Raw genomic sequence first — 57,671 nt, 5'->3', positions numbered from 1 at the left:
TGGAGGGCACGTTTACTGCGCTGCGCGACGCTTCGGAGCTCGCCGTGAAGGAGATTATCGAGCGGGCCGCCGCGCGTGGTGCGGAGGCTACCGGCATCGAGCGGAAGATCGGGGACCTGTACAACAGCTTCATGGACGAAGCCGCGGTGGAAGCCAAGGGCCTGGACCCGCTCCGCGCACGGCTGGCGGAGGTGTTTGCCACGACGTCGGTGCCCGCACTCGTGGCGCTGGCCGGACGCCTGTTCCGCGCCGACGTCTCGGGGCTCTTCTACATCTACCCCGCGCCGGACGCCGGAAACCCGGACCGGGTGCTGCTCTACACCGGCCAAGGGGGCCTCGGCCTGCCGGATGAATCGTATTACCGGGAAGAAAAGTTCGCCCCGATGGTCCAGGCGTACCGGGAGCACGTCCAGGCCATGCTGGGCCTCGCGGACGTGGCGGACGCGGAGGGCGCGGCCGGCCGCGTGGTGGCGCTGGAGACTTCGCTGGCCTCGCACCACTGGGACAACGTGACGCTGCGGAATCCGCAAAAGACGTACAACCTGAAGTCCGCAGGGGAGGCCGCGGAGCTGTTCCCGCTCCTGGCCGACTGGTTCGACGCCGCCGGCATCGAGCCCGAGAAGCGCGCCGAGCTCGTGATGAGCACCCCCGATTTCTTCTCCGGCGCGGCCTCACTGCTGGCTACCGAACCGCTGGGCGCCTGGCAGGAGTGGCTCGCCATGCGCGTCGTCAGCGCGGCCGCCCCGTACCTGTCCTCTGCGTTCGTGGACGCAAACTTCGCGTTCTATGGCACCACCCTGAGCGGCACGCCGCGGATCAAGGACCGCTGGAAGCGCGGCGTCGCGGCGGTCGAGGCGGGCCTCGGTGAGGCGGTCGGCCAGATCTACGTGGCCGACCACTTCCCGGAAGGCAACAAGGCGCGCATGCAGACCCTTGTCGCCAACCTCATCGCGGCGTACCGGGACTCCATCACGGGGCTGGAGTGGATGGGCGAGGCAACGAGGCTCGAGGCCCTGAAGAAACTGGACACCTTCCGCGCCAAGATCGGCTACCCGGACAAATGGATCGACTACTCCGCGGTCCAAATCGATCCCACCGATCTGCTCGGAAACGTGGAGCGCGCGCACAGCGCCGACGTCGACCGCCACCTCGATGAAGTCGGCAAGCCCGTGGATCGCGAGAAGTGGCTCATGACCCCGCAGACGGTCAATGCCTACTACCACCCGCTGCTCAATGAGATCGTGTTCCCCGCCGCCATCCTGCAGCCGCCGTTCTTCACCGCCGACGCCGACGACGCCGTCAATTACGGCGGCATCGGCGCCATCATCGGCCACGAAATCGGCCACGGCTTCGATGACCAGGGCTCGCAGTACGACGGCAACGGCCTGCTGCGCAACTGGTGGACCGAGGAAGACCGCACCGCCTTCGAGGCCCTCGCCTCGAGGCTGGTGGCACAGTTCGACGCCCTCTCCCCCACGGCCGCCCCCGGCCACAACGTTAACGGCAAGCTCACCCTCGGCGAGAACATCGGGGACCTCGGCGGCCTGACGATCGCCTACAAGGCCTACCTGATCAGCCTCGAGGGGCAGGAACCCCCGGTGCTCGACGGGTTGACCGGGGTCCAGCGGTTCTTCGCATCCTGGGCCGCGGGGTGGCGGCAGGTCATCCGGAATGAAGAAGCCATCCGCCGGCTGGCGACGGACCCGCACTCCCCCAACGAGTTCCGTACGAACGCGATCGCGAAGAACCTCGATGCCTTCCATGACGCGTTCGGCGTCACCGATCAGGACGGCATGTGGATGGCACCCCAGGAGCGCGTCAGCATCTGGTGACCCCGGGCCTACCGGTCACTGCCTACCGGTGACGGCGTGCCGGTCACTGTGCAGGGCAGTGGCCGGTACGCGCTGGCGTCTATCCACGAGTCAATACACGCTTGCCTGAATACACCGTCAGCTGTACTTTCGAGGTATGGAAACCCTTACGCATGCCCCTGTGCTGGCACGGTTCGGCTATGCCGTGTCGGACCCGACGCGGGCCGAAATCCTGCTTGCCCTGACGGGTGCGCCGTCCTACCCCTCTGAGCTGGCGGATTCACTCGGGGTCTCGCGGCAGAGCATGTCGAACCACCTCACCTGCCTGCGGGGATGCGGGCTGGTGGTCGCCGTACCGGAGGGACGCAGGACCCGCTACGAGCTCGCCGATCAGCGCCTCGGCCATGCCCTGAAGGATCTCCTGGGCGTCGTGCTCGCAGTGGACCCCGCCTGCTGCGCACCGGACGGGACGTGCACGGTTTGACCTCCCTCCAGCTCTCTCCGACCACGGCCCGCCGTGCCGTTCTCAGCCGGCGGATCCGCTTGCTTGCGGCGGGAACTATTAGCTATAACCTCATCGAGGCCGTTGTGGCCCTGTGGGCCGGGGGCACGGCCGACTCGTCGGCGCTCATCGGCTTTGGCCTCGATTCGGTCATTGAGGTCGCGTCGGCGCTGGCGCTGTCGTGGCAGTTTTCCGCCAAGGACCCAGAGCGGCGTGAACACCTGACGCTGCGGATCATCGCCGTTTCGTTCTTCGCGCTGGCCGCCTTTGTCTCCGCCGATGCGCTTAGGTCGCTTCTCGGTGTGGGCCAGGCGCAGCACTCAACCCCGGGCATCGTGATTGCCGCACTGAGCCTGGTGATCATGCCGGTCCTGTCGTGGCTACAGCGCCGGGCAGGCCGGGAGCTCGGATCGCGCACGGCAGTGGCCGACTCTAAGCAGACCCTGCTCTGCACTTACCTTTCGGCGGTCCTGCTGGTGGGTTTGGCCCTGAACAGCACCCTTGGCTGGTGGTGGGCCGATGCCGCCGCGGCGCTGGTCATCGCCGCGATCGCCATTCGCGAGGGCATCAACGCATGGCGCGGAGACGCCTGCTGCGCGCTCCCGCACACGGCGGTTGACGGCCACACGGCCGCCGACAGCCTCCCGGCAGGCAAGGCGTCGGCGTGCTGTGACGACTGTGCTGGCGAAACGACCCCTCGACCGCCGGCGCCTACCGGGTGATCAGCGCCGGATTCGCCTGCTGGCAGACGGTGTCGCCGGCTGTCTGGTTGACGATGTCCGCGGGCAGCGGCGGCGTGGCGGCTGCTGTCGGCGTCCCGCTGGCGAAGTCGCTGCCCAGATAAACCTGGACTCCGGCGACGCCGGCAGCCGGCAGCACCTGGCCCGGCGCCACCCCGAGGAGAGCCGCGACGTCGCCGGCCACGTCGGCGTACTCCGCACCGTAATAGACAGCCGTTTTCGCGACGGGCTGAGCCGTCAGTTGGCCCACTTGGGTGAAGCCGGCGCCCTTGATGGCCTGCATGATCGCCTGAGTCCGGGCTGGTGCGCCTGAGCCGTTGGCCACCGTGACGGGCTGCAGGGCCTTGTTGTAGGCCGGTTCCGTGGCGCTGGGCGTCGGTGTGGCACTAGCGCTCGGTGACGCGCTCGGCTTCGCGGTCGGATCCGTCAGATCGATGTCCTTGCGCATGGCATCGAACAGCTGGGACGCCCCGGGCTCGGCCAGCTGCAGCCGGTTGATGTCGGATTCGGCCGGGACGGTCGGCGCGGCCACAAAGGCCACCTTCTTGACGTCGATGTCCTTGAGCCGGTTGGCCACGGTCAGCAGCGTCGGCACCGAGGCCAGGCCGTCGTCGATGGTCAGGTTCTTGGTGATCGCGTCCGCGATGCCGAGCATCCTGGCCGGGTTGGTGAGGGTGCCGTCGTCTTTGATTTTCCTGGTCAGGGAGGACAGGAAGCCCTGCTGGGCCTTGATGCGGCCGAGGTCGCCGCCGTCGCCGAAGGCATGCCGGGTGCGGACGAACGACAATGCCTGCTCGCCTTGGACGGTTGACGTGCCCTTGGGCAGCCGCAGCTTCGAGTCGGGGTCGTACACGGCGTCGCTGATGCACACCTGCACGCCACCGACGGCGTTGGAGAGTTCCTTGACGGCGTTGAAGTCGGCCATCATGAAGTGGTCGATCTCCAGGCCGGTGAGCTTGTTGACGGTGTCCACGGCGCAGCCGATGCCGGCCTCGGACATCGCCGAGTTGATCATGACGCCGGTCTGGGCCGGGTATTCCTTGTTGGTCTTTGGATCCTTGCATTTGGGGATGTCGACCAGCAGGTCGCGGGGGAAGCTGATGACATTCACCCGTTTGTTGTCCGCCGAGATATCCATGAGCATCATCACGTCCGAGTGCCCGTAGCCGGTCGCGTCATCGCTGGTGCCGTACTCCGAGTTCTTGCCGTCGCGCGTGTCCGAGCCCAGGATCAGGATCTGCATCCGGTCCGTCGAATCGTTCAGGGCGTTCTCGGACTTGATGCTGCCGGCGCTCAGCGGGGCCTTGGTGAGGTTGCCCTGGAGCCGGATGGCCCAGTAAGCGCCGAACGCGATCACGCCCACCAGGAGCACCGCAATCACGCCCGTGGTCACTTTGAGCCAGGTAGGGGTCCGCCGGACGGCTCCGAGGTGGCGGGCCGGACCAACGGCGGGATCGGCCGTGTGCCGGGCAGCGGCGGCTGCCCGGGCCGGCGGGGTGGATCCGTCGGCACGGTTGTCACGGGGTCGAACCACTTGTTGAGCCTTCCTAAACGAACGGGGAGTCAGCCCATTTTAGAGTCCGAATCTGAGAAAACGCCGATGGGCCCCCTTTTGGGAGCGGCGGGGAGGGCCAACGGCCTAAATAAGGGCCCAAGTAGCGCCCAAAATAGGGGCCTAAATAAGGACCGTCTCAGAAGCCGAGTTTGACGAGCTGCTTCGGGTCGCGCTGCCAGTCCTTGGCGACCTTCACGTGGAGGTCGAGGTAGATCCGGGCGCCGAGCAGCGCCTCAATCGCCTTGCGCGCGTTGGTCCCGACCTCGCGGAGCCGGGCGCCGCCCTTGCCGATGATGATGGCTTTCTGGGAGGGCCGCTCAACGTACAGATTGACGCGGACGTCCAGGAACGGCCGGTCTTCGGGCCGGCCTTCCCGCGGAACGATCTCATCGACGACGACGGCCAGGGAGTGCGGCAATTCGTCGCGGACGCCCTCGAGGGCGGCTTCCCTGATCAGCTCGGCGATCATCACGGCTTCCGGTTCGTCCGTCAGGTGCCCGTCCGGGTACAGCGGCGGCGACGCCGGCATGTGGCTGATCAGCACGTCGGCAAGGGTTTCGACCTGGAAGCCGTCGGTGGCGGAGACCGGGACGATGTCCTTCCAGCCGTCCTCGCCGAGGACCTCGCGGCCCAGGGCGGCGACGGCGAGCAGCTGCTCGGTGAGGCCCTGGCGGTCCACGGTGTCAGCCTTGGTCACCACCGCGATGATCGGCTTGTTGCCGATGGCGGCGAGCTGCGCGGCGATGAACTTGTCGCCGGGGCCGATCTTCTCGTTGGCCGGCAGGCAGAAACCGATCGCGTCGACCTCGGCGAGAGTGTCGGCGACGAGTTCGTTCAACCGCTTCCCCAGCAGCGTGCGCGGGCGGTGCAGACCCGGGGTGTCCACGAGGATCAGCTGAGCGTCGTCCCGGTGCACGATGCCACGGATCGTGTGCCGCGTGGTCTGCGGCTTGGCCGAGGTGATCGCGACCTTTTGGCCGACCAAGGCGTTGGTGAGGGTGGACTTGCCCGCATTGGGCCGCCCCACCAGCACCGAGAACCCGGCGCGGTAGCCGCCGTAGGCTGCTTCGCCGTCGGACTTATTCTGCTTGCTCACGTGAGACTCCCTGTTGGATTGGTGCGGCCTCGTCGAGAAGGTCTTCAAGGTCAGTTTGTTCTTTTGCCACGGCGGCCGCAATGATGTGGCTGACGCGGTTCCGCCGGCCCTCGAGCCGGTCGGCGCGGAGGGACAGGCCGTGGACCTGGACGGTGCTGCCGACAATCGGCACCCGCCCGAGGGCCTTGGCGAGCAGGCCGCCTACGGTGTCCACTTCGTCGTCGTCGAGCTCGAGGTCGAAGAGCTCGCCGAGGTCATCGATGCTCATCCGGGCGCTGACGCGGTAGCTTCCGTCGCCCAGGGCCACGGCCTCGGCGCTTTCGGTGTCGTATTCGTCCACGATCTCGCCGACGATTTCCTCGATGAGGTCCTCGAGCGTGACCAGCCCTGCCGTTCCGCCGTATTCGTCGATGACGATCGCAACGTGCGTGGATTCCTTCTGGAGTTCGCGCAGCAGGTCACTGACAAGCTTTGAGTCCGGCACGTAGCGGACCTCGCGGGCGAGTTCGTCCACGACCGGCGGTTCCTCGTCCGGGCCGAGGTTGTGGAGCGAGGCGGCGACGTCCTTCAAATACACAATGCCCAGGATCTGGTCCGTGTTTTCGCCGATGATCGGGATCCGCGAGTACCCGGAGCGCAGGAAAAGCGACATCGCGCGCCGCAGGCTGGACCCGGAGTCGATCGTGAGGATGTCGGTCCGCGGCACCATGACCGAGCGGACCAGGGTGTCCCCGAAGTCGAAGACCGACTGGATCAGCTCAGCCTCGTTGTCCTCGATCACGTCGGACTCGGTGGCCCGGTCCACGAGTTCGCGGAATTCCTCTTCGCTGAAGAACGCCTCACTGTCCGCCGGCGCGCCGGGGGCCACGACGCTGCCAAGCCGCACCAGCCAGCCCGGGATCGGGCCGAGCACGGCGTAGAGGGACCGGACCAGCGGGGCGCTGAACCGGACCAGGGCGGCGGAGTGGACCCGGCCGAGCTGCCGCGGGGACACCCCGACAATCACGAAACCGACCACCGCCATGATGCCGGTGGCCGCCAGGCCGGCGAGCCAGACGTTGTCCAGCATGCTGTACAGGAGGACGGTCACGGCGACGGCGGCAGCAGTCTCGAACCAGACCCGCCAGAACCGAAGGGCGCGCATATGCCCCACGGGCTGCGCCAGGATGCGTTTGAGCGACGTGCCCCTGCTGTTCAGGATCGCCTGTTCGGCGTCGTGTCGGGGCAGGAAGTTGAAGGCGGATTCGGCAGCGGTGAGCACCGCGGCAAAGCTAAGGAACACCAGCGCCATGCCGGCCAGGATGAGTGGGGTCACTGAACCGTCTCGGACGGGGCCGCTTTGCCGGTGAAGGCGGTCAGCAGTTCGCGCTGCAGCCCGAACATCTCTTCCTTCTCTTCCGGCTCGGCGTGGTCATAGCCCAGCAAATGCAGGATGCCGTGCGTGGTGAGCAGCAGCATCTCGTCCTGGGTGGAGTGGCCGGCGTTGCGGGCCTGGACCTGGGCCACTTGGGGGCAGATGGCGATGTCGCCGAGCATGCCCTGCGGCGTCGGTTTGTCCGGCGTGCCCGGGGTGAGTTCGTCCATGGGCACGGAGAGGACATCGGTGGAGCCGGGCTCGTCCATCAGTTCGAGGTGGAGCTTTTCCATGGCCGGTTCGTCCACCAGCAGGATGGACAGTTCCGCCTGCGGGTGGATGTAGAGGCGTTCGAAGATGAAACGCGACAGAGCCACGAGCTCCGACTCGTCCACGACGACGCCGGATTCGTTGTTGACCTCAATGCTCATGCGTGTTCTCCCCGCGTTTCCCTGGCAACGGAGTGCTTGACCCGGTTTCTTTGGACTTCGTCCCAGATGCTGTAGGCGGTGACGATATCCCCGACCAAGCGGTGCCGGACGACGTCGGAGGCATCCAGGATCGTAAAGTTGACGTCCTCGATCCCCTGCAGGATCTCCTCGACGATCCTGAGCCCCGAGCGGGTGCCGAAGGGAAGGTCCACCTGGGTGACGTCGCCGGTGACCACCATCTTGGAGCCGAAGCCCAGGCGGGTCAGGAACATCTTCATCTGTTCCGGCGTGGTGTTCTGGGCCTCATCGAGGATGATGAAGGCGTCGTTGAGCGTCCGGCCGCGCATGTAGGCCAGCGGTGCGACTTCGATGGTGCCGGCGGCCATGAGGCGCGGAATGGATTCGGGGTCCATCATGTCGTGCAGCGCGTCGTACAGGGGCCGCAGATAGGGGTCGATCTTGTCGCTCAGGGTGCCGGGCAGGAAGCCAAGCCGCTCCCCCGCCTCGACAGCCGGACGGGTCAGGATGATGCGGCTGACTTCCTTCTGCTGCAGGGCCTGGACGGCCTTGGCCATCGCCAGGTAGGTCTTGCCGGTACCGGCCGGGCCGATCCCGAAGATCACCGTGTTCGCGTCGATTGCGTCCACATAGTTCTTCTGGTTCAGCGTCTTGGGCCGGATGGTCTTCCCGCGGGTGGAAAGGATGTTGGTGGTCAGCACTTCCACGGGGTTCAGCAGTGACTGGCTGCGGAGCAGGGAGACGAGCTGCTGCAGGACGGCCGGGGTGATGACCGTTCCCCTGGCCACCAGCCCGCGTACCTCGTTGAGCAGCCGCATGATGCGCGGCACGTCGGCGGCAGGACCACTGATCGCGAGCTCGTTCCCCCGGACATGGAAATCAACGGCAGGGAACTGGTCTTCGATGAAACGCAGGGCTTCGTCATGGCTGCCCAGCGACTGGACCATCTGCTCTGAGTCGTCGAACAAGACCACCTCCGTCCGCAGCCCTGGAAGGGAGTGGGGGAATTCCCCTGCGGTGCGTTCTCGGGCGCTGAACCGGGCCTTGCCGTTCGCTGCTTCAGTCATGGTGTTGGCCCGCGGGCCTCTGGTCCCCTCCAGTATGAATATGGTCGGTCACCGTGATCCGTACCGACGGCGGTTCGCACCGCGCGCGGCCGGGGTCAACGGGTCCTTCCATCTTACGCCAGCACGGCGCGCCCGACGCCGTACGGGGATCCGGCGTCGGGCGCTACACGTAGGTGTTTCCGAAGATGACCCACCCATCCAGCCAGTGGGCGCCGGTTGCCGGGAACGACTTTTGCGCATTCTCCGGCTCCAAATCGTCCCCGTGGCCCGGCCGAGCCGGCTGTGCCGCCGTCAAGGGCCAGCCCGCCCACAAACGAAACAGTGGCTGCAGCCTGGTCATGCCACGCTCTCCAGCGCGCCGGCGCGGGACCGGACGCCCACATAGTCTCCCTTGTAGAAGATCAGGGGCTCAGCGTCGGGACGGGCGCCCAGGGCGCGGACGGCGCCGACGACGATCGTGTGGTCGCCGCCGTCGTACTCCTGATGCAGTTCGCAGTCCACCCAGGCCAGCGCCTGGTCCAGGACCGGGTTGCCCAGGGGCGAGGGCCAGTGGTCAACGCCCGCGAACTTATCCGTTCCTGACCGCGCGAACTGCCCCGCCAGATGCAGATGTTCTGCGGGCAGGATGTTCACCGTAAACCGGCCCGCCTCACGCAGCAGCGGCCAGGTGCTGGACGTCCGCGCCGGACTGAAAGTGATGAGGGCAGGCTCCAGGGACAGGGAGGAGAAGGACTGGCACGTAAATCCGGCCGGCCCGTGCTTTGTTGCCGCCGTAATCACCGTCAGGCCGGTGGCGAAGTGTCCGAGAATGTGGCGGAGTGTCTTGGGGCTGAGGTCAGAGTGTTCCGTCATGGCGGGTCCTTTCGACGCTGGAAACCCCAATCAACCACCGCTGACCCGGGTTCCCAAGCCCGGCTGCAACGCACAGTCGCGCAGCGACACAGCGCGTCACGCACCCGTTGCATGACGTAAGAATTCGGCACCGCCCCAAGGAGTCTGCCGACCCCCGAGGCCCCCGGGTCAAGGACCGCGGGCTGCCGGGCGCTTCCGGGCGACTGGGGTTCGCCGGCCGCGGACGCTAGGCTCGGTCGATGGCAAACGAGAACCTGATGGACGTCAGATCCGCGTATGACACAGTTGCCGAGGCATATTCAACGGTGATTCCGGATACCACCTTCGAGGCAGCACTGGACATGGCCATGGTGGACCACTTCGTCGGCCACATGCGCGCCACGGCGGACCGGCAGGTGATCGACGTCGGATGCGGTGCCGGACGAATGACCAGCTACCTGAGCCGCGCCGGACTGAACGTCAGCGGCGTCGACCTGTCGCCGGAAATGGTCCGGGTCGCGCAACGGCTGCATCCCGAGCTGTTGTTCGAAGTGGGAGAGCTGACCGAGCTGCCGGTGGCCGACGCCGCCGCAGACGGCGTCCTGGCCTGGTATTCGATCATCCATTCGCCCCCGACGGCCCTGCCGGCGATCGCCCGCGAGTTCTGGAGAGCGCTCCGCCCGGGCGGCTCGGCGCTCGTCGCCTTACACGCCGGCACCGGTCACCACACTATTGACCGGGCTTACGGACACGACGTCCAACTCCGTGCAGAACTGCACGCCCCCGACGACGTGGCCCTCCGGTTCACCGAGCAAGGATTTGTGATGCGCGCCCAGCTTGTGCGCTCAGCGAGGTCCGTTGAGAAACACCCGCAGGCCGCCATACTCGTCGACAAACCTTTCGTCGCCTCCTAGGGATTTCACCCGTAGCGGGTGAGGCCCCTGCCGGGATTGACGCCAACAATGGTCTTACCCTGCACTGGCAGGGCTGAAGGACGGACCGTCCGGGAAGCGAGAACGCCTCGCACCAAAGTCGGCGCATCTTTGAGAGCGGGAATGACAAATGAGTCCCTGGGAAAACTTTTGGGATATTTTCTGGATTTCCAAAGCCAAGGAACCCCTGGACGCTGGAGCCGTCAGCGCTGAAGAGTTAGAAAGAATCAAGAACCGTGTGCTTGTCTGACGGCGTTCGCGGCATCGAAGAACGTTGAGGCAACAGTGCGCGGATTCTTCCAAGACATTGAAACGTACGCCTTGCTCCTGCTGGCGGCCCACATACTCCTTGTGACCGTCGCAGCTGTCCTCGTGTCGATGAATCGCCGTCCGTCCTCTGCTATTGCCTGGGTACTCGCCATAATTTTCATACCGATCCTTGGTGCCGTCGCGTATTTCTTTGTCGGTTACTCGAAACTGCCCAAGGCGCGCCGGGACAAACAGCGCGAAGTCAACAATCTGGTCCTGGCGCGGACTGAAGGCAGCCCGCTGGTTAGCCGCGGCCTTGACTGGCCGGAGTGGCTGCAATCGGCGGTGGTGTTGAACAGCAACCTGGGGGCGCTCCCTATGGTCGCGGGCAACAGTGCGACCCTGTTGGGCGACTACAACGGCACTTTCGATGCCATGATCGCTGAGATTGATTCGGCCACCAGCTACGTGCACGTGGAGTTTTACATCCTGGTGCTGGACGCAACGACGGGGCCGTTTTTTCAAGCGTTGGCCCGGGCGAGACAACGCGGCGTCGACGTCCGGGTCTTGTCCGACCATCTGGCTGGACTGAAGTTCCCCGGCCGGAAAGAAACCCTGGACTTCCTCCAGGAGATAGGGGCGGAATATCGCCCCATGCTGCCGGTGCGGCCGTGGCGTGGCGAATGGCAGAGGCCGGACCTGCGCAATCACCGGAAGATCTTCGTCGTCGATGGCCGCGTGGGATTCACCGGTTCCCAGAACGTCATCGACGCGAGCTACGACACGAAGGCCAACCTGAAGCGCGGGCTCCAGTGGCACGAGCTGATGATGCGCGTCGAGGGACCTGTGGTCCGGGAGCTGGATGCGGTCTTCGCGACGGACTGGTACAGCGAAACGGATGTGATACTGCCACTGGATACAAGCCCTATAGGCGTCAGCCATAATTCTGCGCTCATTGACGCACAAGTCCTTCCCAGCGGTCCCAGCTTTGACAACGACAACAATTTGAAGCTCTACGCGACGCTCATCCACAAAGCGGAGCGGCGGGTCAGCATCACCAGTCCATACTTTGTCCCCGACGAATCCATCCTGATGGCTATTGTCACGGCAGCAGCACGGGGGCTAAGCGTCGAGCTCTTTGTTTCCGAGGTCGGAGACCAGAGCATGGTCTACCACGCGCAGCGTTCCTACTACGAGGCACTGCTCCGCGCCGGCGTCAGGATCTACCTTTACCGGGCGCCCAAGGTGCTGCACTCGAAGCACTTCACCATCGATGAGGAGGTTGCGGTGATTGGGTCCAGCAACATGGATGTCCGTTCCTTCAGCCTCAACATGGAGGTATCCGTACTTGTGCACGGGCGCGCTTTTGTGGACGCAATTCGCGGGATCGAAGACGGGTACCGCCTGGAAAGCCGGGAGCTGCAGCTCGAGGACTGGAACCGGCGGCCCATAGCCCAAAAGGTATTCGACAACCTGGCGCGCCTGACCGCGGCCCTCCAATAGGGCCCGGCCTCACGCCGTCCGCGAGATGTCGGCAACCACCTGCTCGATCCAGTTCTCGCAAAGCATCAAAGCCGTACGGATGGTGCTTTCCCCCTCCGCCGAATCACGGAACGTATACGCACGGCTGGGATTCGAGCCGGCCGGGGAATTGAACATTCTCAGGTCTTGACCCACGGGTTAGTCTCCTGTGAAATCAACGACATAGCAGGGAAACAGTCGGGCGGCCCCGAGGCCGTTGCGCCGGCCACGGCATGATGGAGACATGGAATAGGCTCCGACAAAATGTCGGCCGTCGGGGGGAGCACGATGAAGCGCACTCAGTTCTGGCGATGCGTGTCTGCCGTCCTGCTGTGCGGGATTCTCATGACGTCCTGTGCCGCCGGGATCACGGGCGGTCCCGGGACGGCCGGCCCCACTCCGTCCGCCGCTCCCCTAGATCCACAGACAGTCTCCAAGGCCCCCGTGGAAGCCTGCGCGCCGTTCCTGCCGTCTGCCTCCTGTTCCCCATATGCCAGCGTCTCCGGCACAGCCAATGGCAAAAATCTTCCCTGGTTGGCGTCCGGCGCAGTGACCGTGCAGCTAACCACTGTGGCTGGGTCCCTCCAACTGGCGGTCAAGACTCCATGCAACCCGGTGGGCGGTCCCGCGACGATCAGTGGAAATACGCTCCACGTCGGGGACATTGCCGTCGGCGCCATGGGATGTGCCGACGGCGCTGGAGCCCAGGAGCAGTGGGTCCTGCAGTTCCTGCAGCGCCCCATCGAGATGACGTCTGCCGGCGGAGCGCTCAACTGGACGAGCGGACCCGACACACTGACGCTCAGAGCCAACTAGAACCAGACCGCCCTGAGCCGAGGCAACGCGCTGGGTGCGCTGGGGGTATAGTCGTCGCATGCTCTCTACGCGTCGATTTATCTGCCCCCGACCGGTCTCCGGTCGCGAGGGCTCTGAGGCGCGCGCCTAGGTCCTGGCGCCGGGTTGAGTCGGGGGATAGCCCACCACTCGAATCCGAACACGAGGACCCGCCATGCTCACTTATCTCCGCCCCTCCGAGCTCCACGACGCGTTGACCATCCGCGATCTTTCAGATCCGGACGGCCGGCCCCATGCGATGCAGACGCTGTTGCAGGGCATCATCGACGCTCTGTGCCGTGAATGGGGAGTGCCACAACGAATCGTCCGCCACAGCCCCCTGGTGAGTGTGGCCGACAACTACGATCGCTTGGGGTTCAGCGCGTCGGACGTGACGCGGGATCAAAGATACTCCCGCTACCTCAGCCCTACGGTCATGCTCCGCAGCCACACGTCGGCTTCCATCCCGTCGCAGCTGCGGGCGCTGGACGACGATGCCTCCATGGACGAGCTCTGGGCCGTCCCCGGTCTGGTCTATCGACGCGACAGCATCGACCGCACCCACGTGGGAACTCCCCACCAGGTCGACCTGTGGCGCGTCAGCTCGCGCGGACAACTCGGCGCCGACAACCTGCAGGAGATGATCGGATCGCTGGTGCAGGCGGTGCTTCCGGGGGCCCGATGGCGCGCAGTTCCGGCCGTCCATCCCTACACCAGAGAAGGCCTGCAGGTCGATGTCCTCATGGACGGCGAGTGGCTCGAACTAGCAGAATGCGGGCTCCTGGCGCCTCATCTCTTCTCCGAAGCTGGCCTGGACCCTGCAAGGTGGTCTGGACTGGCACTAGGGATGGGTTTGGACCGGGCCTTGATGCTCCGCAAAGGCATCCCTGACATCCGGTTGCTGCGATCTGCCGAAGAGCGAATCGAAAAGCAGATGTTGGACCTGTCCCGCTGGAAACCGGTCTCTCAAATGCCCCCCATCCGCAGAGACATTTCCATTGTGGTGCCCGCGGACATGGATACTGAAGTGCTCGGCGACCGGGTGCGAACAGCATTAGGTGCGAAGGCCGAGGACCTGGAAAGCGTCGAACTCCTGGCCCTGACTTCCTATAGAGATCTCCCCGTAACAGCGCAGGAACGACTTCGTATCTGCGAGGGTCAGGCCAATGCATTGATACGTCTGGTGCTGCGTCCTCTCGTTCGGACCATGACAGATCCAGAGGCGAATCAGATCCGGGACGATGTCTACTTGGCCCTGCACGAGGGGCCGGTCCGGGAGCTGATCGCGGGATAGGCCTGTGCCGGCCTTCCGCCCCGGTGCTAGGAACCTATGACTCGCGGGAATTAGGTATCAACTTTGTATCGTCCTCATATCGTTCCCGTTGCAGTTCCGGCGCCGGGACCGAAACCCGGCTGTCGCGCCGCGCCCGTGTGCCATGCTGGAATCCCGCTGTCCCAGGATCGCCGGGCCGCTCTCCGGGCAGGTGAAGGATGCGCGGCCACCGGCGGTCCAGGACGGCTACAAACAGATCATCGCCGCGGAACGCGGGGCGCAAGAAGGGACAGCGGCATCAGGAAGCGTGAAGTTCAGCACTCAACGGTGGGGCGCGTCCGCCGCGCCGCGCTGGCGCTGGCGGTGCCCGCCGCCCTCCTCCTGTCCGGCTGCGTGGCGACACCACAGAGCGGCATCACGAACTCCAGCAGCCCGTCGGAGCTCATTCCGGTGCCGGCGTCGGGCATCCCCACCACCAGCGCTCCGCTCGAAACAGCCCAGACGTCGAACAAGGCTCCGGTGTATTGGATCGGCAGGAGCAACGACAACGCGTTTCTCTACCGCGAGTTCCGTGACGTTCCGGATCAGGACAACCCCGTCACCCGCGCCCTTCGGGTGATGATGTCCCAGACGCCGCTGGACCCGGATTTCTTCACGCCGTGGCAGAACCCGAAGAAGCTGGCGACGTCGATTTCCGGCAAGAATGTCATCACGGTGGATGTCTCCGCGGATGCCTTCAACAGCAACGTGGATGCGGCCATGGCTGAGCGAGCCATCCAGCAGCTCGTCTACACGGCGACGGCTGCCGCGGCCAGCGCGGGGCTCATCGATGCCGGACAGCAGGCCCAGGTGGTTGTGCTGGTTGACGGTCACACGGACTACGTGGCCTTCAACCACGTCCGGCTGGGCGAGCCGACCTCCCGCGGCGCCGGGATGGTGGCACCTGTGTGGATCATCGATCCGCAGGAGGGCACGTCAGTGGCCGACGGGTCGGTCAAGGTCAGCGGCCGGAGCACCGTCCAGGGCGGAAAGCTCCGCTGGGCGATCCTCAAGGTAGACGGCGACGGCGACAACGCCAAGACCGCCTATCTCAACGGCAACGCCACCGCCTCGGCCGACTCCACCCAGTCCGGGTTGTTCACCTTGTCCGTGAACCTCGGCCCGGGCAACTACGAAGTCCGCGTGTCCCAGGTGGACGCGTCCGACAGCGCCAAGGAAGTGTTCCAGGACACCCGCGGCTTCACTGTTAAATAGTCTGGCGCATCAAATAGTCCTGCGAGCCAAATAGCCTGGCACATCAAATACTCTTACGCGTCCAATAGCCTTCACGTCAGGAAGCCGCCACGCCGGCTGCCGGTCACCAGCGGCCGAGGACGTCGCTGGCCAGCACGGTGGCGGCGGGCCCGGCGGTGGACGAGCGCAGCACATGGTGCCCCAACAGGGCCGTGACCGCCCCTGCGTCGCACAACCTGGTCACCTCCCGCGGGCTGATGCCGCCCTCGGGACCTACGATCAGCAGCACTTCACGGGACCCGGCGTCGCCAGGCATCGCGGTTTCCAGCCATGATTCCAGTACTTGCCGCAGCGGGCGGACGGCATCTTCGTGCAGGATGACTGCGAGGTCTGCGGCCGCCACGGCCGCCTGCAGCCCGGCGCCGTCGACCGCCGCCCGGACCTCCGGAATCCAGGCGCGGCGCGCCTGCTTGGCAGCTGCCGTCACCACCGACTGCCATTTGGCGTGCGCCTTCGCGGCCCGTTCAGCCTTCCACCGCACAATGGACCGCTCCGCCTGCCAGGGAATGACGGCGTCGATGCCCAGCTCGGTGGCTGTTTCCGCCGCAAGTTCGTCGCGGTCGCCTTTGGCGAGGGCCTGGACCAGGACCAGCCGGGTCCCGGGCCGCGGCTCATCGGCAAGGTCGAGGCATTCGACGGTCAGCTCACCGGGCAGGGCGGCGGTCACCGTGCCGGTCAGCCGTTTACCCGCACCGTCGGCGATGTCCACGGCCTCGCCGACGGCGATCCGCTTGACGGTGACGGCGTGGCGGGCCTCAGCGCCCTCCAAGACGAAGGCGGAGCCGGGGACCTGCTGGTCCAACGTGCCGGGGGCGGTGAAGAAGACCGGGTTACTCACCGCTACAGGTTACCGAGCCGGTCCCGGAGTTTGGCGAAGACGCCGCCGCTGGCCGCGAGCTTTCCGGCTGTGAAGTGTTCGCCGCGCAGCTTGGCCAGTTGGCGGAGCAGGTCTTCCTGGGCGGCATCGAGCTTGCCGGGCGTTTCGACCTGCAGGTGCACTTTCAGGTCACCGCGCCCGTGGCCGCGCAGATGGGTGACACCAAGGCCTCGCAGGGTGATGATCTCGCCCGACTGGGTGCCGGCCCTGACGTCGATCTCCTGCTGCCCGTCGAAGGTGTCGAGGCTAATTTCGGTGCCGAGCGCCGCGGCCGTCATGGGGATGTTGAGGCTCGCGTGCAGGTCGTCGCCGTCGCGGACGTACGTGGCGTCGTTGTTGACCCGGATCTCCACGTACAGGTCACCGGCCGGACCGCCGGCGGGGCCCGCCTCGCCCTGGCCGGACAACTGGATGCGGGTGCCCGTGCCAACGCCAGCCGGTACCTTGACGGTCAGTGAGCGGCGGCTGCGGATCCGGCCCTGGCCGTTGCATTCGTTGCAGGGGTCCTTGATGACGGTGCCGAAGCCCTCACAGGATCCGCACGGGGCCGAGGTCATGACCTGGCCCAGGATGGAGCGCACAGCGCGCTGGACCTGGCCACTGCCGCCACAGATGTCGCAGCGCACCGGGTGGGTGCCCTCGCGGCAGCAGGAACCCTCGCACGTCGGGCAGATGACAGCCGTGTCAACCTCGAGCTTCTTGTTTACGCCGAACACCGCGTCGCGGAGGTCAATCCGCACGCTGATCAGCGCGTCCTGGCCGCGGCGGACCCGGGACGCCGGGCCACCCTGGCCGCCGCCCGCCCCGAAGAAGGTCTCGAAGATGTCTTGGAAGGCGAAGCCCTGGCCCGAGTAGCTGCCGCCGCCGAAGCCGTTGTCGGTGCCGTTCTCGTTGCCGGTGGTGTCATACACCCGGCGCTTCTGCGGATCGGAGAGGACCTCATAGGCGTGGGTGACGGCCTTGAACCGGTCCGAGGCGTCTTCTCCCGGGTTCACGTCCGGGTGCAGGGTCCGGGCCAGTTTCCGGTAGGCCTTCTTGATCTCCTCCCCCGTTGCGTCGCGGGAGACTCCAAGAACGTCATAGTGGCTGGTCAAAGTTTGTATCTCTTCCTTTTTGTACTGCCGGTGGGGCACTGCCTGTGGGGCAAGAAGTCGCGTTGGTCCCGGGGCCGTCAGGGCCCCAGGATCCTCGAAAGGTAACGGGCCACCGCGCGGACGGCGGCCATGGTGGTTGGATAGTCCATCCGGGTGGGTCCAAGGACGCCGACCTTGGCCGTGGCGTCCGGCCCGTAGGCGGTGGCCACCACCGAGGCCTCGGCGAGACCGTCGTAGGGGTTTTCCCGGCCGATGCTGACGGTAACACCGCGCGGGTCTTCGGCCATTTCGCTGAGCAGGCGGAGCATTACCACCTGCTCCTCGAGCGCCTCCAGCACGGGGCCGATGCTGAGCGGAAAGTCCACATTGGATCGCGCCAGATTCGCCGTCCCGGCCATGACCATGCGCTCTTCGCGGCTGCTGGTGGCCAGGGCCTCCAGGCCGCGGGCCAGCGCCTGCGCCGGACCACGGCGCGCGGGCGGGCCGCTGGCGACGACGGCGGGCAGCAGCTGGGGCAACAGGCTCAGCGGGGTTCCGGAGAGGCTCGCCAGGAAGCGCGTGCGCAGCTCCGCAAGGGCGTCGTCGGGAATGTCCTGCCCGACGTCGATGACGCGCTGCTCCACTTTGCCGGTGTCCGCGATGAGGACAATCAGCACCTTCCGGGGGGCGAGCAGCACAAACTCTATGTGCCGCACCCTGGCGCGGCTGAGGAGCGGATACTGCACGACGGCGACCTGGTTGGTCAGGTGGGAGAGGAGCCTCACGGTCCGGTCGAGGATGTCGTCGAGGTCCTCGGATCCTTCCAGCAACGCCTGGATGGCCCGGCGCTCGGCCTGGGACAACGGCTTCACCGCTGAGATCTGGTCGACGAAGAGCCGGTAGCCCTTGTCGGTGGGGATCCGGCCGGCGCTGGTGTGCGGCGCCGTGATCAGGCCTTCGTCTTCCAGCGCCGCCATGTCATTTCGGATCGTGGCGCTGGACACGCCGAGATGATGCCGCTCGACGAGCGCTTTGGAACCAACGGGCTCACGCGAATGGACGTAGTCCTCCACGATGGCGCGCAGCACTTCGAGTTTGCGCGGTTCGCTCACGCTCCACCTCCAATCGACGGTCCCGCAGCCGGTGCCGCCCGCGTTGTCCCGTTCGCGTCCAGAAGTAGTACCAGAGGTAATACAGAGACGGCCGTCTTTGGGACAAGGGTTAGCACTCGACATGCCTAAGTGCTAACCAGTCTAATATGAGTCGCCGCGTTGTTAGCATTGGATTCGCTCCAGGCGTGGCCCGCGGGGCCGCGATTCCCGTCACGCAGGTGCCGGGACAGTGGCAGCCGCTGCCGTTGCCGCGCCACCGCGGCCCGGTTCCGGACCCGGAGAGTTCCACCGACCGCCGTACATTCCGAGTGCAAAGTAAGCGTGTAGAGATGTCGTACCAGAACTGGGGACCCCAGGACCTGTCCGCCCCCGCCAAGACCCAGTTGCCGGAGGTCCCGGTGGAACGCGGGATGGTCCTCGAGGAGGTCCAGTCCGGCTGGGTGGGAGCCGTGACCCGGGTGGAGAAGTCCGGCGGCATGCATGTGGTGGCGCTGGAGGACCGACGGGGCAAGTCCCGGTCCTTCCGCCTCGGCTTCGGCTTCCTGTTGGAGGGCCAGCCTATCCGGCTGATGCCGCCGGCCCCGAAGAAGGCGGCGCCGGCCGCCGGTGCCGGCCGCACGGCGTCGGGCTCGGTCCGGGTGGCGGGGCACCGCGCCCAGGTGGCCAAGGCCAGCCGCATCTGGGTGGAGGGAAAACACGACGCCGAGCTGGTGGAGAAGGTCTGGGGCGATGATCTCCGCGTGGAGGGCATCGTCGTCGAACCCCTGCACGGCATCGACGACCTCGCGGGCGCCGTGGCGGAGTTCGGTCCGGGCCCCGGCCGCCGCCTCGGCGTCCTCGTGGACCACCTGGTGCCCAACTCCAAGGAGTCACGGATCGCCGACGCCGTTATGGCGTCACCGGGCGCCGCCGGCAACGTCCTGATTGTGGGCCACCCCTATGTGGATGTGTGGCAGGCCATCCGGCCTGCGGTCCTGGGTATCGAAAAGTGGCCCGTGATCCCCCGCGGCGTCGACTGGAAGACAGGCATCCTGATGGCTTTCGGGTGGCCCCACTCCACAAAGGAGGACGTCGGCCTCGGCTGGCAGAAACTGTTGGGGGCTGTCCGCAGCTATGCAGACCTGGAGGCGTCCCTGCTGGGCCGCGTGGAAGAGGTCATTGACTTCCTCACCGTGCCCTAGTTTGCCGCGGCGGACGCTCCCTGATCTCCATTTCCGCGCCGGAGCAAGTATTCTTGGAACGGCGGCCGCGCTCCCAGCACGGTTCCGGCTAGTCCAGCACAACCCAGGCAGCAACGCATCACCGCAATCCGAAGGGCTTCACCGTGGCAGATAACGCACGCGAACAGACGGGCAACCAGGCCGGCCAGGGTCAGCCCCCGTACCATGGCGTTCCGGCAAATGCACTCCCGCTGACGGCCAGCGAGGACCGGCAGTGGGCCACGCTGGCGCACTTCGGCGGCATCCTGGGCTGCGTGCCGTCGCTGCTGATCTATCTGATCTTCAAGGACCGCGGCCCGTTCACGGCGCAGGAATCCAAGGAAGCCCTCAATTTCACGCTGCCGCCGACCCTCGCCGCGGTGCTCGCCAATCTGCTCGTCTTCATTCCCGTGGTGGGCAACCTCTTCGCCGTGCTCGCCACGGTGATCTGGATCGCCGTGACGTGCTTCTCGGTGGCGGCAGGCATCCACGTCAACCGCGGCCAGCCGCACCGCTACGAGTTCAACCTGCGCTGGATCAAGTAGCCCAGCCCGGACGCAAGCAAGAGAGCCGGCCGCTGCCCGTCAGGGCTAGCGGCCGGCTCTTTTCATGTGCGGCTGCAACGCTGTGTCCGGCTGGGCTGTAGTGCCCGGGTCGGCCCGCTCAATCCGGCAGGATCCTGCGGACCACGGCGTCGGCCAGCAGCCGGCCCTTGAGCGTGAGGATGAGCCGGCCCTTGAAAGCGGCCGCGGGATCCACCAGGCCGTCGGCAATCAGACCCGCGACGGCGTGCCGGCCGGTGTCCCCCAGGCCGCCCAGGCTCGGGATGTCCAGTCCGGAGTTCAGCCGGGCCTCGAGCATGACGCGTTCCACGTTGCGGGTTTCGGTGTCCAGCGTTTCGCGTCCGGCGGCGGGTGAGACCCCGGCGCCGAGGCGGTTGGCGTAGGCGGTGGGGTGCTTGACGTTCCACCACCGCACGCCTCCCACGTGCGAGTGCGCTCCGGGGCCGATGCCCCACCAGTCATCCCCCCGCCAGTAGGCGAGGTTGTGCCGGCAGGCCTGACCGGGAGTGCGGGACCAGTTGCTGACCTCGTACCAGGTGAGCCCGGCCGCGGAAATCAGCTCGTCGGCGAGTTCGTATTTGGCGGCGTGGTCGTCGTCGTCGATTCCCGGCACTTCGCCGCGGCGGATCTGCGCCGCAAGCTTGGTGCCATCCTCAACAATCAGGGCGTAGGCGCTAATGTGGTCGGGGGCGTAGGACAGTGCCGTCTCGAGCGAGCAGCGCCAGTCCTCCAGCGACTCCCCCGGCGTCCCGTAAATTAGGTCGAGGCTGACCGCGAGCCCCGCATCCCGCGCCCACTGCACCACTTCGGGCACCCGGCTGGGCGTGTGGGTGCGGTCCAGGACCTTCAGGACGTGCGGCACGGCCGACTGCATGCCGAAGGACACGCGCGTGAACCCGGCGTCGGCGAGTAGCTCCAGTGATTCGGGGGTGACGGAATCCGGGTTTGCCTCAGTGGTCACCTCGGCCCCGGGCTGCAGGCCCCAGGCGCCGATCGCGGCCGTGAGGATGCGCGCCAGGTCCTCGGCCGGCAGCAGCGTGGGCGTGCCGCCGCCAAAAAAGACCGTACTGAGCGGGCGCGCGGGCAGGCCGCTGCGCTTCAGGACCTCGGCGGCGAAATCCACTTCCGCGATCGCTGTGGCGGCGTAGGCGTCCTGAGAGGCCCCGCCGCCCAACTCGGTGGCGGTGTACGTGTTGAAGTCGCAGTACCCGCACCGGACCGCACAGAACGGGATGTGCACGTACAGCCCGAAGGCGCGCTGATCGGCGCCCTCGCGCGCCTGGGCGGGCAGGAGCCCGTCCGGCGGCGCCGGGTCACCGAGAGGAAGAACGCTAGGCACGGGCCCGGCCTGCCGATACTGCAGCAACAGTCATTACCAGCACCGCTACTTCTTGGCCTTGTCCTTGGACTCGTCCGTCGTGAGCGCGGCGATAAAGGCTTCCTGCGGCACTTCGACGCGGCCCACCATCTTCATGCGCTTCTTGCCTTCCTTCTGCTTTTCGAGCAGTTTGCGCTTTCGGGTGATGTCACCGCCGTAGCACTTAGCAAGGACGTCCTTGCGGATGGCGCGGATGCTTTCGCGGGCGATGATCCTGGAGCCGATGGCGGCCTGGATGGGCACCTCGAACTGCTGGCGCGGAATGAGTTCGCGCAGCTTGCCGGTCATCATGACGCCGTAGGCGTAGGCCTTGTCCCGGTGCGTGATGGCGGAGAAGGCGTCAACCTGCTCGCCTTGGAGCATGATGTCCACCTTGACGAGGTCGGCCACCTGCTCGCCGTCGGCCTTCCAGTCCAGCGAGCCGTAGCCGCGGGTCTTGGACTTGAGGATGTCGAAGAAGTCGAAGACGATTTCGGCCAGCGGCAGGCGGTAACGGATTTCCACCCGGTCCTCGGAGAGGTAGTCCATGCCGCCCATGACGCCGCGCCGGCTCTGGCAGAGCTCCATGATGGCGCCGACAAACTCGTTCGGCGCAAGGATGGTGGCGGACACCATCGGCTCGCGGACTTCAGCGATTTTGCCGGTGGGGTACTCGCTGGGGTTCGTGACGTGGACGATTCTCTTGTCCTCCAGCGTCACCTCGTATTCCACGTTGGGGGCGGTGGAGATCAGGTCCAGGTTGTACTCGCGTTCGAGCCGCTCGCGGGTGATTTCCAGGTGCAGCAGGCCCAGGAAGCCCACCCGGAAGCCGAATCCCAGCGCGGCGGACGTCTCGGGCTCGTACACCAGCGCGGCATCGTTGAGCATCAGCTTCTCGAGCGCATCGCGGAGCACCGGATAGTCGGTGCCGTCCAGCGGGTACAGGCCGGAGAACACCATAGGCTTGGCGTCCGCATAGCCGGGGAGGGATTCGGTGGCCGGCTTGGCAAGGTTGGTGACGGTGTCGCCCACCTTGGACAGGCGGACGTCCTTCACGCCGGTGATGAGGTAGCCGACTTCGCCGACGCCGAGGCCCTTGGAGGGGGTGGGCTCAGGGGAGCTGACACCGATCTCGAGGAGCTCATGCGTGGCGCGGGTGGACATCATCTGGATGCGTTCGCGGGGGTGCAGCATGCCGTCGACCACGCGGACGTAGGTGACCACACCGCGGTACGTGTCGTAGACCGAGTCGAAGATCATGGCGCGGGCCGGGGCGTTGGGGTCGCCCACGGGGGCCGGCAGGTCGCGGACGATCTTGTCCAGCAGGACCTCGACGCCCATGCCCGTCTTGCCGGAGACGCGGAGCACGTCGTCGGGGTCGCCGCCGATCAAGTTGGCAAGTTCCGCCGCGTACTTCTCCGGCTGGGCTGCCGGAAGGTCGATCTTGTTCAGGACCGGGATGATCGTGAGGTTGTTTTCCATCGCCAGGTAGAGGTTGGCGAGGGTCTGGGCCTCGATGCCCTGGGCCGCGTCGACCAGCAGGATCGCACCTTCGCAAGCCGCGAGCGAGCGGGAGACCTCATACGTGAAGTCAACGTGCCCGGGGGTGTCGATCATGTTCAGCGCGTAGCTGGTGCCGTCGAGTTCCCAGGGCATGCGGACGGCCTGGGATTTAATGGTGATGCCGCGTTCGCGCTCAATGTCCATGCGGTCCAGGTACTGGGCCTTCATGTCACGGGACTGGACGACGCCGGTGAATTGAAGCATCCGGTCGGCCAGTGTGGATTTGCCGTGGTCAATGTGCGCAATGATGCAGAAGTTCCGGATGATGGCCGGATCTGTTGCGGCGGGCACCGGGGCGGTGCGGGCCATGGGAGACACGCAGGGTCCTTACTGTTGGCATTAAGGTTGGCTTGTCCACGGGTCGGCGCGGATGGCTGGTTTTCCATCCTGCGACGTGGCGCAATTGTCGTTCCTATAGTCTCCCACGTCCGGGCCGGTGGCAGTGCATCCCTGCATTGCGTTGCGGGCTCTTGTCAGTCCCGTGGATTCTCCGCGCAACTCTGCCTGCTCCCCTCTCCCCCGCTGGGGGAGGCCGGTATGGTTTCCCCATGGCTTGGAACTTACGATCGATCGGCAACGCGGTCCGCGACGCACTCCGCTACCTGGACAAACTCGGCGGCTCCCCACCGGGCACCACCCGCGGACCGGCGGCAAAACCTGCCCGGAAACCTGCAGCGAAACCTGCAGCGAAGCGGCGGCCGGGCCAGACACGGCCCAGCGCCCCGACCCGCGCCGCGGGCGGCGCCCCGGCCGCCGGGCTGACCGGGACGTATCCCGGCGACTTCCTGGGGCGGGCGGCCGTCCGCTACGCCCCCGCACCCAACGGTCTGCCCGAGCCCGGCGAAATCGTGTGGACCTGGGTGCCCTATGAAGAGGACTTTTCCCAGGGCAAGGACCGCCCGGTGCTGCTGGTGGGCACCAGCGGCCGGTATCTGCTGGGCCTGATGCTGACGAGCAAGGACCACGACGGCGACTCCCGCCGGTCGGATGACTACGTGGACATCGGCACGGGCCCGTGGGACCGCCAGTGGCGGCCCAGCGAAGCGAAGCTGGACCGGGTTCTGCAGATCAACGCCAAGGACATCCGGCGCGAGGGAGCGATCCTGGACGTCGGCCGCTTCAACCTCATCGCAGCGGCCCTGCGGGAGCGCCGCGGCTGGAGCTAACCCGCCAGGCGCCAGGGGCGGCGGATCACAACCCGCACTCGTGCCTGCACGTTCATCTCTGCTATTATTTACAGCTGTGTGTCCGTGCAGGTCGACGGCCACAGATGGTTGGTCGCCATAGGTATCCCCACGCCGCTCAGTCAATGGCCAATCTGAAAGCCCTCTAGACCATTTTCCGCATTGAAAAAGAGAGTTCACACGTGGCTAATATCAAGTCCCAGAAGAAGCGCATCCTGACCAACGAGAAGGCTCGCCTGCGCAACAACGCAGTCAAGTCCGAGCTGAAGACGGCCATCCGCGCCGTCAACACCGCCGTTGAGTCCACCGACAAGGATGCTGCCGCTGCCGCACTGGTTGCAGCCGGCCGCAAGCTGGACAAGGCTGTCAGCAAGGGTGTTCTTCACAAGAACAACGCTGCAAACCGCAAGTCCGCGATCTCCAAGAAGGTCAACGCACTCTAAGGTTTCCAGTTCACTTGAACTGATGATTGTGGCCGGCACCCCATGGGTGCCGGCCACATCCAGTTAAGCCGCAAGTTGCGTCCGCATACCGTTACGCCAGGTGGCCGCGGCCGGAGCTGCCCCGACACGCGGGCGGGTGGGCCCGAACCCTTGTGTCAGGACCTGCGAACCGAGGTGGCAATCACCGTGACCGCATGTTCAACGGCATAGACGGGATCGCGGGAGAGCCCCTTGACCTGGGCGTCGGCCTCGGCCGTGACCTGGATGGAGCGGACCAGCCCCTCGGGCGTCCAGCGCCGAACTTCCCGCTGGGCCTGTTCGACGAGCCAGGGCTGCATTCCCAGCTGCTTGGCGATCTGCGAGGACGACCCCTGCGCGCCGGCCACTTTGGCCAGGGAACGCAGCTTGGATGCCAGCGCCGCCACGATCGGTACCGGGTCCGCGCCGGTGGCCAGGGCGTGGCGGAGTGTGGAGAGGGCCAGCGGGCCGTTGCCCGCCATCGCGGCGTCGGCGACCTTGAAAGCCGAGGCCTCGACCCGGCCTCCGTAGTACTTGTCCACCATGGCGGCGTCCACGCCGGTGGTGGCGTCAGCGATCAGCTGGCTGCAGGCGGCGGCGAGTTCCGCGAGCTGCGCACCGACCGCATTGACGAGGGCGTGCACGGCGTCGGGGTCGATACGACGGGACGCCGTCTTGAACTCGGACGTGACGAAGGCGATCTTCTCGGCGTCTTTCTTGAGCGGCTGGCAGTCGACAACGGGCCAGCCCGCGGCTTTGATGGCGTCCAGCAGCTTTTTGCCGCGGACTCCCCCGCCGTGCCGGAGCACCAGGACGGCGTCCGGTTCCGGCTGCGCCACATACTTCAGGGCATCGGCGAGGAAGGCATCGTTCATCGCCTCGAGCCCCTCGACCTCGATGAGCTTCCGTTCGCCGAAAAGTGAAGGGCTGACGTTCATGGCTAGCGACCCGGCCGCGTAGCTGCCGGCGTTGAGCCGGGTAATTTCGACGTCAGGCGCCGCCTCGCGGACCTGCCCGCGGATACGGTCCATTGCACGCGAACCCAAATAGTCTTCCGGGCCGCCGACCAAAACTACGGCAGCCGGTGTCACGTCGCGCCAGGTGGCGGTGTTCGACGCCGAGGTCCTGGGCCGTTGGGTCTGGGCAGCAGCCACTCGTGATTCCTCCCGGAAGTTGGTTTGCGGACTCTAAGCGTCCCACGCCCGGACCGGTGCTCCAAGCCGCGCCTGACGGCCTGCCGGGCGGCCGACCGTGCCGCCTCACGCGACCCTCCTTCGAGGACGGCAACCACCCGGGCGTGTGCCGCCAGGACGGCCCGGACAACCGCGGCAGGGTGCAGGGCCACCCACGCCGCTGCCAGCACAGTCGCGGAAAAGATGCCCATGGTGGCTGCGCCGAACGCCCCTTCCGGCCATGGCAATGCGGCGCCCGGGAGCGCCGCGAAGAAGCGGGCGATCCCCGCCACAGCGCCCGCGAAGAAGGCAGCAACGACCACTAAGAGCTCCCCTGCGGCAGAGACGGCGGGCAGGAGCGCCACAGCGGCCGTGCCGAGGAGTGTCACTGGCGCCACGAACCCCGCAGCGGCCACGTTTGCGGGCAGTGCGTACGCACCGAACTGCGGTTGCAACAGCACGATCGCCGGAGCGCAGAACAGCTGGGCGGACAAGGGGACGGCGACGCCCGCCGCGGCCCAGCGCGGCACTGCGGCTGGCACCCAGTCCATGATGCGACGTCCGGCGACCACAATTCCCAGAGTGGCCAGCACCGAGAGCAGGAATCCGAAGCTGGTGGCCAGAACCGGCTGTGCCAACAGCAGGCCGATGACGGCAACGCACAGCAGGCTGAGTCCGCGCCCCGCCCGCCCAAAAGCTACTGACGCGAGGCCGATGCTGCCCATGAGCGCGGCCCGCAGCACACTGGGATCCGGTCCCACCATGACGACGAACAGCGCTAGCCCCGCGAGACTGGCCGCGGCGGCCGCCGTGCGCGGAAGGCGCAGCGAGCGGGCGATGAGCAGCAGGGTCCCCAGGATCAGGCTGCAGTTCGCGCCGCTGACGGCGGTCAGGTGCGTCATCCCCACCGTCTTCATGGCAGCTTCCAATTCCGGATCCAGGGCGCTGGTGTCGCCGGTGACCATGCCGGGCAGCAGCCCGGAGGCATCGCCCCCGGCCCGTGCCGACGCGGCGGTGAAGGCACGGCGCAACCCACCGGGACCCTGCTGCCACGGCCCCGGTCCCTGCAGCGCCGTTGGAGCGGACGAGGCCGAAAGGAGTCCCGCCTCCGGCTCGCCGGGTTCGGCCGGTCGGAGCTTGCCCGTGGCGCGCAGGCGCTGGCCCGGAACTGCGTGTTCCCATGCCGCTCCACCCATGACGACTAGCCGGGCCTCTCCGGCAACTTTGTGGCCGCCCAGGGTCATCGTCTTCAGCTTCACGGGGACTGCCCAGCGGTCCGCCAGCCCGCCGGATCCAGGAATCCTGAGTCGCCGCGGGGCGCCCGCAATTTCCAGTTCCGCGACGACAGCCGCGCGGGCGGCCACTGCATCAGCGATGGCGCCGTCATGCCGCCGGGACGCGTCAACGGCGGCATGTGCGCCCGCCGCGAGGGACAGCAACAGCGCCACAGCCACAGTGGCGCGAAGGCTGCGTGCTGCCGCCGGCCCAGGACGGGGGCCGTGCCCGGCGGCTTCCCGCACAGTCTTGGCGCCCCGAACCCTTGCTTTCCGAACCCTTGCTTTCCGAACTTTGGCGCTCCGGACTGTGCCGCGACCGAACCCAACCCGGCCGGCGTTTCCGCGGCCAGCCATGTAAAGCAGGATTCCGGCGGCTGCCGCAAGTGCCGCGCACAGACCCGCCAGCCCTGCAGGGGACAACCAGTTTCCGGCCACAGCGGTCCCCCAGACAAGGAGGGCAGGCAATCCCAGCCGAAGGTCCGTCCGCCTGGTCCGTTCCGTTGAGCGTCGACCCAAGGAGGTGTCACGCGCGGGCCGGGACAGCATGCGGCCGGTGAAGTGCCCGGGAGGGAACCGCCTAAGCCGCCCAAGGCGCCCCCGGAAATCCGGGAGCCGCTTCACACGCTGGCCCGCAGGCGGTCTGCCACCGGGCTGCGGACCGTGGGCCTCCGCCGTGGCAACGCCCGATCCACGGACCCGACCGGTGCACACCAGCGCCTCGCGTTCCGCGCGCGGCGGGGACTGGACGGCCGACTCGACGTAGCGCTGCCAGCGGCTCCGCAGGGCTGCCGCAGGACCCCGCAGGCTGGGCTGCCCCACGCCACGGCGTGCCACGTCAGCGTCCCGTGCCACGTCCTGCTGCCGCACGACGGCGACCCGCCGTGCCATCTCAGATGCCCACTAGCGGCAGCAGGGCTTCGAGCAACTTCGGACCGATCCCGCCAACTGCGTCGAGCTCCTGCACGGACTTGAAGCGCCCGTGCTGTTGACGCCAGTCCACGATGCGCTGCGCCAAGACCGGACCGACGCGCGGGAGAGTCCCCAGTTCCTCGAGGCTGGCGGTGTTGAGGTTGATCTTTCCGCCACCGCTGCCGGGCCCCGTGCCGCCCGTGGTGGAACCGGACGCAGGTGAGCCTCCTGTGGGCACATCGGCCTGGTCAGGTTCGCCGCGGATGGGCACCAGGACCTTCTGGCCGTCCTCCACCACCGCCGCCAGGTTGAGCCGGTCCGGATCCGCTTTGTCCGTGGCGCCGCCCGCCGCCAGGATCGCTTCGTAAAGCCGGCTGCCCGAAGGCAACTGAACCACCCCCGGTCTGAGTACGGCGCCGGCAACATGGACCTCGATGCTTTCCGGCCCCGTGCTGGCATCTTCTCCCGGCGGCGCGATGGTCTCGCCGGCTGCCGGACCGGGTGCTTCCTCCACGGCCGGGGCGGACTCGCTGAACGCGACCACTTGCGCGCCGCCGGTGCCGGCCTGCCACCAGAAGCAGCCGCCCAACACCGCGGCGAGGACGCCCAGCAGAACAGCCGCCCGCACACCGGTCCTGGCCCGCAACCACGCGGAGAGCGGCACCCTTGCTTCGTCCCCGCGCCCGGGGGGCTGCACGGCATGCGTTCCGGCGCCGCCGGCGCTGCGCCGGCCGACACCACCGACCGCCGCGGCCGCCGGGGACGGGGCGGTGACGCCAGACGCCGGCAAACCCAACAGCCCCAGGGACAGATCCGCTGCCCGGTCCGCGCCCAGCTGCATCCCCGGACTCCAGGCCTGCGGCGAATCTCCGGCGCCCCGGCCGGACGGTGACTCACCGGCGTCCCCGGCATTCCTGGCGTCGGGGGCATCCGTGGCCACGGATTCACCTCCGGCATCTTTCAGCATCGACGCCAGGCGTTCACGGGCAACCCGGACTCCGGTGGCGGATTCAGCTCCCGGGTTTCGGCGTGACATGGAAGCGACTCTAGGCAACCCTCACCGACGCCGACATCCGGCACCAGACGTATGTGGAAATACCCGAGTGATACGCGTAATTTCGCGGCACCGGGCAAGTATTCCCTACGGTGGTGCCCACCCGGACCCGGTGGTAACGTCTGCATCCAATCGAGAAAACTTTGCCGGCTGGGGGCAACCCTGATCGCCTGGATGTGACCATCAGGCGTCGAAAGCTGGTGTGCAATGAAGTGGTTGTTTGGGCCTGCGGTAGTCGTGGCTCTTGGCGGCACTATGTTGCCCCCGCCTGCTATGGCAGACACAACGCAAGCTACCTCAACCCAGATCGTCAACATATCCGTTGACGGCAGCTTCTGCCCGCAGCACGGTCTCTACGGCATAGCGCATGTGACGGTTGATGGCACCGCAGGAATGAGGGCCGACCAAAATTTCATCTGGACCACCCAGACGGCCGCCACGTCGATTCACTCGGTTCCACCCAGTGGCGCAGTCGGTAATTTCACGGTTGTATACCACTGCAACGTCCAGGTGTTCTGGTGGCTGGAGCCCGGCGCTGCCCACAGAGTAAAAGCAGCCCTTTGGGTCAACGGCTCGAGCCCGCAGCCCAGTTACACCATCAAGCCGAATCAGCCGGCCCCCGCGCCGACAACCGCACCGGCCCCCGAGCCCACTACCTCGCCAGCCCCCGAGCCGACAACCGCACCGGCCCCCGAGCCAACTACCTCGCCAGCCCCCGAGCCAACTACGGCGCCGGCCCCCGCGCCGACGGGCGTGCCAGCTAACCCGCCGGCTCCCGCGCCGTCGGCCGCGCCGACGATTGCGCCAGCCCCCGGGCCGACCACAGCGCCGGGCTCCGAGCCAACCACCGCTCCACCGCCCGCGCCGGCAACCGAGCCAACCACCGCTCCAACCACTGCGCCAACCCTCGCGCCAATAACCGAGCCAACCACCGCTTCACCGCCCGCGCCAACAACCGAGCCAGCCCTCGGGCCGACAACCGCGCCCGCGACCGCGCCGGCTACGCTGCAAACGACGCTTGGCCTCACAACCGCGCCTAGCTCGTAAGGCGCAGCTTCAGTCCGGAATTACTGCTGGTAGGTGATGTAGGCCTCGTACTGAACCCGCCATTTGTCAGCGGCCTTGGGATCCGGCACGGTGGTGGTGAGGAACTGGACGCTAGTCACTTGGCCCTTGAGGTATTTCAGCCATTTGGTCACCTCTTCGGCAACGTCGCGATCGAACTGGGCTACGTGGTGCACCTGCATTGCCATGGCGTCCTCCGGGTTCGCTGGGGTTCGGTGGAGTGACTTTACCCCCGGCGCCCGCTCCCTGCCAGCCTTTCGCCCATCACGGAGGACCCCGGCGCTAGTCGCCAGAGCGCGCGGTTGCCCGGCCGGCGTCCGGTTCCCCGCCGTCCAGCACGCCGGGCTCCGACGCCCCGCCCTTGGCAGTGGCGTCGGCGGCGTTGCCGGCGCCGGTGGAGCTCGAGCTTCCGGGGGTGCTGCCCTCCCCCACAATCACCGCCAGCACGCCGAGCCCCGCGTGGGCGGCCAGGACGGCAGGTAGTGCGCTGATCTGGGCCGGCGGACAAGAGGGCAATGCCACGGCAAGGCGCCGGGCAAGCTCCTCGGCCTCGGCCCGGTTTCCAAAGTGGTGTACCGCCAGCCTCGCCTGTCCGGCAGGACGCGTGGAGGCATCGGCTGCAACGATTTCTTCCAGCCGTGCGATGGCCTTCGCCGCGGACCGAACCTTTTCCAGCGGGATGATCCGGCCATCTTCGACCGCCAGGATGGGTTTGATGGAGAACATGGTTCCCCAGAGCGAGGCCGCGGCCCCGATCCGGCCGCCCCGACGCAGCTGTTCCAGACTTGGAACATAGAAATACACTTTGGTGCGGTCCAGCCGGTCCTGCGCGAAGGCCAACACGCCGGCAGCATTCCGGCCATCGGCGGCCGCGACGACGGCGCCCTGCACGCCCATCCCCTGCGCCATCCCCACCGTCCGGGAGTCCAGGACCTCTACCGGGATGCCGACCCGTTGGGCCGCCAGGCGAGCGGCGTCGGCAGTGCCGGACAGCGCACCGGAGATGTGAATCGAGACCACGGACTGGAAGCCATGCTCGCTGGCCGCCCGGTAGGCGTGTTCAAACTGCCCCGGTGACGGACGCGAGGTCTTGACGGACTTGCCGCTGGCGAGGGCAACGGCGATCGTCTCGGCAATGTCGTCCTCACCCTCACCGTAGATTTCGGCGCCGACCATAACGGGCATCGGCACCACGGTCAGCCCGCCGTCGGCAGCGAAAGCCCGGATCCAGTCCGCGGGCAACGCGGCGGCAGAGTCCGTGACCACCGCAACCTGCACGACGGCGGCGGGAGCCACATCGTGGGCACCGCCCCGGGGGCCCGGGCGAAGGCGAACAAGCCGCTCGCGCAGCCATGGCCAGCCTGGCGACTCGCGGTGTGGCACCCGGGACCTCCTGCTATCGGGACGCATGGACTTTTTCTCCGGCCTGGGCAGCCGTGCCCGTCACGTTCCCTGACACTGGCCGCCGGTATCGGCCGGCGGCCCAGTGCAGGGAAGTACGCCGGACTAGGCCGGGACGATGTTGACCAGTTTAGGCGCCCGCACGATCACCGTGCGGAGGGCGCGGCCGTCGAGGGCGCGCTGGACATTTTCCGAGGCCAGCGCCAGTTCGCGAAGATCCCCCTCAGAGATATCCGGGGAAACCTCCAGGCGGTCCCGCACCTTGCCCTGCACCTGGACGACAGCGGTGACAGTGTCCTCAACGAGCAAGGCGTCGTCGTACGTGGGCCAGCCGGCGTTGGCGACCGAGGCCGGATGCCCCAGGACGTTCCACAGGTCCTCGGCGGTATAGGGCGCAAACAGGCTCAGGATGACGGCAACGGCTTCCACGGCTTCGCGGACGGCAGGATCCGCGCCGCCGGCACCGCTGTCGATGGACTTGCGGGTTGCGTTGACCAGTTCCATCAGCTTTGCCACAACAACGTTGAACTTGTTGTTGTCCAGCAGGGCCTGCGCATCGGCGATCGTGCGGTGCGTGACGGTGCGCAGCGCACGGTCACCGGTGGCGAAGTCGACGCCGGGTGCGCTCGTCACATCCTGGCCGAGGCGCCAGGCGCGGGCCAGGAACTTCGCGGAACCGGACGGCGATACGTCCGCCCAATCGACGTCGTCCTCCGGCGGGGAGGCGAAGATCATGGTCAGGCGTACGGCGTCCACGCCGAACTTGTCCAGCTGTTCGCTGAGGTCGACGCCGTTGCCCAAGGACTTGCTCATGGCCTTGCCGCCGTTGAGCACCTGGCCCTGGTTCAGCAGCGCACTGAACGGTTCGTCCGCGTCGATCATGCCAAGGTCGTGGATGACCTTGGTGAAGAACCGCGCATAGAGCAGGTGCAGAATCGCGTGCTCCACGCCTCCCACGTACTGGCCAACCGGCATCCAGTCGTTGATCTTCTCCGGATCGAACGGGCCTTCGGTGTACTGCGGGGAGACAAAGCGCAGGAAGTACCAGGAGGAATCCACGAACGTGTCCATGGTGTCGGTGTCCCGCTTGGCCGGGCCGTGGCAGTTGGGGCACTCAATGTTGACCCAACTTTCGACCGCGGCCAGCGGGGACGTGCCCTTCGGGGACAGGTCTTCGCCGCGCAGGTCCGCCGGCAGGGTCACAGGCAACTGATCGTCCGGGACCGGGACCTCGCCGCAGGCCGGGCAGTGGATGATGGGGATCGGGGTGCCCCAGAACCGCTGCCGGCTGAGCAGCCAGTCGCGCAGGCGGAAGTTCACGAACTTCTCGCCTGTGCCCAGTTCACGCAGGATCTCGATGGCGGCCGGGATGGCCTCGGCCTTCGGCAGCCCGTCCAGGCCGCCGGAGTTGATCAGGGTACCCTCGCCGGAGGTGGCGATGCCCGTGGCCGCGGGGTCTTCCTCGCCGGTGTCCAGTACTGCCCGGACGGGCAGGTCAAAGGTCTTGGCGAAGTCGAGGTCGCGCTGGTCATGGGCCGGGACGGCCATGATGGCGCCCGTGCCATAGTCGGCCAGGACATAGTCCGCGGCCCACACAGGCAGCTTCTCGCCATTGAGCGGGTTGGTCGCGTAGCGCCCGGTGAAGACGCCGGTCTTCTCGCGCTCAGTGGACTGGCGCTCGATCTCGGACAGCGCCTTGACCTGTTCGCGGTAGGCGTCCAGGGCGGCGGCGTGCTCGTCCGTGACCAGTTCGACGGCGAGCGGCGCGTCGGCGGCGACGACGAAGAAGGTGGCGCCGTAGAGGGTGTCCGGACGTGTCGTGAAGACGGTGACATCCTTGGCGGCCTTGCCGCCGTCGGCCTCGATCACGAAGTTGACGTGGGCGCCCTCGGAGCGGCCGATCCAGTTTTTCTGCATCGCCAGGACGCGCTCGGGCCAGTGCCCGCGCAGTTCGTCCATGTCATCGAGCAGGCGGTCGGCGTAGTCGGTGATCTTGAAGTACCACTGGTTCAAGGACTTCTTGGTGACGGGCGTGCCGCACCGCTCGCAGGCGCCATTGACCACCTGTTCGTTGGCCAGCACGGTCTGGTCCTTGGGGCACCAGTTGACCGGCGAATTCTTGCGGTATGCCAGTCCACGCTCGTAGAAGCGCTTGAACAGCCACTGGGTCCAGCGGTAGTACTCCGGGTCGGAGGTGTGCAGCCGACGGGACCAGTCCGCTGAGATGGCGTAGCGCTTGAACGACGCCGCCTGGGTGTCGATGTTGGCGTACGTCCACTCACTGGGGTGCGCGTTGCGCTTGATCGCTGCGTTCTCTGCGGGCAGGCCGAAGGAGTCCCAGCCGATCGGGTGCAGCACGTCGTAGCCCTGCTGGCGCAGGTAGCGCGCCACAACGTCGCCCATCGCGAATGCCTCGGCGTGGCCCATATGAAGGTCACCGGAGGGATACGGGAACATGTCCAGCACGTAGCGGCGTTCCTTTGAGCCGTCATCGAGCGGCGTGAAGACCTTCAGGTCTTCCCAGACCTGGGGCCATTTGGATTCCATTGCCGCGAAGCTGTAGGCACCTTCTTCGGGCCCCTCCGCCGCGGCTGCTGGTGATCCGGTCTGTGTTTCCGGCTGAACGCTCACTGCTGGCCTCTTCTGTTCTATGCGGCTTGTCATCCCAAGCCTGCCTACCTTCAGGCCTGCCTGCCGCCAGGCCTGTTCACCATCAAGTCTGCACTGCCACGGCCGGTTGCCCGGCCCTGACTCCATACGTCCGTACGTGGTACTCCTGCTGTTACTTCGTGCTGTGCGCCCCGGAATTTACCCCGGACACACAAAAGCCCCTCGACATGGAGGGGCCGCCGCTCGGCAATCCGGGGACTCTTCGCAATCGAGGTCTCGTCGGGATGCCGGGCGGCTAGCTAAGCAGGAGCACGGCGCGCATAGGTCCACTTTAGCCCCTCGGGCTGGTTCGCGCTGAACCGACGGCTCCGGGGCTGCCCGGTAGTCGCAGTCGACTCGCGGTCCGGCGACCTGCGCGGGCCGCTAGGTCCACAATTGTTACAAATTCCATACCTGTGAAATTGCGGTACTTTCGGCCCATTGACAGACGTCCAAGGCGAGTAAATTAAACCGAATTTCAGGTGGTTCCTCGAGCTCAAACAGGTATTAAACGACCAATACTGGGGCAGCTGCCCGCGGGAGCCCGGGCAGTTCCACGAAGTTTGTCCCGAAAGGGCATTATGCGGCTTCAAGCTGGGAGAATCCCGTGAAAAACCGGGGACGGGGCTTAAAATTTGACCTTGCCAAACGATTCAGTTGGGGACACTATTCGATAAAGATCAGCAAATGGGATCTCTTGGGGGGATTCGCAAATGGTCTCGGGTTGAGGAGCCTGTCATGCTTCACTTGCGCAATTCTTCCGTGCACCTACCGAAAACCCCCGCTGGCCGCACTCGCGACGCCGGCTCCCTGGAACAGAGCTAGCCATGTTCGGCTGGATCACTCGTTTCAGTATGCAGTTCCGCATCCTGGTTCTCGCCGTGGCCGGCGGACTCATTGCCTTCGGGGTAGTGAACGTCCCCAACGTAGCCATTGACAGCATGCCCGAGTTTGCTCCCGCGCATGTCGAGATCCAGACCGAGGCCTTGGGCCTCTCAGCTGCCGAAGTCGAACAGCTCATCACCGCTCCGATGGAAGCCGACCTCCTGAACGGGGTGGCGTGGCTCGATGAAATCCGGTCCAAGTCGGTTCCGGGCCTGTCCTCCATCGAGCTCGTGTTCGAGCCGGGCACTGACCTTCTGCGCGCGCGCCAGCTCGTGGCCGAACGCATGACCCAGGCGCACGCGCTGCCGCAAGTCTCCGCGCCGCCCCTGATCATGCAACCGCTGTCGTCAACCAGCCGCGTCCTCATGGTCCGGATGAACTCCAAGGAGCTCTCCGGGATCGAAATGTCGGTCCTGGCCCGGTGGAAGATCAAGCCGCGGCTGATCGGCATTCCCGGTGTCGCCAACGTTTCCATTTGGGGACAGCGCGAGCAGCAGCTTCAGGTCGAAGTGACCCCCACCCAGATGCGCGACAAGGGCATCACGCTCGAACAGATCATCAAGACCGCAGGCAACGCAGTGTGGGTGTCGCCGCTGAGCTTCCTGGAGGCGTCGACCCCCGGGACGGGCGGGTTTGTGGAGTCACCCAGCCAGCGCCTGGGCATTCAGCACGTCCTGCCCATCCGAACGCCCGCGGACCTGGCGAAAGTCAGTGTCGAGGACGCCCAACCTCCCATGCTCCTGGGTGACATTGCCCAGGTGAAGGAGGACCACCAGCCGCTGATCGGCGATGCCGTCGTCGGCCAGGATGCAGGCCTCCTGCTGGTCGTGGAGAAGTTCCCCGGAACCAGCGCGCTGCAGGTCACCAAGGACATCGAAGCCGCCCTGAACGACATGCAGCCCGGGCTTTCCGGTATCCAGATGGATACGTCCGTCTTCCGGCCAGCCTCGTTCCTGCAGGATGCCGTGGACGGACTCGGCGTGGCGCTCCTCGTGAGCCTCCTGATTGCCGTGCTGCTCTTCTGGGTCCTCTTCCGTTCCTGGCGTGTCGCCGTGATCGCCCTCGTGGCCATCACCACCACAGTCATGGCGGCAGGAGTGGTGCTCTACCTGCTTGACTCCACGCTGAACATCTCGATCCTGGCCGGCATCATCCTGGGTGTTTCCGTGATTGTGGGAGACATCGTGGAAGATGTGCAGGCGCAGCGGCGCCGGCCGTTGAGGACCACGGAGACCGAGACCGATGCCACCATCAGGTTCCGCATGGTCCAGCTTGTCCGCAGCGTCCGCACACCGCTGTTCCACGGGTCCCTCATCATGGCCCTTGCGCTGGTTCCGACGCTGTTCGTTACGGGAGTTGGCGGTGCGTTCTTCCAGCCGCTCTTCTGGTCCCTGGCACTGGCGCTTGCCGCGTCGATGTTGGTGGGTTTGTCCGTGACACCGGTCCTGGCGTATCTCCTGCTTCCGGCTGAGAAGGCCCGGCGGGCGGACTCGGCAACTGTTGTCCGGGCCAGGTCCTATTACAACCGGGCCCTCGAGGGCGGACGCTCCCGCACCGCGCTCGGCATCGTCGCTGTCGCCGTCGTGGGGCTGCTGGGACTGGCCGCCGCCTCCCAGCTGGTCGGGAACCGGGCGGTCGTTCCGACGATTCCGGACCGCACGCTCCTGGTGCAGTGGGACTCGATGGCGGGCACGTCCAACGACGAGGTCCGCCGGGTGGCGTCGAAGGCGTCCGATGAACTGCGGACCTTGCCGGGCGTTTCGGGAGTGGGCGGGCATATCGGCCGCGCCATCTCCTCCGACCAGGTTGTTGGCAACAGCTCAGCGGAACTCTGGGTATCCATCACACCGGATGCCAACTTCAGCGAAACGGAGAAGGCGGTCCGTGAGGTCGTCCAGGGCTACCCGGGCATCGCCCACAACGTGATCAACTACTCCCAGCAAAAGATTGGTCAACAGCGCAGCAGCATGGATCCGGGATTCGCCGTCCGCGTTTACGGAACCGACATGCCGGTCCTGCGCGAGAAGGCCGAAGAGGTCCGCAAGGCCATCGAAAAGGTCGACGGCGTCAAGAACCCGACGATCAATGCCAGCGCCATGACGCCCATCGTCGAAGTCGAGGTCAACCTCGAAGCGGCGCAGAAGGTCGGAATCAAACCCGGCGACGCACGGCGCGCCGCTGCCGCCCTGATGCAAGGCATCGTCGTCGGCAACCTGTTCGAAGAGCAGAAGGTCTTTGAAGTGGTGGTGCGCGGCGCGGTGGGTGTCAGGGATGACCTGACCAGCATCCGTGAACTCCTGCTCGACACGCCAAACGGCGGCCAGGTCCAGCTGGGCCAGATCGCCGATGTTCGGCTCGTCCCCAATGAAGTCGTGATCCAGCACGATGACACCTCGCGCCGGATCGATGTCGTGGCCGAGGTCAGCGGGCGGCCGCTTGCTGATATCCAGCGCGATATCAACACGGCGATCGAGCAGATCCAGTTCCCGCTGGAATACCACGCCGAAATCCCCACGAAGTACAGTGAACAGCTCGCCGGCGACGCCCTGGTTCTGTGGATCGGCGCGGCCGCCCTCTTGGCAATCCTGCTCCTTCTCCAGACAGCCGTGCGGAGTTGGAAGCTCGCGCTAGCCGTCTTCCTTTCCCTGCCGGCCGCGCTGGCCGGGTCCGCCGTGGCCGCGTGGATCGCGGGAGGCGCCATCACCGTACTGGCGCTCACGGCGTTTGCCGCGGTGCTGGCCATCGCCGTCCGCAACGCGACGCTGCTCTCGGCCAGAACGGATGAGCTGTGGCGGGCTGCCCCGCACGAACCCCCTGACAAAGTCATCATGATGGCGGCCCGGGACCGGGTATCGCCCATCCTGAAGGCCGCCCTGATCACGATGGCGATCCTGATACCGCCGGGACTTTTCGGCGGCGCCGTCGGCGGGGCCCTTCTGGGTCCAATGGCCCTGATCATTGTCAGCGGACTCATCACAACAACTCTCATCGGGATCTTCGTACTCCCCCTGCTCGCACTCTGGTTCGGGCCAAAGGCCGCCCCGGAAGAGTGGGCCGAAGTCTACGAGGCCGAAGTTCCCGTCCAGTCCGTTACGCAGGAAAAGGTGGAAGCAAAATGACCAGCCAACAGCCCCTGCGGCGCCTGCCCCTGGCGGCCGCTGTATGCGCAGCACTCCTGTTCGCGTTGCCCGCATGTGCCCAGACGACGGCGGCCGCCCCCGCCGTCGTAGCGGCCAACGAACCCGCCAAGGTGGAAAAGAATGCCGCAACAGGCATCGCAAAGCTGACCTTGACCGAAAAGGGAGTCGAACGCCTCGACCTGAAGACCGAAACCGTCAAGGCCGGCAAGGGGAAGGACGTCGTCGTGCCCTACGCCGCGCTGCTCTATGACGCCAACGGAAAAACCTGGGTCTACACCAACCCGGCCCCGCGGGTTTACCAGCGGCAGGCCGTTACCGTGGCCAAGGTGGAGGACGGAGTGGTGACGGCCTCGGCAGGCCCCGCGGCCGGCACCACAATCGTGACCGTCGGCGCGGCCGAACTCTTCGGCGCTGAATTCGATACGGCGCACTGACATGCGCCGGATTGTCGCTGCAAGTCTGAGGTTCCGATCGATCGTCATTGCGATGGCGGCGGCCCTCATGATCGTGGGCGGCGCGCAACTCAGCAGAGCTTCGGTGGATGTTTTCCCGGAGTTTGCACCGCCCCGTGTCGAGGTCCAGACGGCGTGTCTGGGACTCACCGCCTCCGAAGTTGAGGAACTCGTAACGGTTCCGATGGAGCAGGCCTTCAACGGCATAGACGGCCTGGACCAGATGCGCTCCAAGTCTGTGTCGCAGCTGTCCGCCATCGTGATGGAGTTCAAGCCCGGAACCGATCTGCTCACCGCCAGGCAACTGGTGTCGGAGCGGATGGCAACGGTCATACCGACGCTGCCCACTTGGGCCGCGCCGCCAGTGATGCTCCAGCCGCTGTCCTCCACCAGCCGTGTCATGAAGATCGGGCTGTCTTCCGAGACCCGCTCCCTGATCGAGATGTCCATGATTTCCTACTGGAATATCCGGGCACATCTCCTGCGGGTGCCGGGCGTCGCGAACGTGGCGATCTGGGGCGAACGCCTGCAGATGCTGCAGGTCCAGGTTGATCCGGCCAAGCTGGCGGCCAACAAGGTCACGCTGGACGCCGTCATGAACTCCACGTCCGACGCCTTGGACGCTGGCCTGCTCAAGTACTCTCCCGGCGCCTTGATCGGCACCGGAGGCGCACTGGAAACACCCAACCAGAGCCTGACCATCAGGCACGTCCAACCCATCACGTCCCCGGCGGACCTTGCCCAGGTGCCGTTGGAGGACCGTCAGGGACTGCCTCCCCTGCGGCTCGCCGACGTAGCCAACGTCGTGGAGGACCACCAGCAACTGATCGGTGACGCGGTCATCAACGGCGGCCCTGGGCTGATGCTCATTGTCGAAAAGCTGCCCTGGGGCAACACGCTCGAGGTCACGCGCGGGGTTGAGGAAGCGCTCAAGGAACTCCAGCCCGGCCTGACCGGGATCGCGGTCGACACCACCTTGTTCCGGCCAGCCTCGTTCATCGAGGAGTCCCTCGGCAACCTGAGCCTCGCGCTGCTGCTGGGCTGCCTCCTGGTGGTCCTGGTGCTAAGTGTCTTCCTGTTCCAATGGCGGACGGCGCTGGTCAGCGTGACGGCAATCCCGTTGTCGCTGATGGCCGCGGCCCTGGTGCTCTATTGGACCGGGGGCACGATTAATACGATGGTGCTTGCGGGGCTGGTGATTGCCGTCGGGGTCGTGGTGGACGATGCCATCATCGACGTCGAGAACATCGTCAGACGACTCCGGCACCACCGGGCCAGCGGCGGGAACGAAAGTACCGCCCGTGTGGTCGTCAACGCCTCCCTGGAAGTTCGCGCCCCCATTGTCTACGCCACCCTGATTATCGTCGCCGCCACAGTGCCGATCTTCTTCCTGGACGGGCTGACCGGCGCCTTCTTCCGCCCCCTGGCCACGTCCTACACGCTGGCCGTGATGGCGTCCATGCTGGTGGCCCTCACGGTCACCCCGGCTATGGCGTACATCTTCCTGCGCAATGCCAAGCTCGAAGATCGGGATCCGCCGGTGGTGCGGGTCCTCAAGCGCTGGTACGGCGCGGCCCTGCGGCCCATCGTGAAGCGGCCGCTGCCCGGCTATCTCGCGGTGGCGGCGCTCGGCGTCGTCGGAATCATAGCGGCCCCGCTCCTGGGTCAATCGCTGTTGCCGTCGTTCAAGGAACGCGACTTCCTCATGCACTGGGTCACGCAACCCGGCACATCCAATGCCGAGGAAGTGCGCGTGAGCCAACTGGCCTGCAAGGAGCTGATGACCATTCCAGGCGTCAACAACTGCGGATCCCACATTGGTCAGGCTTTCGCCGCCGATGAGGTGGTGGGCGTCAACTTTGGCGAGAACTGGATCAGCGTTGACCCCTCGGTCGACTACGACAAGACCCTGGCCTCTATCCAGCAGGTAGTGGACGGGTACCCCGGCATCCACCGGGACGTCCAGACCTACCTCAAGGAACGTGTCCGCGAGGTGCTCACCGGCACGGGCTACTCGATCGTCGTCCGTGTATACGGCGATGACCTCACCACGCTGAAGAAGCAGGCGGACAAGGTCAAGACTGTCCTTGCCGGCATCGAGGGGGCAATCGGAGCCAAGGTCGCCCTGCAGGTCAATGTGCCGCAGGTGGACGTTGAGGTGAACCTGGACGCCGCCAACCGCTACGGCCTGAAGCCCGGTGACGTCCGCCGTGCCGCAGCCACCCTGGTCTCCGGCGAGGAGGTGGGCGACGTCTACCGCGACGGCAAAGCCTATGACGTCCAGGTCTGGAGTCCTCCCGCGATCCGGACCAGCGTCACGAGCATCGAGAACCTCCCGCTGGACACTCCCAGCGGACAGGTGATCCGGGTGGCCGATGTCGCCAAGATCACGGTAAAGCCCACTCCCAACGTCATTGAGCGTTCGGAAGGGTCCCGCCGACTCGATGTCAGCGCCAACGTCAAGGAAGGCGATCTCGCAAAAGTCGTCGAGAAACTCGAATCCGACCTCAAGACCGTGGAGTTCCCCACTGGTTACAACGCGGAGATCCTGGGCGAATACGCAGAGCGGCAGGCTGCCTCACAGCGGCTTCTCCTCTTCGCGGCCGGCGCCCTGGTTGTGGTGTTCCTCCTGCTCCAGGCGGCATTCAAGAGCTGGCGGCTTGCCACCCTTGGCATCCTGACGCTGCCTGTAGCACTGGTTGGCGGGGTGATCGCCGCGCACATGAGCGGCGGAATCCTGTCCCTCGGGTCGCTGGTCGGGTTCCTGACAGTGATGGGCATCGCCGCCCGCAACGGCATCCTGCTCATCAACCACTGCCAGCACCTGGAGCAGTTCGAGGGCATGCCGTTCGGCCGGGACCTGGTCCTGCGGGGCGCGGCCGAACGCTTGTCGCCAATCCTCATGACCACGCTCGCCACTGCACTCGCGCTGGTGCCGCTGGTGGTGATGGGTAACCGGCCCGGCCATGAGATCGAGCACCCCATGGCCGTGGTGATCCTGGGCGGGCTGGTGACTTCGACACTGGTCAACCTCTTCATCGTTCCGTCGCTCTACCTTCGGTTCGCCAAGAAGGGCCCGGCACGTGATCGTGGGTCCCGCGACCCGGAACCCGTACCAGCCGCCTAACCCAACCACGCATGAGAGGGCAGTCAGATGACTCCACGATCTAAGAGATTAACCGCTTACGGCTCTGCGCTCTTGCTGGTGGTGGCATCCCTGACTGTGGCGACCGCGGCGACGGCGGCGGCGGCCGCTTCGGCGGCCGCCAGTTCGAAGGAACTGTGCGGCCCCGGCTCGGCGTTGTCGTTCCACCGTTCCGCGTTCCCGTCAAAGCCTGAGATTGACAACAAGTGGCTCACGCTCAAGCCCGGAATGCACCGCACCACCACCGGCAAGGTAGTCTCACCGGACGGGACGACAGCCCGTACGGTGGTCAGCATCGTCACGGGCTTGACCAAGGTCATTGACGGGGTCAAGACGATCGCGATTTGGGACCGGGACTACTCCGACGGTGAACTCGTGGAGTCCGAGCTCGCCTTCTTCGCCCAGACGAGGAAGGGGACGGTGTGGCTCTTCGGCGAGTATCCGGAGGAGTACGAGAACGGCAAGCTTGTCGGCGCCCCCAGCACGTTCATCAGCGGCATCGACAAGGCCCGTGCCGGCATTGCGATGCAGGCCCGGCCACACCGGAACACACCTGCCTACGTCCAGGCCTACGCCCCCACCGTGGACTTCCTGGACTGCGGTGACGTCAAGTACAAGCACTTGTGCGTCTGTGTCCCCACGGGGTGCTACGACGACGTCATGGTGATCGATGAGTTCAACCCGCTGGAGCCCCCGAGCGCTGGCCACCAGCGCAAGTATTACGCTCCCGGGACCGGGCTTATCAAAGTGACTGCGGTGGGCGGCGAAGACCAGGAGTTCATGGACCTGGTCAAGATCAAGAAGCTCAACAGAACGGAACTGGCCAGCGTCAATAAGCAAGCGCTGGCGCTTGACCGCCGCGGCTACACGGTCAGCAAGGACGTCTACGCCAAGACGCCGCGCGCTGTCGTGAGCACCCGGTAAGTGCGTCCCGTGTCCTGAGGGACAAACCGGAGGCGGGACAATGAAGAGCTCCGGCCAGGATTTCCTGGCCGGAGCTCTTCATTGTCCGCCGAAGCCGTACCCGCCGGGGCGGCACCTGGCGGGTCAGGGTACGCCTCTACCGGACGTCGTCGTCAACCCAGTCCATGGACTTGGTGATGGCCTTCTTCCAGAGGCGCATCTGGCGTTCCCGCTCGGCCTGGTCCATTTGCGGCTCCCACCGCTTGTCCTCTGCCCAGTTGGCCGAGCACTCGCCCAGGTCCTTCCAGAATCCGACCGCCAGGCCGGCCGCGTAGGCGGCGCCCAGCGCGGTCGTCTCCACCACCTTCGGACGGATGACCGGCACGCCGAGAATGTCCGCCTGGAACTGCATGAGGGCGTCGTTGGCGACCATGCCGCCGTCGACCTTCAGCTCCGTCAGAGGCACGCCGGAGTCGGCGTTGACGGCGTCCAGCACCTCGCGGGTCTGGAAGGCGGTGGCCTCCAGGGCCGCGCGGGCGATGTGGTTCTTGTTCACAAAACGGGTCAGGCCCACGATGGCGCCGCGGGCGTCCGAACGCCAGTACGGCGCGAAAAGGCCGGAGAACGCCGGCACAATGTACACGCCGCCGTTGTCCTCCACCGAGGCCGCGAGGGTCTCGACCTCCGGAGCGCTGCTGATCAGGCCGAGATTGTCCCGCAGCCACTGGATGAGCGAACCGGTGACGGCGATGGAGCCCTCCAGCGCGTAGTGCGGCGGCGCGTCGCCGAGCTTGTAGCCCACGGTGGTCAGCAGCCCGTTCTTGGAGTGGATAATTTCCTCGGCCGTGTTAAAGATCAGGAAGCAGCCCGTGCCGTACGTGTTCTTGGCTTCCCCGGCATCGAACGCCGCCTGGCCGAACGTGGCCGCCTGCTGGTCGCCCAGGATGCCGGCCACAGGAACCTCGCGCAGCAACTGGGAGGTGTGCACCGTGCCGTAGACCTCGGAGGAGGACTTGATGGCCGGCATCATGGAGGCCGGGACGCCGAACGCGTCCAGGATCTCCTGGTCCCAGGACAGCGTCTCCAGGTCCATGAACATGGTCCGAGAGGCGTTGGTCACGTCGGTGACGTGCACTCCGCCGTCGATCCCGCCGGTCAGGTTCCACAGTACCCAGCAGTCGGTGTTGCCGAAGACGAGGTCGCCGGCCTCCGCCTTGGCCCGGGCGCCTTCGACATTGTCCAGGATCCACTTGATCTTGGTGCCCGAGAAGTAGGTCGCCAGCGGCAGGCCCACCTTCTGCTTGAAGCGGTCCGCGCCCCCCTCTTTCGCGAGCTCGTCAACGATCGGCTGGGTGCGGGTGTCCTGCCACACGATGGCGTTATAAATCGGCTCGCCGGTGGTCTTGTCCCACACAACGGCCGTTTCGCGCTGGTTGGTGATGCCGACGGCGGCGATGTCGTGACGCGTCAGGTTCGCCTTGGACAGGGCCGAGCCAATCACTTCGCGGGTGTTGTTCCAGATTTCAGCGGGATTGTGCTCCACCCAGCCGGCCTGGGGGAAGATCTGCTCATGCTCCATCTGGCCCGAGGAGACAATGCTGCCGCTGTGGTCGAACACGATGGCGCGCGTGCTCGTGGTGCCCTGGTCGATTGCAACTACGTACTGGTTCATATTGACGTCCTTGTCTGGTTGGCGTGGCAGTTGAACTGGCAGTTAGTGACTGTTAGTGAGGGATTACGGGGACGATGATCGGAACGACTGCTGCCACGAGGCCGCCGAGTCCGCCGCCGATGAGGGGGCCGACAACCGGGATCCAGGAGTAGCTCCAGTCGCTGGAGCCCTTGCCCTTGATGGGAAGCAATGCGTGCGCGATGCGCGGGCCGAGGTCACGGGCGGGGTTGATGGCGTAGCCGGTGGGGCCGCCGAGCGAAACACCGATGCCGACAACCAGCAGGGCCACCGACAGCGGGCCGAGTCCGGAAGGCGTGCCGCCGAAGGTCAGGATGACGAACACGAGGACAAAGGTGCCGATGATCTCGGTGATCAGGTTCCACTGGTTGGAGCGGATCGCGGGGCCGGTGGAGAAGACTGCCAGCTTGCCGGCGGGCTCGGACTCGAGATCAAAGTGTTGCTTGTGGGCCAGCCACATCACGACGGCGCCGAGGAAGGCACCGGTCAGTTCACCACCGAAGTACGTAAGGGTCGAGGCGAAGTCAACCGGAACGCCGGGAGCGTACAACCGCTTGCCGTTGAGCAACAGACCAAAGGTGACCGCGGGGTTCAGGTGCGCACCTGAGATGGAAGCAACATAGACACCGCAGAAGACGGCAAGGCCCCATCCCCAAGTCACCATCAGGAACCCGCCGTTGTTGCCCTTGGTGCCTCTGAGCGCAACGTTGGCCACAACGCCGCAACCCAGCAGGGTCAGCATTGCGGTACCGAATACTTCGGACAGGAAAACTATTCCAAGAGACATCTTTGACTCCTCTATTTTCTGTTGTCGGCCTCCGCGAGTTTGGAAGCCGTGGGGCCGGCAGCATGTTCGTGCTGCCGGCCAGCCACTGCGCCGGCCGCCGGGGCGGACCGCGCAGTGCTTGCACCCGGGCTTCCCCGCCCGGGCACGCAAGCCGTATCAGGCGACCAGGCTGTGGACCTGGACGCGGTGGAACCGCTCAAGCACCTCCTGCGTGTGGCTGATCTCCTTGGCCCGGCGAGCCGCGTCCCAGCCGAGCGGGCCCGAAAGTGTGTCGGCAACTTCATTCAGCAATTCCCCGGTCACGAGTCCCCGGAACGCCAATGAGGTGCGGCGGATGAGGACGTCCACGAGGTGTCCGACCTGCTCGTGCGCCGCCATGAACTCCAATTCGCGGGTGCTGAGCTCGCGGGTGGAGTGCAGCGGCCTGTCGGGTGCACCGGCCTGGTCCGCATCCAGGAATCGGATGACTTCCTCGGCGCGGGTCCCGTAGCGGGTCAGCAGCCCGGTGACGCGGGCGGCATCGCGGCCGGCCGACATATGGGCTTTGATCCAGCGCTGGACACCGTCCTCGCTGTCCGGGAACCCGGCGCCGCCGCCGATGGCGAGCTTCGCCGTCGAGACCTTCCGTTCCATGCCGAGTTCGGCGAGGACGTCGTTGCTCAGGTGCTCGGCCAGGGCCCGGAACGTAGTCCACTTGCCGCCCACGAGGCTCAGGACGGTCCGGCCCGCCGCAGCACGGCGTTGGATCCTGTAGTCCCGGCTGACGAACCCAGGCTGGGTGGCGTCATGCTTCGGAAGCGGGCGCACGCCGGAGAAGGTGTAGACAACCTGTTCCCGGTCCACTTGGATGCCTGGGAACACGTGCCCGATCAGGTCAAGGAAGTAATCGATTTCCGCCTCGGTGCAGACGGCGTCCTGGGCCATGTCGGCGTCGACGTCGGTGGTGCCGACCAGGACGCGGTCCCCCATCGGATAGATCAGCACGATCCGGCCGTCGGTGTGCTCGAAGAAGATTTCTCGGCCGTTGCACGCCTCCAGCAACTCCGGATGGTCCAGCACGATATGCGACCCTTTGGTTCCGCCCATGAACGACGACGCGGCCCCCATCGCTTCGTTGGTCAGGTCGACCCAGGCGCCGGTGGTGTTCACGATGACGTCGGCGGTGAAGTCGAACACTTCGCCGGTCAGCTCGTCGCGCAGCTGGACTGTTGTACCGGTGCTTTCGATGGTGCCGGTGCCGGTTCCGGCTGTGGCGCCGTCCGCGGCACCCGTCGAAACGAGCGAGACATAGTTGCTGGCCCGGGCCATGCCGCTGTCCGCACCGCCAGCCTTCTCGCCGTCCTGGAGCACGTCCAGGGTGAGGCGCTCGGGGTTGTGGACGGAGGCGTCGAAGTAGGTGGCCGCGTATTTGATCCCGGGGTGGAGGCGGGGCAGCTCGGCCAGGGCGCGCTTGCGTCCGAGGAACCGGTGCCGCGGAACCGTGCCGCCGTCGCGGGAGAAGAAGTCGTACATGCTCAGGCCCAGCTTGATCAGGAACGCTCCGCGCTCTGTGTGCTTGCCCTGCTTGTGGGTCAGGAAGCGCATCGGGGCGGCCAGCACTCCGGAGAAGGTGCTGAAGATCGGGATCGTGGTCTGCAGCGGTTTGACGTAATGGGGTGCGATCCGCAGGAGCCTGTTGCGCTCGACCACGGACTCCTGGACGAGGCGGAATTCGCCGTTTTCGAGGTACCGGATGCCGCCGTGGATCATGTGGGAGGAGGCGCCACTGGCGCCCTGGCAGTAATCGCCACGCTCAACGAGCGCCACATCGACGCCCTGCAGGGCAAGGTCACGGAACGTGCCCACCCCGTTGATTCCGCCGCCGATGATCAAAACCTGCGCGTGCCGCCGCGTCCGCAACGTATGCACTGAGGCGCGATCGTTCGCCGGTGTGCCGACTGAGTCCTTCTGTCCCAAAACTGCTCCCTTGGGTTTGGTTCTGTGCGGCACGCCCGGGGCGCGGCGCCGTTCAACACTATTCTTTGGACTAATGGAAAATGGAGTCAAGCACTATGCACAAACGTGCAGACGGGAAATTTCATGACGCGTTCACGCCAGTCCGACGCCCTTCGCGCGGCCCAGCTGTATTACCTTCAGGACCTGACCATGGACGCCATCGCCCGCGAGCTCCGGACGTCCCGGTCCACGGTTTCGCGGCTGTTGTCGGCGGCCCGGGATTCGGGTCTGGTGCAGATCCAGATCCGCAGCCCGCTGGACACCGGGCCCGAACTTGAGAGCATGATCCGCGCCGAATTCAGGGTGGATGTCCACGTTGTTCCGGTGGTGGACACCCTTAATGAGGCGGAAACACTGGACCGTGTGGCGATGCAGGCGGCCCGGACGATCGGGCCGCTGGTTGACTCCAACGCCATCATCGGCGTCGCGTGGGGCTCCACCCTGAGCGCTGTGAGCCGGCACCTGACCCGCAAGATCACCCATGACAGCGTGATCGTCCAGCTCAACGGCGCTGGCAACATGCAGACCACCGGCATCACCTACGCCTCCGACATCATGCGACGGTTCGGCAGCGCCTACGGTGCACGGGTGGAACAATTTCCCGTCCCGGCTTTCTTCGACCACGCCGCGACCAAAACAGCCATGTGGAATGAGCGCAGTGTTCAGCGGATCCTGGAGCTGCAGGCCCGGATGAGCATCGCGATCTTTGGTGTCGGATCGGTCGACGCCGACTATCCCAGCCACGTCTACGCCGGCGGCTACCTCGATGAAGACGACCTGAACGTCCTGGCGACCTCCGACGTGGTGGGCGATGTTGCCACGGTGTTCTTCCGCGGTGACGGATCATCGGACGGCATCACACTCAACGAGCGGTCCACCGGCCCGGACCTGGCCCAGCTCCGTCAGGTGCGGCGCCGCATCTGCGTCGTGTCCGGCGCCTCCAAGATCAACGGGCTCCGGGGCGCGCTGGCGGCGGGGCTGGCCACCGACCTGATCCTGGATGAGGCCAGCGCCCGCAGGCTGGTCCGGTTCGACGGGCTGTCCTGAGTGGCCACGGCGAACCGTGACTGGTGCGGCCGGCGTTACCGGGGGTCCGGCGGTCCGGCGCTCGCCAGCGCCAGTAGGTAAAGTCATTGTCATGAAACTCTCCCCCCGGCTGACCCTGAACAACGGCGTATTGATCGACCGGCTGGGATTCGGGCTGTACAAGGTCCCCCCGGCCGACGCCGCCAGCCTGGTGACCATGGCGGTCGAGGCCGGGTACCGGCACTTCGACACCGCCGCCATGTACGGCAACGAGACTGGTGTTGGGAAGGGCATCGGTGCCCTGTCCGGATTTGAGGGCACGGGCGGTGAGCCCGGGGAAACCGCGCCCTACGTTTCCCGCGAGGACCTCTTCGTCACTACCAAGGTCTGGAATGACGACCACGGCTACGACGCCACGATGCGGGCGTTCGACACCTCGATGTCCAACCTCGGCCTGGAATACATCGACCTCTACCTGATCCATTGGCCGTGTGCGCGGCGTGGCCTGTTCCCGGACACGTACCGGGCCCTGGAGACGCTGTACCGTGAGGGCAAGGTCCGTGCAATCGGCGTCTGCAACTTCCAGCCGCAACACCTGGACCGGCTCCTGCAAACGGCCGAGGTGGTACCGGCCGTGAACCAGATCGAGCTTCATCCCTGGCTGCAGCAGGATGAACTGCGGGAAAAGCACGAGGTGCTGGGCATCCGCACCGAGGCGTGGAGTCCCTTGGGCCGCGGCCAGGTGCTGAAGGACCCCGTAATCCTGGCCCTCGCCGCCGAACACGACCGCACCGCGGCGCAAATCATCCTCCGCTGGCACCTGCAACTTGGCAACATCGCCATCCCCAAGGCCAGCTCGTCCGGGCGGATCCGGGAAAACTTCGAGGTTTTCGACTTTGAGCTCACCCCGCTGGACATGTCGGAGATCGGCGGCCTCGAACGCGGCTTCCGGACCGGCTCCCACCCCGACAACGTCGCATAGGATTCGAACCAATGGAACAAGTGGAAACCGGATCCTCACGCACGCCCCTGTTCAGCGGCGGACTTGACGCCCGCACCCGGGCCGCGTCCGCCGAGGTTGACGGCGCCAGGATCGCCTACTGGGTCTACGAACCCGTCCGCGTCACCCCGGAGACCCGCACCATCTTGGTGGTGCACGGATTTCGCGGCGACCACCACGGCCTGCTCCGGGTGGCGGACCAGCTGACAGACATGCGCCTGATCATGCCGGACCTGCCGGGCTTCGGCAGCTCGGCCGCCTTCGAGGGAAACGAGCACAGCGTTCCCGCCTACGCCAGATTCCTCGGCGGCTTCATAGCCGCGCTGGGCCTGGGCGCGGATACCGTCCTGCTGGGACATTCGTTCGGGTCGATCATCGCCAGCCACTTCGTGGCGGCCAACCCCGGCGCCGTGGCCGAACTGATCCTGGTCAATCCCATCGCGGCGCCCGCCCTCGAAGGGCCCAAGGGCCTGATGACGAAGCTTGCGGTGCTCTACTACGAGGCCGCGGCGCGCCTCCCCCAGCGGCTCGGGCTGGCCCTGCTGCGCAGCCAGGTGATCGTGCGGGTGATGAGCGTGACCATGGCCAAGACCGGGGACAAGGACATCCGCCGGTTCGTGCACGCCCAGCACAGCGCGTACTTCTCCTCTTTCGCGGACCGGGACAGCCTGCTGCAGGCCTTCAAGGCCTCCGTCGGCAGCAACGTCACAGAGGTGGCTGCCGAACTGACGCTGCCCGTGCTGCTGATCGCGGGAGAGAAGGACGAGATCGCCATGCTGGCGGACCAGCACAAACTCGCGGCGCGGCTTCCGGACGGGAGGCTGGAGGTCATTCCCGGCGTCGGGCACCTGATCCACTACGAAACCCCCGACCCCGCCGCCCGCTACATCCGACGCTTCCTAAAGGACCACGCCGCGTGAAAATTCTCATCGATGCTCGCTTCACCCGGCTGGACCAGCACGACGGCATTAGCCGCTACGGCGCCAGCCTGATCGCGGCGACCGCCAAGATCGCCGACGTCTCGATGCTGATCAGCGATCCCCGCCAACTCGCGCTCCTGCCGGACGTTCCGTACACGGTGATCAACAGCCCCCTGTCCCCGGCCGAGCTCTTCGTGGCGGCGAAGGTCAACAAACTGGGCGCGGACGTGGTGGTGTGCCCCATGCAGACCATGGGCAGCTGGGGCCGCAAGTACGCCCTTGTGCTGACCCTGCACGACCTCATCTACTACGAGCACCCCACCCCGCCCGGGTTCCTGCCGGCCCCGGTCCGGGTCCTGTGGCGCCTCTACCACAAGGCCTTCTGGCCCCAGCGGCTCCTGCTGAACAGGGCGGACATCGTGGCGACCATCAGCTCCACCACGGCGGCCCTGATGGCAAAGTACCGGCTCACCCGGCGCCCGGTCAGGATTGTGGGCAACGCTCCCCAGCACGGCCACACACCGCGCGACCCGGGGGCAGGGGCCGACAAGACCCTGCTCTATATGGGTTCCTTCATGCCCTACAAGAACGTGGAGACGATGATCCGCGGCATGGCGGAGCTGCCGGACATGACGCTCCACCTGCTGAGCCGCATCACTCCGGAGCGGCGGGCCGAACTGGAGGCCCTGGCCCCGGAGGGCGCAAACATCGTCTTCCACAACGGCGTGACGGACGCCGAGTACGAGGCCCTCCTGGCGCGCACCACAGCCCTGATTAGCCTGTCCCGGGCCGAGGGCTACGGGTTGCCGCTCGTCGAGGCAATGTCGCACGGCACGCCGGTGATCGCCAGCGACATCCCGATCTTCCGGGAAGTCGGCGATGACGCCGTCAGCTACGTGCACGCCGACTCGTCGTCGGAGTTTGCTGGGGCGGTGCGCGAACTCGAGGACCCCGACCTGTGGAAGGCCCGTTCCCGCCGTTCGGTGGAGCGGGCAGCCGACTTCAGCTGGGACGAGTCGGCGCGGCGGCTCGTGGCCGTCGCCGAAGAGGCCGTCGCGCTCCGGAGCCGGAACAAAAGCTAGCTCTGGCCGCGGCTAGAGGACGTCCACGCCGTCCAGGCGCAGCTGCACCGGGTCGTCGCTGCGCTTGGCTGCGGCTGCCGCCTTGACGGCCCGCATGACGGCCGTGGCGTCCGCGGCCTGGGCGTAAGGGATGAACAGCAGGGTCCGGACCTCCTCGCCGGCATCCCGCGGCGAAGAATCCCGTGACGCCGCGCGGCTGGCCCCCGCGGCGGCCGGCAGGATGAGGGGCGCGGGCCCGGCCGTCCGGAGGACGGTTCCCTGCGCCGCCAGCCGCTGCTGAATGGCATCGGTGAAATGGCCGACGGCGGTCCTGCCGCCGGTGACGGAGGCGACCCGCACGGCGGGCGGCAGCTGCAGCTCCTGCCGCAGTGCCAGTTCCCGGCTGGCGTACCCGGCGGGATCCCAGCGCAAGAGGGCCCCAACGCCGGCGGCGTCGTCGGCGGTAATGACCACCAGCCCGCCGTCGTGTGCCGGCCGCACCAGGGCTGCGGCGTTGAACCAGCGGCGGACTGCGTCCTCCCCCGCCCTCAGGTTTTCCCGGCGCAGCAGCGAGTCGCCGTCGAGCAGCAGGGCTGCGGCGTAACCGCCGGTGGCCACCGGTTCGGCACCGACGGTGGCAACCACGAGGGCGGCCGTCGCCGGAACGGTGGCCTTGATCTGGTCCCCGGAGGAGGTGATGACCGGTTTCCCCGGGAAGGCCCGGCCCAGCTCCTCCGCCGTGCGGAGGGCACCCGTGGCGCCACGCCGGAGGCGGACACCGTTGCACGTGCCGCAGCGCCAGGCCGGGGCGGGGGCCGAGCACCAGCGGCATTGCGGTACGGCGCTGCTCCCGCCCGGACCGGCGATCGCCAGGGGCCCGCTGCAGGCGGTGCAGCGCGCCGGTTCCCGGCAGCTTTCGCACACCAGCGAGGGGGCGTAGCCGGCCCGGGCCACTTGGACCAGGACAGGACCCCGGTCCAGGCCCTCCTTGGCAGCCCGCCAGGCCGCGCCCGGGAGGCGGGCGATGCGGGCGAGCGGGTCATGCTCGAGTTCATAGCTGTCGGCCGTGTTCAGGACGCGCGGGACGGTGCGCCGGAGGACGGTTCGCTCCGCTTCCACGGCCTGCGCCCAGCCGGAGGCGACCAGCCGTTCCGTTTCGGTGCTGCGCGAGTGGGCCGCGAGCAGGCACGCGGCGCCCTCCTGGCCCGCGCGGAGCAGGAGGACCTCGCGGGAGTGCGCGTACGGGGAGCGCTGCTCGATGTGGAGGTCGTCGCCGTCGTCCCAGCAGACCACGAGCCCGAGGTTCCGCACCGGCGCGTAGGCCGCGGACCGCGTGCCCACGGCCACCCCGGCCGCGCCGCTGAGGACGCGCAGGAAACTCCGGTAGCGCGGCGTCTGGCCGTCGTCCGCGGTAAGCCGGGCGACGTCGCCGGCAGGAAGGAGTTCCAGCAGGGCAGACTCGACACGGTCGAGGTCGCGGTAGTCGGGCACCACCACCACGGCGCCGCGGCCGGAGATCCGCACCGCCGCCACCGCCTCGGCGACCATCCGCGGCCAGCCACCGGGCCCGTACCCCTGCAGGGCGGTCAGCACGGCCCGGGGCGACTCCCCCGCGGCGAGGTGCGCGATGAACGCCGGCCCGTTGCGGTAGGTGGCCCAGACGCTGCCCGCGGCTGGTGACGGAAGCGACACGGCGGTCGCAAGACCGAACATCTCAGTACCGAACAGCTCGGGGTCGAGCCGGCCGTCCGGGGCGAATTCCTTTTCCAGTTTGGCCATGCGGGGCGGCACGGCAACGCGCAGGACATCGCTGACCGTTCCGGCGTACCGCGCGGCGATCCGGCCGGCGAGCTCGGCCACCGCAGGGGTGAGGACCGGGACGGCCGAGAGTACTTTGTGCAGCGGCACGAGCGGGTGGCCGGCGTCGGACCCGGCGGTGCGTTCCAGCAGGTAGCCGGCCAGTTCCTGCCCGTTGAACTTGACCTTGACCCGGGCTCCGGGCACGGCTTCGGCGTCGAGGGCGGCCGGCACGCTGTAATCGAATGGCCGGTCCAGGTGTGGCAGCGAGGATTCGATCAGCACCCGCGCCACCGGCAACTGTGCGGCAAGGGCGGGCCCCGACGCTTCCGCGGCGGAGGCGGGAAAGCCCTGGAGCAGGGACAGCTGCTGGGGCTCGCCGGGCGCGCCGCCGGCAGGACTGGGACTCACGGCTCGCACCTCCCCTTGGGATCGTTCGGCAACAACACCGGCTAACTAACAAAACCGGCTAAACAAGAAGACCGGCTAAATATGAACCGTCCAGATGCCAGCCGTCCATATATGCACCGGATATGCACCGGCTAAATTGCATGTAGCCAGGCCACCGGAGGGCGGCCTGGCTACAGCACATCACACAGGACTGACAAATCTCACCGTAAACAACCCGACAAGAGGCTTCGGACGGTGTGGGCCTGGCCTCAGGCGTTGAAAAACGCCTTCAGCTCGTCCACCCGGTCCAGGCGTTCCCAGGTAAAGTCCGGGTCTTCGCGGCCGAAGTGCCCGTGGGCGGCGGTCTTGGCGTAGATCGGGCGCTTCAGGTCGAGAGCGTCGATGATGGCCCGGGGGCGCAGGTCGAAGATCTCGGCGATCGCGGCGCTGATCCGCGCCGGGTCCACGGTTTCGGTTCCGAACGTCTCCACGTAAGTTCCCACCGGGCGGGCCTGCCCGATCGCGTAGGCGATCTGGATTTCGGCGCGCTTGGCAAGGCCGGCGGCCACCACATTCTTGGCGACCCAGCGCATGGCGTACGCGGCCGAGCGGTCCACCTTCGACGGATCCTTGCCGGAGAACGCGCCGCCGCCGTGGCGGGCCATGCCGCCGTAGGTGTCGACGATGATCTTGCGGCCGGTGAGGCCGGCGTCGCCCACGGGGCCGCCAATGACGAAGGCGCCTGCGGGGTTCAGGATGTTGTGGGCCCGTGAGGTGTCCAGGTTGGACAGCGCCATGACCGGCCCCACCACGTGCTCGGCGAGGTCGGCCCGGAGCCGGTCGAGGCTGGTGCCTTCGGCGTGCTGGCTGGAGATGACGACAGTCTCGACCGAGACCGGCCGGTCGCCGTCGTAGCCCACCGTGACCTGCGTCTTGCCGTCCGGGCGCAAGTAGGCGAGTTCGCCGTTCTTGCGGACCTCGGTCAGGCGCTCGGACAGCCGGTGCGCGAGCCAGATCGGCACGGGCATGTAGGACGGCGTCTCGTCGCTGGCGTAGCCGAACATGAGGCCCTGGTCGCCGGCGCCCTGGAGGTCGTAGTCGTCCTCCTGGCGTCCCTCACGGGCTTCGAGCGAGTTGAACACGCCGCCGGCGATGTCGTTGGACTGCTGGCCGATGGACACCGAGACGCCGCACCGGGCGCCGTCGAAGCCGTTGGCCGAAGAATCGTACCCGATGCCCAGGATGGTCTCCCGGACAATCTGGGGGATCTCGACGTAGGCGTCGGTGGTGACCTCGCCGGCCACGTGGACCAGCCCGGTGGTGGCCAGCGTCTCCACGGCAACCCGGGACTCGGGGTCTTTGGCGAGCAGGGCGTCAAGGATCGCATCGCTGATCTGGTCACAGATTTTGTCGGGGTGGCCCTCCGTCACCGACTCGGACGTGAAGAGCCGGAGCGCGGCGGGCGTGGACCCGTGGAAGGCGGGGATGTGCAGCGGTAAAGTCACTCAACTACCTTACTGGTTGGAAAACGGACGTCCGGCGGCGTGTGTCCCCGTGCTAAGGAGATGTTGGTTACGCCGGGCTATGCCGGCGGTACAGCCCGGCTCAGCTCGGCGCTGATCCGGTCGATCACGGCAGCCGCGACGTCGGATTTGGAACCCGACGCCTCTTGGGGTTCGGAGCCGTCGCGGGAAAGGATGACTACGGAGTTCGTGTCTTCGCCAAAGACCTTGTCCCGGCCAACCTGGTTGACGACCAACAGGTCACAGGCCTTCCGCTGCAGCTTGGCCCGGGCATACTCGAGGACGTCGCCCCCGGCGTCGCCTGTTTCGGCGGCAAAGCCGACGATCAGCTGGTCCCGCGACGCGGCGTCGCGGACCTCCACCAGTTCCCGCAGGATGTCGGGATTGCGCACCAGGTTAATCACCGGATCCGCGACGTCGTCGCGCTTCTTGATCTTGGTCCCGGAGACGTCCGCGGGACGGAAGTCCGCGACGGCGGCGGCCATGATGACGACGTCGGAATCGGCGGCGGCGTGCAGCGCCGCCTTCCGCAGCTCCAGGGCGGTCTCGACCTGGACGACCTCGACGCCGGCGGGCGCAGGGACCTCCATGTGGGCAGCGAGCAGGCGGACGCGGGCGCCGGCCTCGAGGGCGGCCGCGGCCAGGGCCACGCCCTGCTTGCCCGAGGAGCGGTTGCCGAGGAATCGCACGGGGTCCAGCGGTTCCCGGGTGCCGCCGGCACTGACGGTCACCGTGAGACCGGCCAGAGCACGGACCGCCAACGGCGCCGCTGACGGACCGGCGGCCAGGACAGCGTCCACGTCCGGCTGGGCCGCGCCGCCCGACTCCCCCGCCTCGGCAGCAGATGCGCCTGCGAGGGCCATTGCGGCGGTGAAGATCGCCTCGGGCTCGGGCAACCGGCCGGGACCGGAGTCGGCGCCGGTCAGGCGGCCGCTCGCGGGTTCCAGCACGGTGACGCCGCGGCTGCGCAGGGTTTCGACGTTGGCCTGGGTGGCAGGGTGCTGCCACATTTCGGTGTGCATGGCCGGGGCCATGAGCACCGGGCAGTCGCCGGCCATCAGCAGGGTGTTGGTGAGTAGGTCATCGGCTTGGCCGGTGGCCGCACGAGCCAGGAGATCGGCCGTTGCGGGGGCCACGACGATCAGTTCGGCCTCGTGGCCGAGCCGGACATGGTTGACCGTGTGGACGGCGTCGAACACGCTGTTGCTCACCGGGTGCCCGGAAAGGGCCTCCCACGTGGCGACGCCGACGAAGCGGGTGGCCGCCTCGGTCGGGATGACCGTGACGTCGTGCCCGGCTTCAGTAAAAAGCCGGAGGAGCGACGCCACCTTGTAGGCGGCAATCCCTCCCCCGACTCCGAGGACTATGCGCACGTGATCTCCGTCAGCAGGCAGTCTGTTTACTTGGCTCTTCCCGCGGAGGGAATTACTCTGCGGCTTCGATCGGCGTGGAGACGAGCTTGCCTTCGTTGATCTCGCGCAGCGCGATCGACAGGGACTTCTCGTTCAGCTTGGTGTCGACCAGCGGGCCAACGTACTCGAAGAGGCCCTCGTGCAGCTGGGCGTAGTACGCGTTGATCTGGCGTGCGCGCTTGGCACCGAAAATCACCAGTCCGTACTTCGAGTCGGCGGCCTTCAGCAGCTCGTCGATCGGCGGGTTGATGATGCCTTCAAGGTTCGTGGACACGAATTCTCCAAATTCTAACGGGCTGATGGCTTCCCGCGGCTAGTGCGGGTGGGGGGTCAGCCCCATGAGTGAAACAAGCTCGTCCGCTGCCCGGCGAACGTCGTCATTAATAACGGTGTGGTCGAACTCCGGTTCAGCAGCAAGCTCTACTTTACCGGTTTCCAGCCGCCGCCGCTGTTCCTCGGCGCTTTCCGTGCCGCGGCCCACAAGCCGACGCACTAATTCGTCCCAGCTCGGGGGCGCCAGAAACACGAACTGCGCATCCGGAACGGCCTGCCTTACCTGGCGCGCTCCCTGCAGATCGATTTCCAGAAGCACCGGGCGGCCGTCGGCGATGGCCTCGTTGACCGTGCTCTTCAGGGTGCCATAGGTGTTCTGTCCATGTACCACGGCCCATTCGAGGAATTCGCCTGCAGCCACCAGGGACTCGAACTCCTCCTTCGACTTGAAGTAATAGTGCACTCCGTCGATTTCCCCGGGCCGCGGAGCCCGGGTGGTAGCCGAAACGGACAGCCACACCTCGGGGTAGTTGTCCCGGATGTAGGTGGACACGGTGCCTTTGCCAACAGCCGTCGGGCCGGCGAGGACTGTCAGTCCCGGTTTCTTGCTCACATATTCCTTCGGCGGTGGGGGCAGCTCGGCGGAACGAGCTATTTGTCGTCAATAAAATCTACCAGCGCCCGGCGCTGGTGGATTCCCAGGCCGCGGACCCGTCGGGATTGCGCGATGCCAAGCTGGTCCATGATGGCGGCCGCCCGGACCCGGCCGATCCCGGGCAGGGCTTCGAGCAGCTCCACAATTCTCATGCGGGCAATGGCGTCGTCGGTTTCGGCGGCACTGATGACTTT

At 66.6% G+C, this 57,671-nt stretch carries 47 protein-coding genes (2 of these 47 running past the window's edge); 20 read left to right on the top strand and 27 right to left on the bottom strand.

All coding sequences use genetic code 11. The annotated features are described in order from the left end of the window. The 3 genes from M2428_RS10630 to M2428_RS10620 all read left to right on the top strand — a co-directional run. Positions 1–1,832: the 3' portion of a M13-type metalloendopeptidase gene (locus tag M2428_RS10630; protein WP_277525918.1), read on the top strand. The gene continues 121 nt to the left of window position 1, outside the view; only the last 1,832 of its 1,953 coding nucleotides appear in the window; its start codon lies off the left edge, out of view; the stop codon is at positions 1,830–1,832. A gap of 136 nt (positions 1,833–1,968) precedes the next feature. Next, entirely contained in the window at positions 1,969–2,295 is a 327-nt protein-coding gene (locus tag M2428_RS10625) for a winged helix-turn-helix domain-containing protein (RefSeq protein ID WP_277525917.1), read from the top strand. Beyond that, positions 2,292–3,035, top strand: coding sequence for a cation transporter (locus M2428_RS10620; protein ID WP_277525951.1), 744 nt, complete (start codon positions 2,292–2,294; stop codon positions 3,033–3,035). Before M2428_RS10625 ends, M2428_RS10620 begins: the two co-directional genes overlap by 4 nt. On the opposite strand, the gene M2428_RS10615 is transcribed toward M2428_RS10620, so the two are convergent. The 6 genes from M2428_RS10615 to M2428_RS10590 all read right to left on the bottom strand — a co-directional run bounded on the left by M2428_RS10615 (position 3,025) and on the right by M2428_RS10590 (position 9,426). Then, complete coding sequence (locus tag M2428_RS10615) at positions 3,025–4,587, bottom strand: LCP family protein (protein WP_277525916.1); 1,563 nt, start codon at positions 4,585–4,587, stop codon at positions 3,025–3,027. The genes M2428_RS10620 and M2428_RS10615 overlap by 11 nt on opposite strands. 157 nt (positions 4,588–4,744) lie before the next feature. Continuing rightward, positions 4,745–5,704 carry a GTPase Era gene (gene era / locus M2428_RS10610; protein ID WP_277525915.1) on the bottom strand — a complete coding sequence of 320 codons (960 nt, stop codon included), beginning with the start codon at positions 5,702–5,704 and terminating at the stop codon, positions 4,745–4,747. Continuing rightward, on the bottom strand, positions 5,688–7,019 hold the full coding sequence (locus M2428_RS10605) for a hemolysin family protein (protein ID WP_277525913.1): 1,332 nt from the start codon (positions 7,017–7,019) through the stop codon (positions 5,688–5,690). The genes era and M2428_RS10605 overlap by 17 nt, the downstream gene beginning before the upstream one ends. Continuing rightward, entirely contained in the window at positions 7,016–7,489 is a 474-nt protein-coding gene (ybeY, locus tag M2428_RS10600) for an rRNA maturation RNase YbeY (protein WP_277525911.1), read from the bottom strand. Before ybeY ends, M2428_RS10605 begins: the two co-directional genes overlap by 4 nt. After that, complete coding sequence (locus tag M2428_RS10595) at positions 7,486–8,574, bottom strand: PhoH family protein (RefSeq protein WP_277525910.1); 1,089 nt, start codon at positions 8,572–8,574, stop codon at positions 7,486–7,488. The genes ybeY and M2428_RS10595 overlap by 4 nt, the downstream gene beginning before the upstream one ends. Positions 8,575–8,910: 336 nt before the next feature. Beyond that, on the bottom strand, positions 8,911–9,426 hold the full coding sequence (locus M2428_RS10590) for a flavin reductase family protein (RefSeq protein ID WP_277525909.1): 516 nt from the start codon (positions 9,424–9,426) through the stop codon (positions 8,911–8,913). A 239-nt stretch (positions 9,427–9,665) separates the two neighbouring features. Between M2428_RS10590 and M2428_RS10585 the strand changes: the two genes are divergently transcribed. From M2428_RS10585 to M2428_RS10565, 5 genes are all read left to right on the top strand, one after another. Continuing rightward, the gene (locus tag M2428_RS10585; protein ID WP_277525908.1) at positions 9,666–10,319 is read left to right on the top strand and encodes a class I SAM-dependent methyltransferase; all 654 of its coding nucleotides are present in this window, start codon (positions 9,666–9,668) and stop codon (positions 10,317–10,319) included. Positions 10,320–10,622: 303 nt separating this feature from the next. Beyond that, a complete protein-coding gene (gene cls / locus M2428_RS10580) occupies positions 10,623–12,089 on the top strand; it encodes a cardiolipin synthase (RefSeq protein ID WP_277525907.1) in 1,467 nt (488 codons plus the stop codon). Positions 12,090–12,677: 588 nt separating this feature from the next. Next, on the top strand, positions 12,678–12,923 hold the full coding sequence (locus M2428_RS10575) for an META domain-containing protein (RefSeq protein WP_277525906.1): 246 nt from the start codon (positions 12,678–12,680) through the stop codon (positions 12,921–12,923). Between the two features lie 193 nt (positions 12,924–13,116). Then, on the top strand, positions 13,117–14,235 hold the full coding sequence (locus tag M2428_RS10570; protein ID WP_277525905.1) for a hypothetical protein: 1,119 nt from the start codon (positions 13,117–13,119) through the stop codon (positions 14,233–14,235). A gap of 306 nt (positions 14,236–14,541) precedes the next feature. After that, entirely contained in the window at positions 14,542–15,468 is a 927-nt protein-coding gene (locus M2428_RS10565; protein ID WP_277525904.1) for a GerMN domain-containing protein, read from the top strand. Positions 15,469–15,571: 103 nt separating this feature from the next. Here M2428_RS10565 and M2428_RS10560 read toward each other — a convergent pair whose 3' ends face one another. The 3 genes from M2428_RS10560 to hrcA form a co-directional block, all read right to left on the bottom strand. Next, positions 15,572–16,345, bottom strand: coding sequence for a 16S rRNA (uracil(1498)-N(3))-methyltransferase (locus M2428_RS10560; RefSeq protein ID WP_277525903.1), 774 nt, complete (start codon positions 16,343–16,345; stop codon positions 15,572–15,574). Positions 16,346–16,347: 2 nt separating this feature from the next. After that, positions 16,348–17,478: a molecular chaperone DnaJ gene (gene dnaJ, locus M2428_RS10555; protein WP_277525902.1), complete on the bottom strand. Its 1,131-nt coding sequence runs from the start codon at positions 17,476–17,478 to the stop codon at positions 16,348–16,350. Between the two features lie 77 nt (positions 17,479–17,555). Beyond that, positions 17,556–18,569: a heat-inducible transcriptional repressor HrcA gene (gene hrcA / locus M2428_RS10550; protein WP_277525901.1), complete on the bottom strand. Its 1,014-nt coding sequence runs from the start codon at positions 18,567–18,569 to the stop codon at positions 17,556–17,558. A gap of 329 nt (positions 18,570–18,898) precedes the next feature. Here hrcA and M2428_RS10545 point away from each other — a divergent pair, with 329 nt between their 5' ends. Both M2428_RS10545 and M2428_RS10540 read left to right on the top strand, forming a co-directional pair. Further along, positions 18,899–19,750: a DUF3097 domain-containing protein gene (locus tag M2428_RS10545; protein WP_277525900.1), complete on the top strand. Its 852-nt coding sequence runs from the start codon at positions 18,899–18,901 to the stop codon at positions 19,748–19,750. A 143-nt stretch (positions 19,751–19,893) separates the two neighbouring features. After that, entirely contained in the window at positions 19,894–20,313 is a 420-nt protein-coding gene (locus tag M2428_RS10540; protein WP_277525899.1) for a DUF4870 domain-containing protein, read from the top strand. Positions 20,314–20,431: 118 nt separating this feature from the next. On the opposite strand, the gene hemW is transcribed toward M2428_RS10540, so the two are convergent. Both hemW and lepA read right to left on the bottom strand, forming a co-directional pair. Further along, positions 20,432–21,670, bottom strand: a complete 1,239-nt coding sequence (gene hemW / locus M2428_RS10535; protein WP_277525898.1) for a radical SAM family heme chaperone HemW — start codon at positions 21,668–21,670, stop codon at positions 20,432–20,434. Between the two features lie 45 nt (positions 21,671–21,715). Next, entirely contained in the window at positions 21,716–23,569 is a 1,854-nt protein-coding gene (gene lepA, locus M2428_RS10530; RefSeq protein WP_277525897.1) for a translation elongation factor 4, read from the bottom strand. A 230-nt stretch (positions 23,570–23,799) separates the two neighbouring features. On the opposite strand from lepA, the gene M2428_RS10525 reads away from it, so the two are divergent. Together M2428_RS10525 and rpsT are read left to right on the top strand one after the other, a co-directional pair. Next, positions 23,800–24,417, top strand: a complete 618-nt coding sequence (locus M2428_RS10525) for a type II toxin-antitoxin system PemK/MazF family toxin (protein WP_277525896.1) — start codon at positions 23,800–23,802, stop codon at positions 24,415–24,417. Between the two features lie 200 nt (positions 24,418–24,617). Then, the gene (gene rpsT / locus M2428_RS10520) at positions 24,618–24,878 is read left to right on the top strand and encodes a 30S ribosomal protein S20 (RefSeq protein WP_090581023.1); all 261 of its coding nucleotides are present in this window, start codon (positions 24,618–24,620) and stop codon (positions 24,876–24,878) included. Between the two features lie 155 nt (positions 24,879–25,033). Here the strand turns inward: rpsT and holA are convergent, their stop codons facing one another. The 6 genes from holA to leuS all read right to left on the bottom strand — a co-directional run bounded on the left by holA (position 25,034) and on the right by leuS (position 34,405). Next, complete coding sequence (gene holA / locus M2428_RS10515; protein WP_277525895.1) at positions 25,034–26,050, bottom strand: DNA polymerase III subunit delta; 1,017 nt, start codon at positions 26,048–26,050, stop codon at positions 25,034–25,036. Further along, entirely contained in the window at positions 25,984–27,516 is a 1,533-nt protein-coding gene (locus tag M2428_RS10510; protein WP_277525894.1) for a ComEC/Rec2 family competence protein, read from the bottom strand. Before M2428_RS10510 ends, holA begins: the two co-directional genes overlap by 67 nt. Positions 27,517–28,234: 718 nt before the next feature. Then, a complete protein-coding gene (locus M2428_RS10505; protein WP_277525893.1) occupies positions 28,235–29,290 on the bottom strand; it encodes a helix-hairpin-helix domain-containing protein in 1,056 nt (351 codons plus the stop codon). A gap of 1,085 nt (positions 29,291–30,375) precedes the next feature. Then, positions 30,376–30,561, bottom strand: coding sequence for a hypothetical protein (locus M2428_RS10500; RefSeq protein WP_090581036.1), 186 nt, complete (start codon positions 30,559–30,561; stop codon positions 30,376–30,378). A gap of 94 nt (positions 30,562–30,655) precedes the next feature. Then, positions 30,656–31,756: a DegV family protein gene (locus M2428_RS10495; protein ID WP_277525891.1), complete on the bottom strand. Its 1,101-nt coding sequence runs from the start codon at positions 31,754–31,756 to the stop codon at positions 30,656–30,658. Between the two features lie 123 nt (positions 31,757–31,879). Beyond that, complete coding sequence (gene leuS / locus M2428_RS10490) at positions 31,880–34,405, bottom strand: leucine--tRNA ligase (RefSeq protein ID WP_277525890.1); 2,526 nt, start codon at positions 34,403–34,405, stop codon at positions 31,880–31,882. Positions 34,406–35,277: 872 nt separating this feature from the next. On the opposite strand from leuS, the gene M2428_RS10485 reads away from it, so the two are divergent. The 3 genes from M2428_RS10485 to M2428_RS10475 are packed head-to-tail and all read left to right on the top strand — an operon-like array spanning position 35,278 to position 42,027. Then, positions 35,278–38,427, top strand: a complete 3,150-nt coding sequence (locus M2428_RS10485) for an efflux RND transporter permease subunit (RefSeq protein ID WP_277525889.1) — start codon at positions 35,278–35,280, stop codon at positions 38,425–38,427. Next, a complete protein-coding gene (locus M2428_RS10480; RefSeq protein WP_277525888.1) occupies positions 38,424–38,882 on the top strand; it encodes a hypothetical protein in 459 nt (152 codons plus the stop codon). The genes M2428_RS10485 and M2428_RS10480 overlap by 4 nt, the downstream gene beginning before the upstream one ends. 1 nt (position 38,883) lies before the next feature. Further along, a complete protein-coding gene (locus M2428_RS10475) occupies positions 38,884–42,027 on the top strand; it encodes an efflux RND transporter permease subunit (protein ID WP_277525887.1) in 3,144 nt (1,047 codons plus the stop codon). Between the two features lie 56 nt (positions 42,028–42,083). Here the strand turns inward: M2428_RS10475 and M2428_RS10470 are convergent, their stop codons facing one another. Beyond that, entirely contained in the window at positions 42,084–42,251 is a 168-nt protein-coding gene (locus M2428_RS10470) for a hypothetical protein (protein WP_277525886.1), read from the bottom strand. A 22-nt stretch (positions 42,252–42,273) separates the two neighbouring features. Here M2428_RS10470 and M2428_RS10465 point away from each other — a divergent pair, with 22 nt between their 5' ends. Further along, positions 42,274–42,969, top strand: a complete 696-nt coding sequence (locus M2428_RS10465; protein ID WP_277525885.1) for a hypothetical protein — start codon at positions 42,274–42,276, stop codon at positions 42,967–42,969. A gap of 136 nt (positions 42,970–43,105) precedes the next feature. Here the strand turns inward: M2428_RS10465 and glpK are convergent, their stop codons facing one another. The 3 genes from glpK to M2428_RS10450 form a co-directional block, all read right to left on the bottom strand. Next, the gene (gene glpK / locus M2428_RS10460; RefSeq protein ID WP_277525884.1) at positions 43,106–44,620 is read right to left on the bottom strand and encodes a glycerol kinase GlpK; all 1,515 of its coding nucleotides are present in this window, start codon (positions 44,618–44,620) and stop codon (positions 43,106–43,108) included. Between the two features lie 52 nt (positions 44,621–44,672). Further along, positions 44,673–45,425, bottom strand: coding sequence for an MIP/aquaporin family protein (locus tag M2428_RS10455; protein ID WP_277525883.1), 753 nt, complete (start codon positions 45,423–45,425; stop codon positions 44,673–44,675). A 156-nt stretch (positions 45,426–45,581) separates the two neighbouring features. After that, entirely contained in the window at positions 45,582–47,333 is a 1,752-nt protein-coding gene (locus tag M2428_RS10450) for a glycerol-3-phosphate dehydrogenase/oxidase (protein WP_277525950.1), read from the bottom strand. A 171-nt stretch (positions 47,334–47,504) separates the two neighbouring features. Here M2428_RS10450 and M2428_RS10445 point away from each other — a divergent pair, with 171 nt between their 5' ends. The 4 genes from M2428_RS10445 to M2428_RS10430 all read left to right on the top strand — a co-directional run bounded on the left by M2428_RS10445 (position 47,505) and on the right by M2428_RS10430 (position 51,448). Continuing rightward, positions 47,505–48,467, top strand: a complete 963-nt coding sequence (locus M2428_RS10445) for a sugar-binding domain-containing protein (protein ID WP_277525882.1) — start codon at positions 47,505–47,507, stop codon at positions 48,465–48,467. 91 nt (positions 48,468–48,558) lie between these two features. Then, positions 48,559–49,428, top strand: a complete 870-nt coding sequence (locus M2428_RS10440; protein ID WP_277525881.1) for an aldo/keto reductase — start codon at positions 48,559–48,561, stop codon at positions 49,426–49,428. Between the two features lie 11 nt (positions 49,429–49,439). After that, positions 49,440–50,366 (top strand): alpha/beta hydrolase, encoded by a 927-nt coding sequence (locus tag M2428_RS10435; protein WP_277525880.1) that lies wholly within the window; start codon positions 49,440–49,442, stop codon positions 50,364–50,366. After that, the gene (locus M2428_RS10430; protein WP_277525879.1) at positions 50,363–51,448 is read left to right on the top strand and encodes a glycosyltransferase family 1 protein; all 1,086 of its coding nucleotides are present in this window, start codon (positions 50,363–50,365) and stop codon (positions 51,446–51,448) included. The genes M2428_RS10435 and M2428_RS10430 overlap by 4 nt, the downstream gene beginning before the upstream one ends. A 12-nt stretch (positions 51,449–51,460) precedes the next feature. On the opposite strand, the gene M2428_RS10425 is transcribed toward M2428_RS10430, so the two are convergent. The 6 genes from M2428_RS10425 to mihF form a co-directional block, all read right to left on the bottom strand. Continuing rightward, entirely contained in the window at positions 51,461–53,635 is a 2,175-nt protein-coding gene (locus M2428_RS10425; protein WP_277525878.1) for a primosomal protein N', read from the bottom strand. Between the two features lie 248 nt (positions 53,636–53,883). Continuing rightward, positions 53,884–55,119 carry a methionine adenosyltransferase gene (metK, locus tag M2428_RS10420; RefSeq protein WP_277525877.1) on the bottom strand — a complete coding sequence of 412 codons (1,236 nt, stop codon included), beginning with the start codon at positions 55,117–55,119 and terminating at the stop codon, positions 53,884–53,886. Between the two features lie 77 nt (positions 55,120–55,196). Beyond that, on the bottom strand, positions 55,197–56,510 hold the full coding sequence (locus M2428_RS10415; RefSeq protein WP_277525876.1) for a bifunctional phosphopantothenoylcysteine decarboxylase/phosphopantothenate synthase: 1,314 nt from the start codon (positions 56,508–56,510) through the stop codon (positions 55,197–55,199). A gap of 52 nt (positions 56,511–56,562) precedes the next feature. Continuing rightward, on the bottom strand, positions 56,563–56,823 hold the full coding sequence (rpoZ, locus tag M2428_RS10410) for a DNA-directed RNA polymerase subunit omega (protein ID WP_090581074.1): 261 nt from the start codon (positions 56,821–56,823) through the stop codon (positions 56,563–56,565). 39 nt (positions 56,824–56,862) lie between these two features. Further along, positions 56,863–57,435, bottom strand: a complete 573-nt coding sequence (gene gmk / locus M2428_RS10405) for a guanylate kinase (RefSeq protein WP_277525875.1) — start codon at positions 57,433–57,435, stop codon at positions 56,863–56,865. A 38-nt stretch (positions 57,436–57,473) separates the two neighbouring features. Beyond that, positions 57,474–57,671 carry the 3' portion of an integration host factor, actinobacterial type gene (mihF, locus tag M2428_RS10400; protein ID WP_277525874.1) on the bottom strand. Its footprint extends 120 nt past the window's final position, so only the last 198 of its 318 coding nucleotides appear in the window; the start codon falls outside the window, past its right edge; it ends in the stop codon at positions 57,474–57,476.

The organism is Arthrobacter sp. ES3-54 (assembly GCF_029504395.1).
GTDB lineage: Bacteria > Actinomycetota > Actinomycetes > Actinomycetales > Micrococcaceae > Arthrobacter.
This window is presented reverse-complemented; position numbering and strand designations above follow the sequence as displayed.

Excerpts from the sequence above, each read along its gene's own strand:
- M2428_RS10545 (WP_277525900.1), top strand. The coding sequence starts at position 18,899 with ATGTCGTACCAGAACTGGGGACCCCAGGACCTGTCCGCCCCCGCCAAG.
- M2428_RS10455 (WP_277525883.1), bottom strand. The coding sequence starts at position 45,425 with ATGTCTCTTGGAATAGTTTTCCTGTCCGAAGTATTCGGTACCGCAATG.
- M2428_RS10505 (WP_277525893.1), bottom strand. The coding sequence starts at position 29,290 with ATGTCACGCCGAAACCCGGGAGCTGAATCCGCCACCGGAGTCCGGGTT.
- M2428_RS10625 (WP_277525917.1), top strand. The coding sequence starts at position 1,969 with ATGGAAACCCTTACGCATGCCCCTGTGCTGGCACGGTTCGGCTATGCC.
- ybeY (WP_277525911.1), bottom strand. The coding sequence starts at position 7,489 with ATGAGCATTGAGGTCAACAACGAATCCGGCGTCGTCGTGGACGAGTCG.
- glpK (WP_277525884.1), bottom strand. The coding sequence starts at position 44,620 with ATGAACCAGTACGTAGTTGCAATCGACCAGGGCACCACGAGCACGCGC.
- M2428_RS10585 (WP_277525908.1), top strand. The coding sequence starts at position 9,666 with ATGGCAAACGAGAACCTGATGGACGTCAGATCCGCGTATGACACAGTT.
- M2428_RS10475 (WP_277525887.1), top strand. The coding sequence starts at position 38,884 with ATGCGCCGGATTGTCGCTGCAAGTCTGAGGTTCCGATCGATCGTCATT.
- M2428_RS10570 (WP_277525905.1), top strand. The coding sequence starts at position 13,117 with ATGCTCACTTATCTCCGCCCCTCCGAGCTCCACGACGCGTTGACCATC.
- M2428_RS10440 (WP_277525881.1), top strand. The coding sequence starts at position 48,559 with ATGAAACTCTCCCCCCGGCTGACCCTGAACAACGGCGTATTGATCGAC.
- M2428_RS10590 (WP_277525909.1), bottom strand. The coding sequence starts at position 9,426 with ATGACGGAACACTCTGACCTCAGCCCCAAGACACTCCGCCACATTCTC.
- M2428_RS10525 (WP_277525896.1), top strand. The coding sequence starts at position 23,800 with ATGGCTTGGAACTTACGATCGATCGGCAACGCGGTCCGCGACGCACTC.
- M2428_RS10500 (WP_090581036.1), bottom strand. The coding sequence starts at position 30,561 with ATGGCAATGCAGGTGCACCACGTAGCCCAGTTCGATCGCGACGTTGCC.
- M2428_RS10485 (WP_277525889.1), top strand. The coding sequence starts at position 35,278 with ATGCAGTTCCGCATCCTGGTTCTCGCCGTGGCCGGCGGACTCATTGCC.
- M2428_RS10435 (WP_277525880.1), top strand. The coding sequence starts at position 49,440 with ATGGAACAAGTGGAAACCGGATCCTCACGCACGCCCCTGTTCAGCGGC.
- M2428_RS10465 (WP_277525885.1), top strand. The coding sequence starts at position 42,274 with ATGCACCGCACCACCACCGGCAAGGTAGTCTCACCGGACGGGACGACA.
- M2428_RS10480 (WP_277525888.1), top strand. The coding sequence starts at position 38,424 with ATGACCAGCCAACAGCCCCTGCGGCGCCTGCCCCTGGCGGCCGCTGTA.
- M2428_RS10445 (WP_277525882.1), top strand. The coding sequence starts at position 47,505 with ATGACGCGTTCACGCCAGTCCGACGCCCTTCGCGCGGCCCAGCTGTAT.
- M2428_RS10595 (WP_277525910.1), bottom strand. The coding sequence starts at position 8,574 with ATGACTGAAGCAGCGAACGGCAAGGCCCGGTTCAGCGCCCGAGAACGC.